The sequence below is a fragment of the Thiocapsa sp. UBA6158 genome, from assembly GCF_002423035.1.
Lineage (GTDB): Bacteria > Pseudomonadota > Gammaproteobacteria > Chromatiales > Chromatiaceae > Thiocapsa.
Genome location: NZ_DIUM01000033.1, coordinates 1 through 56,941 on the forward strand (window position 1 = coordinate 1; position 56,941 = coordinate 56,941).

The 56,941-nt window shown below is 65.0% G+C and carries 52 protein-coding genes, 1 tRNA gene and 1 pseudogene (1 of these 54 cut by a window edge); 21 read left to right on the forward strand and 33 right to left on the reverse strand.

All coding sequences use genetic code 11. The features are described 5' to 3' along the window. Positions 1-225 precede the first annotated feature (225 nt). Positions 226-299: transfer RNA gene (locus tag B4N44_RS05180), tRNA-Val, on the reverse strand. 331 nt (positions 300-630) lie between these two features. Between B4N44_RS05180 and B4N44_RS05185 the strand changes: the two genes are divergently transcribed. Both B4N44_RS05185 and B4N44_RS05190 read left to right on the forward strand, forming a co-directional pair. Further along, positions 631-2,154, forward strand: a complete 1,524-nt coding sequence (locus tag B4N44_RS05185; RefSeq protein WP_296697559.1) for a fumarate hydratase — start codon at positions 631-633, stop codon at positions 2,152-2,154. Continuing rightward, on the forward strand, positions 2,154-3,167 hold the full coding sequence (locus tag B4N44_RS05190) for a YhdH/YhfP family quinone oxidoreductase (RefSeq protein WP_296697560.1): 1,014 nt from the start codon (positions 2,154-2,156) through the stop codon (positions 3,165-3,167). Before B4N44_RS05185 ends, B4N44_RS05190 begins: the two co-directional genes overlap by 1 nt. 206 nt (positions 3,168-3,373) lie before the next feature. Here the strand turns inward: B4N44_RS05190 and B4N44_RS05195 are convergent, their stop codons facing one another. The 4 genes from B4N44_RS05195 to B4N44_RS05210 form a co-directional block, all read right to left on the reverse strand. Next, entirely contained in the window at positions 3,374-3,613 is a 240-nt protein-coding gene (locus tag B4N44_RS05195; RefSeq protein WP_296697562.1) for an acetyltransferase, read from the reverse strand. A 95-nt stretch (positions 3,614-3,708) separates the two neighbouring features. Beyond that, the gene (locus tag B4N44_RS05200) at positions 3,709-3,951 is read right to left on the reverse strand and encodes a BolA family protein (protein ID WP_296697563.1); all 243 of its coding nucleotides are present in this window, start codon (positions 3,949-3,951) and stop codon (positions 3,709-3,711) included. Positions 3,952-4,305: 354 nt separating this feature from the next. Next, positions 4,306-7,851, reverse strand: a complete 3,546-nt coding sequence (locus B4N44_RS05205; protein WP_296697565.1) for an ATP-binding protein — start codon at positions 7,849-7,851, stop codon at positions 4,306-4,308. Further along, the gene (locus tag B4N44_RS05210) at positions 7,848-9,119 is read right to left on the reverse strand and encodes a metallophosphoesterase family protein (protein WP_296697567.1); all 1,272 of its coding nucleotides are present in this window, start codon (positions 9,117-9,119) and stop codon (positions 7,848-7,850) included. Before B4N44_RS05210 ends, B4N44_RS05205 begins: the two co-directional genes overlap by 4 nt. A gap of 150 nt (positions 9,120-9,269) precedes the next feature. Between B4N44_RS05210 and B4N44_RS05215 the strand changes: the two genes are divergently transcribed. Further along, on the forward strand, positions 9,270-10,352 hold the full coding sequence (locus B4N44_RS05215; protein WP_296697569.1) for a RibD family protein: 1,083 nt from the start codon (positions 9,270-9,272) through the stop codon (positions 10,350-10,352). A gap of 64 nt (positions 10,353-10,416) precedes the next feature. Here the strand turns inward: B4N44_RS05215 and B4N44_RS05220 are convergent, their stop codons facing one another. From B4N44_RS05220 to mdoH, 6 genes are all read right to left on the reverse strand, one after another. Beyond that, positions 10,417-11,310 carry a class I SAM-dependent methyltransferase gene (locus B4N44_RS05220; protein ID WP_296697572.1) on the reverse strand — a complete coding sequence of 298 codons (894 nt, stop codon included), beginning with the start codon at positions 11,308-11,310 and terminating at the stop codon, positions 10,417-10,419. Beyond that, a complete protein-coding gene (locus B4N44_RS05225) occupies positions 11,303-12,367 on the reverse strand; it encodes a glycosyltransferase family 4 protein (RefSeq protein ID WP_296697574.1) in 1,065 nt (354 codons plus the stop codon). The genes B4N44_RS05220 and B4N44_RS05225 overlap by 8 nt, the downstream gene beginning before the upstream one ends. 5 nt (positions 12,368-12,372) lie before the next feature. Continuing rightward, entirely contained in the window at positions 12,373-12,780 is a 408-nt protein-coding gene (locus B4N44_RS05230; protein WP_296697575.1) for a 6-pyruvoyl trahydropterin synthase family protein, read from the reverse strand. 136 nt (positions 12,781-12,916) lie between these two features. Beyond that, a complete protein-coding gene (locus tag B4N44_RS05235) occupies positions 12,917-13,909 on the reverse strand; it encodes a zinc-dependent alcohol dehydrogenase (RefSeq protein WP_296697577.1) in 993 nt (330 codons plus the stop codon). 22 nt (positions 13,910-13,931) lie between these two features. Then, positions 13,932-14,702 carry an FkbM family methyltransferase gene (locus B4N44_RS05240; RefSeq protein WP_296697578.1) on the reverse strand — a complete coding sequence of 257 codons (771 nt, stop codon included), beginning with the start codon at positions 14,700-14,702 and terminating at the stop codon, positions 13,932-13,934. Next, positions 14,692-16,551 carry a glucans biosynthesis glucosyltransferase MdoH gene (gene mdoH, locus B4N44_RS05245; RefSeq protein WP_296697581.1) on the reverse strand — a complete coding sequence of 620 codons (1,860 nt, stop codon included), beginning with the start codon at positions 16,549-16,551 and terminating at the stop codon, positions 14,692-14,694. The genes B4N44_RS05240 and mdoH overlap by 11 nt, the downstream gene beginning before the upstream one ends. 230 nt (positions 16,552-16,781) lie before the next feature. On the opposite strand from mdoH, the gene B4N44_RS05250 reads away from it, so the two are divergent. Then, complete coding sequence (locus tag B4N44_RS05250) at positions 16,782-18,302, forward strand: L,D-transpeptidase (protein ID WP_296697583.1); 1,521 nt, start codon at positions 16,782-16,784, stop codon at positions 18,300-18,302. Then, complete coding sequence (locus tag B4N44_RS05255) at positions 18,299-19,432, forward strand: aminotransferase class V-fold PLP-dependent enzyme (protein ID WP_296697586.1); 1,134 nt, start codon at positions 18,299-18,301, stop codon at positions 19,430-19,432. The genes B4N44_RS05250 and B4N44_RS05255 overlap by 4 nt, the downstream gene beginning before the upstream one ends. Here the strand turns inward: B4N44_RS05255 and B4N44_RS05260 are convergent. From B4N44_RS05260 to B4N44_RS05290, 7 genes are all read right to left on the reverse strand, one after another. Beyond that, on the reverse strand, positions 19,429-19,614 hold the full coding sequence (locus B4N44_RS05260) for a hypothetical protein (protein WP_093037113.1): 186 nt from the start codon (positions 19,612-19,614) through the stop codon (positions 19,429-19,431). The two genes, B4N44_RS05255 and B4N44_RS05260, sit on opposite strands and share 4 nt — an antisense overlap. A 96-nt stretch (positions 19,615-19,710) precedes the next feature. After that, positions 19,711-20,457 (reverse strand): bifunctional 2-polyprenyl-6-hydroxyphenol methylase/3-demethylubiquinol 3-O-methyltransferase UbiG, encoded by a 747-nt coding sequence (ubiG, locus tag B4N44_RS05265; protein WP_296697592.1) that lies wholly within the window; start codon positions 20,455-20,457, stop codon positions 19,711-19,713. A gap of 112 nt (positions 20,458-20,569) precedes the next feature. Further along, complete coding sequence (zapE, locus tag B4N44_RS05270; RefSeq protein ID WP_296697595.1) at positions 20,570-21,658, reverse strand: cell division protein ZapE; 1,089 nt, start codon at positions 21,656-21,658, stop codon at positions 20,570-20,572. A gap of 3 nt (positions 21,659-21,661) precedes the next feature. Continuing rightward, positions 21,662-22,783 carry an aminotransferase class I/II-fold pyridoxal phosphate-dependent enzyme gene (locus tag B4N44_RS05275; RefSeq protein ID WP_296697693.1) on the reverse strand — a complete coding sequence of 374 codons (1,122 nt, stop codon included), beginning with the start codon at positions 22,781-22,783 and terminating at the stop codon, positions 21,662-21,664. Between the two features lie 76 nt (positions 22,784-22,859). Continuing rightward, positions 22,860-23,639: an HAD family hydrolase gene (locus B4N44_RS05280; protein WP_296697598.1), complete on the reverse strand. Its 780-nt coding sequence runs from the start codon at positions 23,637-23,639 to the stop codon at positions 22,860-22,862. A gap of 75 nt (positions 23,640-23,714) precedes the next feature. After that, positions 23,715-24,179, reverse strand: coding sequence for a c-type cytochrome (locus B4N44_RS05285; protein ID WP_296697600.1), 465 nt, complete (start codon positions 24,177-24,179; stop codon positions 23,715-23,717). Positions 24,180-24,334: 155 nt separating this feature from the next. Further along, positions 24,335-24,643: an erythromycin esterase family protein gene (locus B4N44_RS05290; protein WP_296697604.1), complete on the reverse strand. Its 309-nt coding sequence runs from the start codon at positions 24,641-24,643 to the stop codon at positions 24,335-24,337. 3 nt (positions 24,644-24,646) lie between these two features. Between B4N44_RS05290 and B4N44_RS05295 the strand changes: the two genes are divergently transcribed. Further along, the gene (locus tag B4N44_RS05295; protein WP_296697607.1) at positions 24,647-24,874 is read left to right on the forward strand and encodes a hypothetical protein; all 228 of its coding nucleotides are present in this window, start codon (positions 24,647-24,649) and stop codon (positions 24,872-24,874) included. A 17-nt stretch (positions 24,875-24,891) separates the two neighbouring features. On the opposite strand, the gene B4N44_RS05300 is transcribed toward B4N44_RS05295, so the two are convergent. The 4 genes from B4N44_RS05300 to B4N44_RS05315 all read right to left on the reverse strand — a co-directional run bounded on the left by B4N44_RS05300 (position 24,892) and on the right by B4N44_RS05315 (position 29,038). Next, positions 24,892-26,115 carry an alpha/beta hydrolase family protein gene (locus B4N44_RS05300; protein WP_296697609.1) on the reverse strand — a complete coding sequence of 408 codons (1,224 nt, stop codon included), beginning with the start codon at positions 26,113-26,115 and terminating at the stop codon, positions 24,892-24,894. A gap of 96 nt (positions 26,116-26,211) precedes the next feature. Next, the gene (locus B4N44_RS05305; protein ID WP_296697613.1) at positions 26,212-26,682 is read right to left on the reverse strand and encodes a hypothetical protein; all 471 of its coding nucleotides are present in this window, start codon (positions 26,680-26,682) and stop codon (positions 26,212-26,214) included. Positions 26,683-26,923: 241 nt separating this feature from the next. Then, on the reverse strand, positions 26,924-28,168 hold the full coding sequence (locus B4N44_RS05310; protein WP_296697616.1) for a methyltransferase domain-containing protein: 1,245 nt from the start codon (positions 28,166-28,168) through the stop codon (positions 26,924-26,926). 135 nt (positions 28,169-28,303) lie between these two features. Next, entirely contained in the window at positions 28,304-29,038 is a 735-nt protein-coding gene (locus B4N44_RS05315; RefSeq protein ID WP_296697619.1) for a ComF family protein, read from the reverse strand. Positions 29,039-29,109: 71 nt separating this feature from the next. On the opposite strand from B4N44_RS05315, the pseudogene bioB reads away from it, so the two are divergent. Both bioB and B4N44_RS05325 read left to right on the forward strand, forming a co-directional pair. Then, positions 29,110-30,053 (forward strand): annotated as a pseudogene (gene bioB / locus B4N44_RS05320) (biotin synthase BioB). Positions 30,054-30,105: 52 nt separating this feature from the next. Beyond that, on the forward strand, positions 30,106-30,717 hold the full coding sequence (locus B4N44_RS05325; protein ID WP_296697622.1) for a hypothetical protein: 612 nt from the start codon (positions 30,106-30,108) through the stop codon (positions 30,715-30,717). Between the two features lie 281 nt (positions 30,718-30,998). On the opposite strand, the gene epmA is transcribed toward B4N44_RS05325, so the two are convergent. Further along, entirely contained in the window at positions 30,999-32,003 is a 1,005-nt protein-coding gene (gene epmA / locus B4N44_RS05330; RefSeq protein ID WP_296697626.1) for an EF-P lysine aminoacylase EpmA, read from the reverse strand. A 75-nt stretch (positions 32,004-32,078) separates the two neighbouring features. Beyond that, positions 32,079-32,651 (reverse strand): elongation factor P, encoded by a 573-nt coding sequence (efp, locus tag B4N44_RS05335; RefSeq protein WP_296697628.1) that lies wholly within the window; start codon positions 32,649-32,651, stop codon positions 32,079-32,081. Positions 32,652-32,685: 34 nt separating this feature from the next. Here efp and epmB point away from each other — a divergent pair, with 34 nt between their 5' ends. Continuing rightward, entirely contained in the window at positions 32,686-33,759 is a 1,074-nt protein-coding gene (epmB, locus tag B4N44_RS05340; RefSeq protein ID WP_296697631.1) for an EF-P beta-lysylation protein EpmB, read from the forward strand. 46 nt (positions 33,760-33,805) lie between these two features. Beyond that, positions 33,806-35,923 (forward strand): EAL domain-containing protein, encoded by a 2,118-nt coding sequence (locus B4N44_RS05345; RefSeq protein ID WP_296697633.1) that lies wholly within the window; start codon positions 33,806-33,808, stop codon positions 35,921-35,923. 188 nt (positions 35,924-36,111) lie between these two features. On the opposite strand, the gene B4N44_RS05350 is transcribed toward B4N44_RS05345, so the two are convergent. The 7 genes from B4N44_RS05350 to B4N44_RS05380 all read right to left on the reverse strand — a co-directional run bounded on the left by B4N44_RS05350 (position 36,112) and on the right by B4N44_RS05380 (position 45,446). After that, the gene (locus B4N44_RS05350) at positions 36,112-37,077 is read right to left on the reverse strand and encodes a 5'-nucleotidase (protein ID WP_414718114.1); all 966 of its coding nucleotides are present in this window, start codon (positions 37,075-37,077) and stop codon (positions 36,112-36,114) included. Positions 37,078-37,123: 46 nt separating this feature from the next. Beyond that, the gene (locus B4N44_RS05355) at positions 37,124-37,669 is read right to left on the reverse strand and encodes a hypothetical protein (protein ID WP_296697635.1); all 546 of its coding nucleotides are present in this window, start codon (positions 37,667-37,669) and stop codon (positions 37,124-37,126) included. A 304-nt stretch (positions 37,670-37,973) separates the two neighbouring features. After that, positions 37,974-38,606, reverse strand: a complete 633-nt coding sequence (locus B4N44_RS05360) for an AAA family ATPase (RefSeq protein ID WP_296697638.1) — start codon at positions 38,604-38,606, stop codon at positions 37,974-37,976. Positions 38,607-38,651: 45 nt separating this feature from the next. Further along, the gene (locus B4N44_RS05365; protein WP_296697641.1) at positions 38,652-39,422 is read right to left on the reverse strand and encodes a hypothetical protein; all 771 of its coding nucleotides are present in this window, start codon (positions 39,420-39,422) and stop codon (positions 38,652-38,654) included. A gap of 170 nt (positions 39,423-39,592) precedes the next feature. Then, on the reverse strand, positions 39,593-40,276 hold the full coding sequence (locus B4N44_RS05370) for a hypothetical protein (protein ID WP_296697644.1): 684 nt from the start codon (positions 40,274-40,276) through the stop codon (positions 39,593-39,595). A gap of 159 nt (positions 40,277-40,435) precedes the next feature. Then, positions 40,436-44,263, reverse strand: coding sequence for an efflux RND transporter permease subunit (locus tag B4N44_RS05375; protein ID WP_296697645.1), 3,828 nt, complete (start codon positions 44,261-44,263; stop codon positions 40,436-40,438). Between the two features lie 97 nt (positions 44,264-44,360). Then, the gene (locus B4N44_RS05380; protein ID WP_296697698.1) at positions 44,361-45,446 is read right to left on the reverse strand and encodes an efflux RND transporter periplasmic adaptor subunit; all 1,086 of its coding nucleotides are present in this window, start codon (positions 45,444-45,446) and stop codon (positions 44,361-44,363) included. A gap of 623 nt (positions 45,447-46,069) precedes the next feature. On the opposite strand from B4N44_RS05380, the gene B4N44_RS05385 reads away from it, so the two are divergent. From B4N44_RS05385 to B4N44_RS05410, 6 genes are all read left to right on the forward strand, one after another. Then, positions 46,070-47,596: a dynamin family protein gene (locus tag B4N44_RS05385; RefSeq protein ID WP_296697648.1), complete on the forward strand. Its 1,527-nt coding sequence runs from the start codon at positions 46,070-46,072 to the stop codon at positions 47,594-47,596. Positions 47,597-47,621: 25 nt separating this feature from the next. Beyond that, complete coding sequence (gene nadA, locus B4N44_RS05390; protein WP_296697650.1) at positions 47,622-48,692, forward strand: quinolinate synthase NadA; 1,071 nt, start codon at positions 47,622-47,624, stop codon at positions 48,690-48,692. A gap of 299 nt (positions 48,693-48,991) precedes the next feature. Continuing rightward, on the forward strand, positions 48,992-49,645 hold the full coding sequence (locus B4N44_RS05395) for a NapC/NirT family cytochrome c (RefSeq protein WP_296697653.1): 654 nt from the start codon (positions 48,992-48,994) through the stop codon (positions 49,643-49,645). Positions 49,646-49,678: 33 nt separating this feature from the next. Further along, entirely contained in the window at positions 49,679-50,668 is a 990-nt protein-coding gene (locus tag B4N44_RS05400) for an ankyrin repeat domain-containing protein (protein WP_296697655.1), read from the forward strand. Positions 50,669-50,801: 133 nt separating this feature from the next. Beyond that, positions 50,802-51,419 (forward strand): c-type cytochrome, encoded by a 618-nt coding sequence (locus B4N44_RS05405; RefSeq protein ID WP_296697657.1) that lies wholly within the window; start codon positions 50,802-50,804, stop codon positions 51,417-51,419. Positions 51,420-51,441: 22 nt separating this feature from the next. Beyond that, positions 51,442-52,734 (forward strand): FCSD flavin-binding domain-containing protein, encoded by a 1,293-nt coding sequence (locus tag B4N44_RS05410; protein WP_296697660.1) that lies wholly within the window; start codon positions 51,442-51,444, stop codon positions 52,732-52,734. Between the two features lie 186 nt (positions 52,735-52,920). Here the strand turns inward: B4N44_RS05410 and B4N44_RS05415 are convergent, their stop codons facing one another. Further along, on the reverse strand, positions 52,921-53,931 hold the full coding sequence (locus B4N44_RS05415) for a DUF2333 family protein (RefSeq protein ID WP_296697662.1): 1,011 nt from the start codon (positions 53,929-53,931) through the stop codon (positions 52,921-52,923). A 135-nt stretch (positions 53,932-54,066) separates the two neighbouring features. Next, a complete protein-coding gene (locus B4N44_RS05420) occupies positions 54,067-54,792 on the reverse strand; it encodes a DUF502 domain-containing protein (protein ID WP_296697665.1) in 726 nt (241 codons plus the stop codon). A 466-nt stretch (positions 54,793-55,258) separates the two neighbouring features. Between B4N44_RS05420 and B4N44_RS05425 the strand changes: the two genes are divergently transcribed. The 5 genes in view from B4N44_RS05425 to B4N44_RS05445 are tightly spaced (at most 4 nt apart) and all read left to right on the forward strand, a layout consistent with a single transcriptional unit that may run on beyond the window. After that, positions 55,259-55,843, forward strand: coding sequence for a Na+/H+ antiporter subunit E (locus B4N44_RS05425; protein WP_296697667.1), 585 nt, complete (start codon positions 55,259-55,261; stop codon positions 55,841-55,843). Continuing rightward, entirely contained in the window at positions 55,840-56,103 is a 264-nt protein-coding gene (locus B4N44_RS05430) for a monovalent cation/H+ antiporter complex subunit F (protein WP_296697669.1), read from the forward strand. The genes B4N44_RS05425 and B4N44_RS05430 overlap by 4 nt, the downstream gene beginning before the upstream one ends. Positions 56,104-56,107: 4 nt before the next feature. Continuing rightward, positions 56,108-56,404 carry a cation:proton antiporter gene (locus tag B4N44_RS05435; protein WP_296697672.1) on the forward strand — a complete coding sequence of 99 codons (297 nt, stop codon included), beginning with the start codon at positions 56,108-56,110 and terminating at the stop codon, positions 56,402-56,404. Beyond that, positions 56,401-56,688, forward strand: coding sequence for a Na(+)/H(+) antiporter subunit B (locus tag B4N44_RS05440; protein WP_296697675.1), 288 nt, complete (start codon positions 56,401-56,403; stop codon positions 56,686-56,688). Before B4N44_RS05435 ends, B4N44_RS05440 begins: the two co-directional genes overlap by 4 nt. Then, positions 56,685-56,941: the 5' end (the start) of an MnhB domain-containing protein gene (locus B4N44_RS05445; RefSeq protein ID WP_296697676.1), read on the forward strand. It continues 427 nt past the right edge of the window; 257 of the gene's 684 nt are visible here — the first part of the coding sequence; its start codon is at positions 56,685-56,687; the stop codon falls past the right edge of the window. The genes B4N44_RS05440 and B4N44_RS05445 overlap by 4 nt, the downstream gene beginning before the upstream one ends.

The window sequence follows — 56,941 nt, forward strand, 5'->3', positions numbered from 1 at the left end:
CCTTGGCCAGGCCGGCACCGATGGATGCGGCGACGTCCCGAACGGATACGGGGGCATTGAACTGACGCTTGGAACCATCCGGCAGGGTTACGACGGGCATAACGAAACCTTCAAAGTGTTCAGTGGTGATCGATACGAGGGATCACATGAAAAAACCGCCAGCCCCAGCGCGGTGCCGCTCGACGGATGTCGAGCAACCAACGGCCGGAGCTGGCGGCTGATGTTTGGTAGGCGCGATTGGACTNNCAACGACCCCCACCATGTCAAGGTGGTGCTCTAACCAACTGAGCTACGCGCCTGTCGTTGCGAGCCCGGAATAATACAGGCCCCTACGATCTTTGCAAAGTCTTTTTTGTGCGTCGTTGGACTGTCAGTATGGAAAATCGGTCGATGCTTCACTCGACCAAACCACAAGGCGATGCCCGAGAGCACACCGACATTCCCCGCCGCCTGCCCCTGGAGGCCCGACGAGATCCTCTCGGAAACCTTCCTGCCGGATCACGGCTGAGGCATCGACCGAGCTCCTTCTCGCACCCAACGGGCTTTGCAGTCTCGTTCGGCAACGCCACGAACCCACCGCGAGTGGCTTGTTATACTGCGCGGATGTCCGGAACGAGGCACCGCAGACCCATGACCATCATCCGCGAGACCGACTTTGTCCAAAGCATCGCAGACGCGCTGCAATTTATCTCCTACTATCACCCGCGCGACTATGTCCAAGCCCTGACAGCGGCTTACGAGATCGAGGAATCGCCTGCCGCGAAGGATGCAATGGCTCAGATCCTGGTCAACTCCCGGATGTGTGCGGAGGGGCACCGGCCGATCTGTCAGGACACCGGCATGGTCGTGGTCTTTCTGAAGATCGGCATGGCGGTGCGCTGGGACGCGACCACGGGGATTCAGGAGATGGTCGACGCGGGCGTGCGCAGGGCTTACGGCCATCCCGACAATGTGCTGCGCGCATCCATGGTCTCGCCCCCTATCGGTGAGCGCAAGAATACCGGGGACAACACGCCGGCCGTCGTGCATGTCGAGCTGGTGCCCGGCGATCACGTCGAGGTGCGTCTGGCGGCGAAGGGCGGCGGCTCCGAGAACAAGGCGAAATTCGCGGTCTTGAACCCGAGCGAAAGCCTGGTCGACTGGGTGCTCAAGACGGTTCCGACCATGGGTGCGGGTTGGTGCCCGCCCGGGATGCTCGGGATCGGGATCGGCGGGTCCGCCGAGAAGGCGATGCTGCTCGCGAAGGAGTCGCTGATGGAGCACATCGACATCCACGAGATCAAGGCGCGCGGTCCGGCGAATCCCGTCGAAGCGCTGCGCCTGGAGCTGCACGAGAAGGTCAACGGGCTCGGCATCGGCGCGCAGGGTCTCGGCGGGCTCACCACGGTGCTGGATGTGAAGATCCTGACCTATCCGACCCATGCCGCCTCGCTCCCGGTCGCCATGATTCCGAACTGCGCGGCGACGCGGCATCTGGAATTCACGCTCGACGGCTCCGGGCCGGTTGCGCTCACCCCGCCGAGCCTGGACGATTGGCCTCCGATCACCTGGGACGCGGCTGCCGGGGCGCGTCGCGTCCATCTCGACGGACTGACCCGCGAGGAGATCGCAACCTGGCAGCCGGGCGAGCGACTCCTGCTCTCGGGCAAGCTGCTGACCGGCCGGGACGCAGCCCACAAGCGCATCGCCGATCTCCTGGATCGGGGCGAGCGCCTGCCGGAAGGTGTGGATCTCACCAATCGGTTCATCTACTACGTCGGCCCCGTCGACCCGGTGCGCGACGAGGTCGTGGGTCCGGCCGGACCGACCACGGCCACACGGATGGACAAATTCACCGACCGGCTGCTCGAGCGTACCGGCCTGATCGGGATGATCGGCAAGGCCGAGCGCGGTCCCGCGGCGATCGATGCCATCAAAAAACATGGAGCGGTCTACTTGATGGCCGTCGGCGGCGCGGCCTTCTTGGTCGCCAAGGCGGTCAAATCGTCGCGACTCATCGCCTTCGAGGATCTCGGGATGGAGGCGATTCGCGAATTCGAGGTCGAAGACATGCCGGTGACCGTCGCCGTCGACAGCCGCGGCGAATCCGTGCATCGAACGGGGCCTGCCAAATGGCGCAACAAGATCGGGCTGATCCCGGTGGAAGTCATCTAATGGAAACCTATCGTGCATTTCGGATCCATCAAGACGCCCGGGGTCACCGCGCCGGTCTCGAGGCGCTTCCGAAGCAGGCTCCCGAGACGGGCGAGGTCCTGGTGCGGGTCACCTATTCGAGCGTCAATTACAAGGATGCACTGGCCGGCACGGGACGCGGCAAGATCCTGCGGACCTTCCCGCTGGTCGGCGGTGTCGATGCAGCCGGTATCGTGGAGCAGTCCAACGATCCCGCCTACCGAACCGGCGATGCGGTCGTTGCGACGGGCTGGGGCCTGAGCTTCGACCACGACGGCGGCTATGCCGAGTATCTGCGCGTGCCTGCGACCTGGTTGGCGCCGATTCCGGTCGGGTTGGATCCACGCTCGTCCATGATCCTCGGCACCGCCGGATTCACCGCGGCACTGGCGGTGCACCGGATGCAGGTCAACGGCCAGCGACCCGAGATGGGTCCGATCCTGGTGACGGGCGCAAGCGGCGGGGTCGGCTCCATGGCCATCGCAATCCTCGCCCGGCTCGGCTACGAGGCGGTCGCGCTTTCGGGCAAACCGGAGCTCGCGGACTGGCTGAAGGCGATCGGTGCGGCTCGCATCATCGGGCGCGATGCACTGGCCGAGGCAAAACGGCCATTGGAGAAGGCCCTCTGGGGCGGTGCCATCGACAATGTCGGCGGCGAGATCCTCGCGCAGATCACGCGCACCACGTTCCCGAACGGGAACATCGCGAGCATCGGGCTCGCCGGCGGCCACCCGCTCGAGACCACCGTCATGCCCTTTATCCTGCGCGGGGTGAGTCTGCTCGGCTGCAACTCGGTGGATGTCCAGCAGACGCTGCGCACCGAGCTGTGGGGGCATCTGGCGAGCGACTGGCACCCGGCCGACTTGGACCTGCTTCTCGGAGAGACCGTCGATCTGGATGGCCTGCCCCGGGTCTTCGAGGAGATGCTGGCGGGGAAGACGCACGGGCGGATATTGGTGGAGATCGCGCCTGCATCCGACAAGAACGGCGGCTAAGGGCCGGATGGGTAGAGCGCAGCGAGGCCCATCCTCCCCGCGCCAACGCCCGTGCGAGCCACAACCAACCGACGGCGCAAGTAACCGACGGCGCAAGTCGTGCGTCCTATCCTCAGCACAACCTACGGGCCGAATTCGGGAACCGGCGGCGCGAAGGGCGCAAAGAAAACGGCCCGAGCATGCAACTCGGGCCGGCCTACGCCCGTTCAGGACGCCTGCTTGTAGTAGTGGTGAATCTCGTCGTCGCGATAATGGCTGTCGGTCCAGCAGCGCGGCAGAATCTCGTCCGAGATGAACATCAGCTCGGACTTGTCGAACGTCTCCGGCTCCTGGGCCTCTTCGCCATAGTGATAGCGCCCGACGATCTTCGGGTGCATCGGGTTGAACAGATCCCGCTGACTCAGGACCTCGATCAACTTGCCGGTAGTGCGATGTTTGAGAAACATGGCTTGACCTCCTGCGCAAGGGATTGATCCGTCGTCTTCAAGTATGGCACCGGGTCAGCCCTTGGCAAGGTCCGACCCTGCCGAACCGGCTTGCCTCAGCCGCTTTGCTCGGCCGATTGCGCCGGCGTCAAGGTCTTGATCGACAGGGCGTGCAGCTCTCCGCTTGCGATCTGGGATTTGACGGTATCCATCACCAGACGCTGTTTCTTGATCGGCGTGAGGCCTTCGAATGCCTCGCTGACGACAACGGCGTCGAAATGACTGCCGTCTCCTGAGACCTGGACCTCGGCGCCGGGGATGCCCTGACGGATGAGATGTGCGACTGCTTCGATTTCCAACGGATGCTCCTGAACCGCGCCCGGCGCGGTATGCGATGGTTTTGGATGGGATCGGCCCCGGCAGACTTGACGTTCGCTGGAGGCGGCGCGGTTTAAGGTATTCAAAAAGATCATTGCAAACCGCGTCCCCGCGAAGGTCCGTGGATACACCAAAGGTCGGAGTCACTCGAAAGTGAGCATCTCGCTTTGGACGCGGTTTAATTGCCTCGATTCCGCCCCCTCGGCGAGCGGGAACTGCGGCGCCCGCTCGCCGCCGACTTCAGTAAGATAAGGCTTTGTACTCGCGGAGCAAGCACGGGGAGCCGGCGGCACCGCACGGGCGACGCCCTGTTCGGCCCGCCGTCGGGCGCGCACTCACGACCCCAAACGGTGGACCCAAACCCGTTCTTGGCTCGGATCGAGCTGCCGCGCCTGCTCGATGTCGCGGCCGTGGTGCGTGAAGAGGATCACCTGGGTCTTAGCCGAGAAGTCGGCCAGGGTCGCGAGTGTGGCGAGCGCGCGCTCGTCGTCGAACTGGACGAGGATGTCGTCGACAACGAACGGCATCGGCTCGGCGGCTTGGAGAGACTGTTCCAGGTTGGCGAGACGCAGCGCCAGATAGAGCTGATCGCGGGTACCCGTGCTCATCGCCTCCACGCGCAGTCGCTCGCCGCTGTTGCGCAGACCGACCAAGACGGGCTGGTCGGCCTCGTCGAAATCGGTCTCGACCGCACTGAAGGCGCCGCACGTCAGGCGCGCGAAATAGCTGCTGGTTCGCCCGAGGATCGGGTCGCTGTTTTGGCGGCGGAAGCGCTCGATCTCGTCGCGCAGGATGCGTGCCGCGAGCTTGAGGCGAACATACTGCTCGGCCTGGGTGCGGATGCCGGCGAGGATCTGTTGGGACTCTTCGGCGAGTGCGGCGGCGGAGCCCTCCCCGCCCATCGCCTTGAGGGCGCGATCCGCGTCGGCCTTCTCCTCGATCAGCGCGCGGTGCGCAGGACGCAGTTCCTGCTCGAGGCGCGCCTCGATCTCTGCCAGCCGCACGACCAACCGATCCTGGTCGACGGCGGCCGCCTCTTGTGCGAGCGCCGCGATCCCCAGGCCGTCACCGGCACGCATGAGTGCGCGCTCGACATCCTCCAACTCTGCGGCGAGTCGCCGCCGGTCGCGGACGCGCTCCTCGATCAACGGCAATTCTTCCGGCGCTTGACACGCGGCCTGACGACAGAGTTCGATGAAGACGCGATCGGCCGCCGCGACCGCCGTCTCCGACTCGCGAATCTCCTCCTCGGTGCGAATCGCCTGGGCGCTCAGCCCCTCGAGTCGCGTCCTGATGGCGCGTTGCTCGTCGAGCCGCGCATGCAGCGTCAAGATCGCCTCCTCTACCGGACGCTCCAGCAGATCGACGGCGAGTCGACCGAGACAGTCGCGGGTCTGCGCGACGAAGGCGGCAGCATCCCGATCGATGCCTGCAATGCGCGTCCTCAAGAGTGCCGCGGCCTCGATCTTCGCCACCGCATCCGCGATCATCTGAAGATCGTCCGAGACCTCGCCCGGGCCGGCATCCGGCGCGAGTCCGAGCTCGGCCATGAGGGCGGTCCAGTCCGTCCGCCATGCGGCGTGCGCGGCCTGTGCGTCGGTCAGCTCGCGGCTCAGGTGTGAAGCCCGCTCCCGGAGTTCCGCGATCTCGCGCTCCAGCGCAAGACGCGTGCGCACGCCCTCCTCGGCGGCACGCTGCCGCGCCTCCGCCGACCCGATGAGACCGCCGAGCTCGGGTGTGGCGAGTGCAGTGGATCCAGGGTCAAGGGTTGCGCCCGGGGTGCCGAGTGCACTCAAGAGCGCAGCGCGGTGCGATGCCCGCACCGCCTCGCGGGTCTCGATGCGTTCGCGCAGCTCCTCGGCTTGGCGGATCCGCTCCCGAAGCCGCGCGGCGCGCGCGCGCCAGGGCAGCATCTCGGACGGCTGCAGCGGAGCCATGGCGCAAGGCGACCAGAGCCTATGCCATGCCCCCTCGGAACGGGTGATGCAAGACGCCAGCTCGGCCAATGCGCGCTCGACCTCGTCCAGCTCATGCTGCGCGACCTCCAGCCGCGCCCGGGTCGTCGCCCGGTCATGGACACGCCCTGCCTCGCGGCGCAGCCGATCGGCAACCTCGTCGGCCCCGGTCAGCGCGCCCTCGAAGGCATCCGCAAGGGGAGTCTCGGTGTCGTACAGCCGCGCCTCGGCGCCGACATCCTCGCCCGCGATCCATGCCCGCTTCACGAGCAGCCAGCCTCGATCGCGATGCGCGCGGGACTGCGTCAGATCATCCTCGGAGGGCACGGAGCCGCTCAGCTCCAACACCCGCAGGGCCTCTTCGCACCGCAGACGCTCGGCGCTCAGCTCCGAGCGCTTCGACTCCAATGCCTGCCGCTGCTCGTTCAGCGCGCGGGTGTCGTCCGCGAAGCGTCGCACACTCTCCTCGTCCGGCAAGGGTGCGGCGATTAGATCGACCAGCCCGCCCGACCAAAGACCGAGTGCGGATAGCCCCTGCTCGCACGCCCTGCGTTGCGCCGTCAGCGCCATCCGTTCCTCGAGAATCGCTTGATCCAGGTCTCCGGCACGGCGCGCGGCATCGAGCGCGTTTCGCAGATCGGTCGAAACGACCGCTGCGGGCAGCTCGGCAAGCGCCGCCGTGCGCCGTTCGAGGCGCTCTTGGGTCTCGGCGAGATCGGCGCGGGCCTTCGCGACCGCGTCGATCACGGCGGCCTTGCGGGCGCCGAGCTCGGTCGCGCGTCGTCTGCGCGAGAGCAGCGGCGTCAGTCGGGCGACATCGACAGGCGCTGAATCGCCCGCGAGATCCGGCCGCACCTGCTGCAACAGCGCGCCGGCCTCGGATTCTCGGCGCGCCAGCTCGGCGACCAGCTCGGTGCGATCCTGCGCGGCCTTGCGATGGCTGCCGAGCCGCTCGCGCAGGTCATCGATCGACTCCGACCCCCGGAGCAGGTCCTCCGATACGGCATCGCCCTGCTCGCAAACGAGCGCGCGCAACCCATCAAGCCGGTGCTGCGCATTGGCGCGGGCCTCGGATGCTCGGGCCAGTTTGGCGAGCGCCTCCTCGCGACGCGTCGCAAAATCATCCGCGAGTACGGGCACGGCACCGATCCCGTCCAACTGCTCCCGCAGCCGGGTCATGCGCACTAGATCAGGAAGGGTGCGCCGAATGCGTTCGAGCCGGCTGCGCTCGAGCGTCATCTGCGCGATCTCCGCGTCCATCGCCGCCAGCTCGCGAATCGTCCGATCGAGCGACGCCTTGGCCTGCTCCCATTCACGGACCGACAGGCTCGCATCGCGGACGCGACGCTCGGTCTCGCCGAGCTCGCCGATCAGCGCGTTGATCCGCGGCTTGGAGGCGCGCGGCAGAAAGAGCCCGTTGGCCTCTTGGTCGAGTCGATCCAGAACCCGGTGGATTGCGGTGGCGCCGAGCGCGGTGCCGAACAGCGCCTCGGCCTCCCTGCCCCGCTCTTCGAGCAGGGTTTGACCGCCGCCGACCAGGCTCTCGTAATCGATCCCGAAGAGGCGCTCGAACAGGCCGTCGTCCACCTCGCCCAGGAAGGGCAACAGCGCATCCTCGCCGATCGCCTTTCCGTGCGGATCGAGCAGGGTGCTCTTGCGGCCCTTGCGTCGGACGAATTCAAGCTCATCGCCATTGCGGTTGCGCAGTCGCCCGCCGAGACGCAGCTCCTGCTTGCCGTGTCGGAAAGCATCGCGGGTGCGCTCGTGGATCCCGAAGAGCAAGCCGCGCAGTGCACGCAGTGCCGAGCTTTTCCCGGCCTCGTTGGGGCCGAAGACCAGGTGCAGTCCCTCGCAGCCGCCGCTCAGATCGAGGCGGCGGTCGGTGAAAGGACCGAATGCGCGCAGATCCAGCTGCAGGATCTTCATCCTGTCACCTCCTGCGGATCACCCTGCCCGCGCAGCCGCTCCACCAAGAGTGCCTTCACGTCCTCCAGGCAGCCGGACAGATACTCGGGGTCGGATGGATCGAACGGATCATCGCCGCCGCGCAAGGCAGGCGGCAGCTTGAGGGCCAGCGCCTGGACCTCCTCGCACAGGGCTGAGAGACGCTCGCCGTCGAGCTCCAAGGCGTGAATAGTGCGCAACAGACCGCCGAAGGCATCTTCGCGCGACAGCTCCGAGACCGGCGCGGACGGATGCGTCTCAACGACCAGCTTCTCGATCCAGACATCGGCCAGGCCGGTGGATGAGACCAGGGCGCGACACTCGTTGAGCAAGCGATCGTGCTCGGCGTGCAGGCGCGAATGGATCGGACTGCGTCCGGTTAAACGCAGGCGCGTGGCGAGGAGACGGCCCTCGGCCGCGTCCGACGCCCCGGCGAGCGACTGCTCGACCAGCGGAAGGATCGGGTCCAGGCTGCGCACGTCGGTCACGTCCACCGGACAGATGGCCCAACGCACGACATCGAGCGCCCGCGCCTCGATCTCAACGACCTCGCCCTCTTCGACCCGCACCAGGGTGCAACCTTTCGGGCCGGTCTCGCGGATATGGCGACCCTGGATGTTGCCCGGGTAAAGGATATAGGGATCCTCCGCGATCAACTCGCGCTGGTGGACATGCCCGAGGGCCCAATACTGGTACCCTTTTGCTTTCAGACCGTCCAAGGTGCAGGGCGCGTAGGGCTCATGGCCGGGCCGCCCGTCGAGCGAGGTGTGGAGCAACCCGATGTTGAAGAGTGCGGGATCGCCTTGCGGATAGGCCCGGCTCAGGTCGTCCGTCACCGCGCGGCTCGGAAACCCTTGACCGTGAATGGCCACGCCGAGGTGCTCGAGGACCCAGGTCTCGGGCGCGCGCGTGGCGAAGACCGAGAGATTCGGCGGCGGGCGAAGCGCCTTGGTGATCTGGCTCGCGGCATCGTGGTTGCCGGCGATCAGGAAAACCGGGATCCCGTGATCGTTGAGACGACCCATCTGGCCGGTCAAGAAGAGTCCGGTGTTGTAGTCGCGCCAGTCCCCGTCGTAGATGTCGCCGGCCAGCAGGACGAAGTCGACCGACTCCTCGATCGCGAGTGCGACCAGATTCTCGAAGGCCCGACGGGTTGCCCCGCGGATCTCCTCGACCGGTGCGCCCTCGTAGCGTTCCAGTCCGCGCAGCGGACTGTCGAGATGCACATCGGCGGCATGCAGGAATCTCAAGGCGATCTCCTCGTTCCGTGGTTTTTGGCCGCTTCACCCTCAAAAGAGCAATTGAACGGTGGCGAAGACCGATTCGATCGGCTCGATTTCCCGGCGCGCAGCGCCATATCGGCATTGTGCGGAGATCAAGTCAACCAGGAGAAGCCGCCGATGATCCGATCCAAGATCACACAGCGCGAGCGATCCGACCCGCCGCCGCGTCGGCATGACACCGACGCCTCTTGCGCCTGGTCGCTGATTCTGAGTGCCGCGCGACTCGCGCGCAACGCGGCCTGGTTGCTCGACCATCCGCTGGCCCTGCGTGCCGACCCCGACGGACGGGTTTCGCCGGTTGATCCGGCGCATCGCTCGCAGGCGGATCTGATCTGGCTCCCTCGGGTGGGCTGGCGCGCGGGAGACCGGGCTGCGGATCGCGCCGAGGATTGCCGTGACGAGGATCAGGCGCGCGCACTCTTTGATCTTTACCTGCCCTTGTGCCGCCCGCATCCGGGTCCGGTGGAGGTCATCGCCCATCTCGGTCAGAGCATCGACGGCTACATCGCCACCGCCGACGGGGATGCCCGCTTCGTGACCGGCGAGGCCAACATCCGCCACCTGCACCGCATGCGTGCGCTCAGCGATGCCGTGCTGGTCGGGGCCGAGACCGTCGCCGCGGATGATCCACGCCTGACCACGCGGCTGGTCCCCGGGCCGAATGCAGTGAGGGTGGTCTTAGACCCGCGTCGACGTCTCTCCACCGAGCGTCACCTGTTCAACGACGGCGAGTCCGCGACACTGCTCTGTTGCGATCGCGCCCGTATCCGGCCCGGCGAGCAGCATCACGGTCAGGCCGAGCTGATCGGGGTACCGGTCGTGTCCGAACGGCTCGATCTGGCTGCGCTCTTGAGCGCCCTCGCCGAGCGGGGTTTGCGCAGGATCTTCATCGAAGGCGGCGGGACCACGGTCTCGCGGTTCCTTCAGGCCGGACGACTGTCGAGCCTGCAGATCGCGGTCGCCCCGCTCGTGATCGGCAGCGGTCGTCTGGGTGTGCGACTGCCGCCGACCGCTCGTTTGGCGGATGCCTTGCGCCCGACGACGCGCATCTTCCGTATGGGCGAGGATGTGCTTTATGACTTCGAGCTGAACGCGGGAGCGCCCGAGCCTTCCGCCGATGCGATCCCCCAAAATACGATCAACGAAGACACCATCGCCCAAGATGTGCTCAGCCGAGCGGAACTCTCCCGCATCCGCTAAACCGCGTTCGGAGCGACATGCTCATTTTCAAGTGAACTCGACGTTTGGCACGGCTGGGCGCGGTCTAAGCCCGCCGCGGGATGGCGAGAAGATCGCGATGACCGACGATGATTCGGGAGCAACCCCGCTCCACGGCAGCAAGCCGAACCGCCTCCCAATGCGCGATCCCCGCCTGATCCGATGCGGATGCCTCTTCGCAGGCTGCCCGGGACCAGCCGCGGATCAGGGCCGCCTGCAGCTCCCGTTCCGAGCGTCGAATTCGCCAGTCGCTCATGCGCACCTCGACCCAGTAACCCTGTGCGGCCGCCAGGATCGCCAAGCGGCCGTTCGCGCCGGGGCCAAGCGCAGGGCCGAATCCCTTGTCGCGCCCTTGGTGGCGATTCACCGCGTCGATCACCTCGCGATCGAGGCTCGAGGCGGGCTCGAAGGCGACACGCCCGTCGTAGGTCAAGGCGATCAGGATCGGCACGCGGACCTTCGCGCACTGCGAGACCAACCCGGCGAGCCAGGTCTCCGACACCAGGTCGAGCAGCGCCGAGGCCGTCACCAACCCGATGCCTTCGATCGGAAGCTCGGCCAGGTCGCACGCGAGGTCGAAACGACGGGGCGCCAGCGTGCAGGTCAGATGAGGCCTACAAGTCGGATGAGGCTGGGCTCCCGTGACCCGTTGATCCGACGCGTCCCAATCAAAACCCGATTCCTGCGCCCAGGCTTGGGTCTCGTCCGCCAAGCGATCCAAGAGCTCGACGTCGGCATCCAGACAGAGCCATGCCTGCTCGCCGCCCAGGACCGGGGCCAGCGCACGCAGGTTGGAGCCGGTCCCGCACCCCAGGTCCAGGACACGAAGCATCTGCCCTTTCGGAAGGTATGGACACAACAAGAGCGGCAGATCGGCGGCTCGTGCACGGATGTCCGCCGGCGCGCGAAGTCGCAACCAGTCGGCGTGGAAATCACCCATCGTGCACCCCTTCCAAGACGCGGCCGAACTCGGCGCTTGCAGCATCCCAACCGCGCAGGCGAGTGCGCGCAGACCGTGCGCCCGCAGCCAGATCGCGGCGCAGCCCCGGGTCGTCAAGCACCCGAGCCAAGGCGGTCTCAAGCGCTGCCGGGTCGCCGGGCTCCACCAGGAGCCCCGCATCCGCAGACACCAGGTTCGGGATTGGCCCGGTTCGGGTGCTGACGATCGGAAGACCGCGGGCCAATGCCTCCGCCAGGACCATGCCGTAGCCCTCGAAGCGGGTCGACAGGACAAACAGGTCCGCCCGATGGTAAAACGCCTCGAGCGCGCGCTCGTCGACCGTACCCGTAAAATTCACGCGCTCGGACAGTTCCAGGCGTTCCGAGAGACGCCGCAAGGCGATGCTCGTGCGCGTGCAACGCGTCAGGCTGCCGACACAGTCCAGCCGCCAGGGCCGGCCAACCAGCGGTGCCAGTGCCCGCAAGAGGATGTCGTGACCCTTGCGCGGTGTCGGGGCGGCCACACAGAGGAGGTTCAGGACGGATTCCTTCGAACCTGCCGCAATCGGTGCCGAATCGGTGCCGGGCTCGACGACGCGAATCCGCTCATTCGGCACCCCGTAGTCACGGCTCAGGACATCCCCGGTGGCGGCGCTGGTCACCACCACGCGACGGGCGGCCACCAGGGCCCGTGATTCGCTCATGCGCAGTGCTTCGGCCCGCGCGGCAGACAGACCCGTCTCCAAGGCGAGGGGGTGATGGACGAGCGCAATCAAGCACAAGCGGTGCTGGTGGAGTGCGGCAACATCCCCGAGCAGCCCGAAGGCCAGTCCGTCGATGACCACCGTGTCGCCGTCCGGAATCGTTGCGAGACGGCGGTCGGCATCCGCCAGGGCATCCGCTGTCGGCTCGGGAAAGCTGTCGCCCAGACGCTCGGTCTGTACTCGCCAACCCGAGCGGAACAAGCCGTCGATGATCCGCCGATCGTAGCGATAACCACCGGTCGGCGTGCTCGGATCACCCGGGATCAGAAACCAAATCGGGCCTCCTTGTTTCATGCGTGCTAGCGCTGCGGCAGATCCGCCGCGTAGGCCGCCCAGGCGACGTGTGACTCGCTCAACTGCACGCGCAGGGCCGTGATTGCACGCGCACCCTCGCCGAGCGCGCCTGCGCTCAACTGCGCGGCCACGCGATCGAAGACGACACGCGCGAGAAATTCGGTCGAGGTGTTGCAGCCCTGAAAGGCGGGCTCCTCGTCCAGATTCCGATAATCCAGATCGGCCAAAAGCGCGCGCAGTGTCTGGCTGGCAAGTCCGATGTCCACCACCAGCCCGTCCGCGTCAAGTTCCGGACGGCGGAACTCCACATCCACCACATAGGTGGCCCCGTGCAACCGCTGTGCCGGTCCGAAGACCTCCCCTCGAAAGCTATGCGCGATCATGATGTGGTCGCGAACACAGACGCTATACATGGTGTCTCCTATCCCGGTTTTTGTACACGCCGCAAGAATAAGCGAAACGCCGGCCCTCGGCGCAGTGAACCGCAGGCGGGACAGCCGCGAGAGCCGCACCCTGCTCGGATTCGAGGTCGAAACCCCGAGCGCTTGATCATGGATAGCGGATGCGATGCATCAGGGCATCGCCCGGGTTCTCGGCCAGATGCGCCTGTGCGGCGTGCAGATCATCGAAGTCGTCCTCGCCGCTGATCAAGACATCCAGCGTCGGATCGGCGAGCAGTGCCAACGCAAGACCGAGGCGCCGACGATAGTCCCACCGTGCGCGCTGTGGCGTGGCGACCTGGCCGACTTGGGAGGAGCGCAGGGTCAGGCGACGCCGGTGGAAGGCCGCGCCGAGCGGCAAGGTGACGGGCTTGGTGCCGTACCAGCTCAGCTCCAGGACGATCGCCTCGAAGCCGGCGAGCGCAAGCGCCAGCTCCAAGCCCGCCGAGGAACCGCTGGCATGGATGACGAGGTCGGCATCGCCGCGCGCATTCGCGGGCAAGGCAAAGCCCACCCCGAGCCGCTCGGCAATCTCGGCGCGGCGCGGATTGATGTCGATCAGCTCGACCCGGCAGCCCGGGATACGCGCGGCCAACCATGCGCAGAGCACGCCGACCGAGCCGGCACCGATGACGGCGATGCGATCGCCGATCCGGGGTGTGGCATCCCAGAGACCGTTGACGGCGGTCTCGAGATTCGCCGCCAAGACCGCACGTCCCGGCGGGACAGCGTCGGGAATCCGATGCAATGCCTCGATCGGGACACAATAGGCGCTCTGGTGAGGATAGAGACAAAAGACCGTCCGACCGATCCAATCCGGCGGACCGGCCTCGACGCGGCCGACGTTGCAATAGCCGTATTTGACCGGCCAGGGAAAGTCGCCGACCTGAAAGGGTGCGCGCATCCCGGCGAATTCGCTCGGCGGGACCTCGCCGCGCAACACCAGCGCCTCGGTCCCGCGGCTGATGCCCGTGTAGAGGGTCCGCACCAGTGCTTCACCCGGGCCGGGCGGTGCAAGCGGCTCGTCGCGCAGCTCTCCCTGCAGAGGGCCGGTGACCCAGTAGGCACGGGCGGAGGTCAAATCCTCTCGCTGCGACAGCATCGGGGGCGATCGGCTCGCGGTCCTAATCGACTCGGCGGGCATAGATGTCTCCCGAGTTTGCAGCGTGCTGCAACGCATCGAGCCAGCGGCCGATCGCGGCGGCGTCGACCCAGAGGTCATGGACAAAGACAGAGGACTCGCCCAGAACGGCGTTGAATCGCACATAGCCCAGTCTCGAACACTCGGCCAAGGCGCTGCGTGCGACATCCTTCTGGATCGTCGTGAATTCGAACGACAAGGCATCGACCGGCCGAGTCAAACCGCCGAGGACCTCGGCCTCGTAACCCTCGACATCGATTTTGACGAAGCGCGGCATGCCGTGGCGCTCGATCAGATCGTCCAACCGGGTGCAGGCGACCTCGACCGCGCCGTCCCAATGCTGCCCTTCCCAGCCCGGAGCTGCCCGGGCCGCCGAGATGAACCCGGTCGAGAGCGTGCTCACCGTCGGGTTGGAGCGGTTGAGGCGCAGATCCGCCCGACCCGACGCGCGCCCCACCGCCGTCGCCTCGATCCGCACCGACGGATCTCGCCCGTAGAGCCAGCGCAGTGTGCGCACCAACGCCGGCTGCGGCTCGACCGCCAACACGCGGGCTCCGATCCGCCGAAAGCAGCCGATGCGATCGCCGACATGGCTGCCGATATCGAAGGCCAGATCGCCCGGGGCGAGAAAGGCGCGATAGAGGGCGTCCATACGCCGCCGACGCCGATGCAGATAGTAGATCCTCAAGGATCGCGCCACACCGAGGGCGGCCCGCAGGCCATCTCTGCGAGCGTTGGCGCGATCAGTCGACACCGATCGAATCCGCCGCCACCTGGTCCGAGGCCGAAACAGACGCACGTCTTCGGCCGACCACGGGCAGCCCGAGGAATTGAATCAAGGCCGGCGGATCGACCTCCTCCGGGATCCGCCAGAGACCGATCCGGGCCAGCCAGGCGCCAAGAGCAGGCCAAGCGGTCAACACGGCGATCGGCACGGCAAGCAGGGCGCCGAAGATGAAGGGCGACAGAAAGACCGCTCCGGGGGCGTCGGTCGAGATCAGCCAGAGCAACGCCGCGAGCCCGAAGAGCGTCTGCGGCCAGAGTCGTCGCAGGGCCTGCGTGACTTTCAATCGATGGGTATCGCGACGCTGCGGTGACCAGACGATCGCCTTGCCGAACAGCAGACCACCCATGAAGAGCGAGTGCGCCAGGGCCATAACAGGCGCGAGCAGGGTCGAGAAGAGAATCTCGCCGAAGGCGCCGGCCAGCAGACGCGGTCCACCGCCGAAGGCGGCGCGCCCCTGTCGGGACAGGAGCAGGCTGCCCAGGGTCGCAAGCTTGGGCGCGAAGACCATCGTCATGATCAGCGCGAAGAGTAACCAGCCGAGAACCGGATCGAACATGGGTCCGGACTCGGGCACGCGGCCGATCTGCAAGGCGGCGAGCGTCATGAAGAGGACCCAAGCCGGCGAGCCGATGAACATGAGGATCGCCAAGAATAGTTGAACCCGCCCGATCGGGTGTAGACCCGGCGTTCCGAGAAGGCGCAGATATTGGAGGTTGCCCTGGCACCAGCGTAGGTCGCGTCGGACGAACTCGACCAGTGTCGGCGGGTTCTCCTCCCAGCTTCCATGCTCGAGGGGCAGCACCCGCACCGCATAGCCTGCGCGACGCATCAGCACGGCCTCGACCTGATCGTGGCTTAAGATCCAGCCGCCGAGCGGCGGACGACCCGGCAGAGGGTCGAGTCGACAGTACGCGCGAAAGGGCTCGACACGCAGGAGCGCATTGTGTCCCCAGTAGGGTCCGCTGTCGCCCTGCCACCAAGCACTGCCGAGCGAATACGAACGCATTCCCAGGCGCATTCCGAACTGAAAGATCCGTGCAAATGCGCTCCTCGACGGCAACCCGACAACCAGACTCTGAAGAATACCCAGACGTGGGTTGTGCTGCATGACGCCGACCATGCGCAGAATCGTCTCCGGAGCCATCAGGCTATCGGCATCCAAGACCAGAGCGAAATCGAAGTCGTCACCCCAGCGCGTCATGAAATCCTGGATGTTTCCCGCTTTGAATCCGGGGTTGTCCGGGCGGCGTCGATAGCGGATGTTCATGTGTGGCGACCAGCGCTCGCGCAAGCGCCGAATGCCGGCTTCTTCGGCCTCGATACATTCCGACCAGGTCGAGTCGCTGAGAACGAAGATCTCGAATGCCTGTCCATATCCCGACTGCTGAAGACCCTGGATCATCCGATCGAGATGACGCACGACCCGATCCGCATCCTCGTTGCGGATACAGCTGAGAATGGCGGTCTTGGCGTTGACGGCGTTCGGTGGATCACCTTCGAGCGGACAGACAGCGGCGGCCGGGTCGCGATGGCGACGCATCAGAGCAAAGCCGATGACGGCGTTCCAAAAGCCGATCACGGTCCAGGGCAAGGTCAACGCGAAGCACAGGGTCAGCACCGCGTCGAGAAGGTCGAAGCCACCGCTCGACAGGGTGGCGACCATGAGCGCGATTGCGCATGCAGCCGTGGCGACGACCAAAAGGAAGAACAGGGCGCGGCGACGCGACATCACCGACGCATCGGGTTCAGTGTCGTACGTGGGGTTCGAGGAGCGACCCGTCAGCATCCGATACTCCATAACAAGTGACCGTCGCATCGGCGGGCCAGGGCTTAGAGAAGGCCGGTCTTACGGAATTCGGCCCGCGACCGCATGTCGGCTCGGGGAGGAAACCACCTCGCCTGCGGGCTAAGTCGGTACGAAGACGAGGAAGTCAAGAAACGACCGATCGGCGTGCCCTTCGTGCTTCATCGCGCTATCCTTGATCTGAATTGACCAATCGCAACGTCCCGGGCTTGGCCGGGACCCCGGCAAAGAACACGACAGCTATGAGCCAAATGCAACGACGGGGCTTGCCCCACGCCTTCTCCCCTTCCATCAAGGCCCTGGGTGCCTGCGCGATGCTTTTGGCCCTCACGGGGTGCACCGAGCTGGCGCGCTTCATCGGCAAGGCCGATCCGAAGCCCGAAGAGCCGGTCGTCGCCGAGCAGCCGACACCTACGCAAACGCAGGAGCGCGTCGAAGGTCCCGTCGAGAAGCCGAAACCCTCCAAGCTCTACGAGTGGAACGGCGACGGGCGCAAGGTCTCGCACATCGTTATCGATACCGATAGACAGCGGGCAAGCTTCTTCGTCGGCGAAGACGAGATCGGCTGGAGCACCGTCGCCAGCGGTCTGCCCAAGCACCCGACGCCGACCGGCAAATTCGCCGTCATGGAGAAGGTCGAGAACAAGCGCTCGAACCTCTACGGAAAGGTCGTCAAAAACGGCAAGGTCGTCCGCGCGAACGCCAAATCGGGCCGCGACCCGATCCCGGCCGGCGCGCGCTTCGAAGGCGCACACATGCCTTATTTCATGCGACTGACCTACGACGGAATCGGCCTGCATGCCGGACCCATACCGCGTCCCGGTCAACCGGCCTCGCACGGCTGCATCCGCCTGCCGAGCACGCTCGCCCCGGTTCTGTTCAAGCACGTCTCGCATGGTACGGAGGTCACCATCGTCGGATCCGGACCAAGCTACGGGAACTACGTCGAGAAGCAGCGCGTTGCAGCAGCCCGCGCCAAACGCGAGGCCGAGCAGCGGCGTATCGCACAGGCCAATGCGGCACAGGCGGCAGCGACCAGCGCCGAGGCGACGCCTGTCGCTGCGAGCACCGCCCCCACGCCGGCGACTGCGCGCCCGCGCGCCGACTCGCCCTCGGCCCAACAGACGGCGGCGACCCCGGCCGCCGCTCGGTCGCCGGCCTCCGATGCGGGTGGACCGACTGCCGGTTCAATCGGGGCGGCACCCACATCCGCGCCGGAAACGTCGACCGCGACCGCCGAAGTGCGGGACCCGAGTCCGACAACCGGGCCCACAGCGACCGAGACCCAAGCGGCGACATCGGTCACGACGGCGCCGGCCGCCACTGCGCCGGCCGCAGCAACGGAGTCGCCCGAGCGTGCACCGCAAAGCGTCGCAGAGCCGGTTGCCGCGCCTGCTCAAACAGGGGCCGAAACCGGCCCGGCTGCGCCGCCCGAAACGAAGCCAACACCCGCAGCGGAGACGGCACCGGCGACCACTGTCGCAAGCCCGTCGGCGACGCCGGCAGTCACACCGACACCGACACAGCAGGCACAAACACCGGCGACGCCGGCTCCTGCGGCCGCGGCAGCTCAGACGCCGCCTCCTACGGCAGCACCGCCGCCTGCTCCTGCACCGGCGGCCGAGGCACCGCAGAGTCCGCCCTCCAGCGGCAGCGCAGCGTCGCCGGCTCCCACGCCTGCAGCGCCCCCTGCCGCACCCGCTGCGCCGCCGGCCCAAGCGCAGCAAGCACCCGATGCCGCGGCACCCGGGAGCGACAGTTGAGTCTCGCCGCGGACGAGTTCGACCTCGATCCGACCCTGTGCCACCTGAATCACGCCGCCGTCGGACCTTGGCCGAGGCGCGCGACCGAGGCCGTCGCGCGATTCGCAGAGGAAAACAGGCGGCTTGGGTCCCTGCATTATCCGCAGTGGCTGGCGACGGAGCACCGGCTGCGCGAACGTCTGGCGCATCTCGTCGGGGCCGAGTCGGCGGCGGATATCGCACTGGCGAAGAACACCTCCGAGGCACTCTCGATCATCGCCTACGGTCTGACCTGGCAGCCCGGCGACGAGATCGTCGGGGTGGCGCAGGAGTTTCCGTCCAACCGGGTCGTGTGGGAGTCGCTGGCGCCTGGAGGGGTGATCTGGAAGGCGCTCGATCTGGACGGGTCGACCGATCCCGAGGCCGACCTCTTCGCGCTCTGCACCCCGCGCACCCGCATGATCGCGGTCAGCTGGGTGCAATATGCGCGCGGCCTGCGGCTGGACCTGGAGCGTATCGGTGCCTTTTGCCGCTCCAAGGGCATCCTCTTCTGTATCGACGCCATCCAGGGCCTCGGCGCCCTACCCTTCGACCTCTCGCGTACCGAGGCAGACTTCGTCGTGGCCGACGGACACAAATGGATGCTCGGTCCGGAGGGCGTCGCCCTGCTCTATGTGCGCCCCTTGCTGCGGCACACACTGACCCTGCACCAGTTCGGATGGCACATGCTCGAGCACTCTGGAGACTTCGACCGCCAGGATTGGCAGCCAGCCGAGGATGCGAGGCGTTTCGAATGCGGCAGCCCGAACCTGCTCGGCATCCATGCGCTCGAGGCCAGTCTATCGCTTATCGAAGAGGTCGGCATCGAGCAGGTCCGGAGCCAGCTCCAAGAGCGGACGGCGCATCTGATCGAGGCGATCGATCGGCATGGCTTGGAGCTCTTGTCGCCGCGCGCAACCGAGCGACGCGCGGGTATCGTCACCTTTCGGGTCCCCGGCACACCGTCGGCCGAGCTCTACGCCGGTCTGATGCAGCGCCGCGTTCTCTGTGCCCAACGCGGCGGTGGAATTCGTTTCTCACCACACTTCTACACACCTTTCGAGGTCATCGACCGCGGCCTCGGCGAGGTGCTCGCGATCGCGGCGGGTTAGGCCGCGGCAGCCTTTGGTTTGGTTTCCGCAGGCGGCAGAAACACCGTCCCCTTGCCGAAGCGGTTCACCGCCGTATCGCGGACCCACTCCGGGGCGTCGGCGTAGAATCTGATGTAGGTGAAACCGCAATCCCCGCGGGACACGGAGGCGACCCAGCCCTCGAATTCGTCTTCTCTGCTCATCTCCTGCCCTCCAAATCCAATCATCCCCGCAAGGGACTTGCCTCGACAACCTCACATTGGACAAGATCGCTGCTCCTTGCGTTTCACGCGTCGCCGTCAGCGACGTTTCATGAACAACATATAATTCACGCCCGTCCAGCGCGTATAGCTGAAGACGCGATTGAATGGATTGACCCGGACTCCCGTCCGGTCCTCGACATCGAAGTCCTTGCCCAGCAGTGCCTCCACCTCCCGAGGCGGGACCAGCTTGCGGTAGTGATGCGTGCCTTTGGGGAGCCAGCGCAGCACATACTCGGCACCGAGAATGGCCACGATGAAGGCTGCGATCGTTCGATTGATCGAGGCAATGAACATCACCCCGCCCGGTCGCACCAAAAGGCCGCAGTCTGCGAGAAACTCGGGCAGATGCTCGACATGCTCGATCACCTCCATGTTCAATACGGCGTCGAACTGCTCGCCGCCGCGCACCAGATCCTCGGCCGTGCCCAGGCGATAATCGATCTTCAGGCCGCTCCACTCGGCGTGCAGCTGCGCCACCCGCACGTTCTTCTCGGTGATCTCCATACCTGTCACCGAGGCACCGAGCCTCGCCATGGACTCGCTGAGGATCCCGCCGCCGCACCCGATGTCGAGCACCTTCAACCCTTCGAACGGGCGCTCGGCATCCGGATCCCGTCCGAACGACGCGGCGAGATGTCGACGGATGTAGTCGACGCGAAAGGCGTTGAGACGGTGCAAGGGCCAGAACGGGCCATCCGCATCCCACCAACGGTGTGCGAGTCGTTCGAAATAGGCGACCTCGTCCGGATCGATCGTGGGTGCGCTCAACTGCACGACGCTCATGTTCCCGCTCCTTGTGATCATTGGTATAGGGGCGAGATCGTGGTGACCGTGCGGGATTCCAACGGCAAGGATCAGCTGCCGGCGCGGACGACCCGTTGTCGTTGCGAGAGAATCAGGCGGAGGGCGCGGCGAGATAGGTCTCGGACTGCATCTCGGCGAGCCGGCTGAGCAGCCGTTCGTGGGCGAAATCGATCAGTCCGCCTGCGTAGAGACGATCGATGGGGGCGGCCGTGGAGAGTATAAGCTTGACGCGTTGGTCGTAAAACTCGTCGACCAGATGCAGGAACCGCCGCGCCGCAGCCTCGTGCTTTGGCCCCAGGACGGGCACACCGGACAGCAGCACGGTGTGAAACTCGCGGGCGATCTCGATGTAATCCGCTGCGGATCGGGCACCGCCGCAGAGTGCGTCGAAATCGAACCAGATCACGTCCGCACCCTGGCGACGTACCGGAATGGTCCGACCGTTGACCAAGAAGGCATCGGATCCGCCCTGATGTCCGCCGGTGAGACGGTCGAAATAGTCCGTCAGACCGCGCTCGGTCTCTTCCCAAGCATTCTCTTCGACGACGAAGAAGACGCCGCTCCGGGTCAGTGCGCGCAATCGATAGTCGTTGCCCCCGTCGAGCTCGAACACGCGCGTGTGACGCTTGAGCAGCTCGATGGCGGGAAGAAAGTTCCCGCGCTGCAGGCCATTGCGATAGAGATCGTCGGGGCGGGTGTTGGCAGTGGTAACCAGCGTGAGACCGCGTGCGAAGAGCGCATTCAGGAGACCGTGGAGCAGCATGGCGTCGGTGATGTCGGTCACCAGGAACTCGTCGAGACAGAGGACGCGGACCTCCTCGCTCAGTCCCTGGGCAATGACCTCCAACGGATCGGGCTGCTTGGGCAGGCGCGACATCCGGTCATGCACATCGCGCATGAAGTGATGAAAATGGATGCGGCGCTTGCCCGGCAGGGCGAGATCCTGAACGAACCAATCCATCAGGTAGGTCTTGCCGCGACCGACCCCGCCCCAGAGGTAGAGGCCGGGGACGGGGGTCACCGGGCCGCCGCGTCGGCCCGCCAGACGACCGATCAGGCCGCGTCCGAGAAAGCCTTGATCGGCTTGACGGGGCGGTGTGTGCAGAAGGGTTTCATGCAGCGCGAGGAGCAGCTCGCTTGCCTCGCGCTGGGCGCCATCGAGCGGTTTGAAATCGGCCATGGGTCAGACCCTCGCCAGCCAGTCGCCGATACGCCGGACCCCTTCATCGAGATCCTCGATCTCGCGGGTGTAGGCGAGACGGACATGACGTCCCGCGGCGTGTCGGCCGAAGTCGTGACCGGGCGTCAGGGCAACACCGGCCTCTTCCAGCATCCGACCGGTGAAGGTCATGGAGTCGACCGCCAGACACTCGGGCAAGCGGGCGTAGAGGTAGAAGGCACCGCTCGGTTGCGCCGGGATCCCGAACCCGAGACCGTGCAGCGCGGGCAGCAGACGGTCGCGTCGCCCCTGAAAGGCCAGACGGCGCATCTCCAGGATCTCGATCGTCGCCGGCTCGAAGGCCGCCAGAGCGGCATACTGAGCCGGCGTGTTCGCAGCGATGAAGAGGTTCTGCGCCATCCGCTCCATGACCTCGACCGCATCCTGCGGACCGGCGAGCCAACCGAGCCGCCAGCCCGTCATTCCAAAGTATTTCGAGAAGCTGTTGATCACGTACAGATCACCCGAGCCGAGCGAAAGCGCGGTACGATCCGGGACATCGTAGGTCAATCCTTGGTAGATCTCGTCGACGACGAGTGCCGCGCCGCGGTCTCGGCAGAGCGCATGAAGATCAGTCAGCACCTCGGGCGCGATCGATGAGCCGGTCGGATTGGACGGCGAGGCGACCACGATCGCACGCACTCCCGGCACCCAAGCAGCCTCGGCCAGCGCGGCCGTCAACTGATAATCAGTGTCCGGGCCTACCGGGACGGCGATCGGCTCGACCCCCAGGAGCTGCAAGACCTGTCGGTAGCAGGGGTAGGACGGATCGCAGATGAGTACGCGGTCGCCTGGGTCCAACAGGGACAGAAAGACGAGCTGAAGGGCAGCCGAGGCACCCGGCGTGACCAGAATCCGCTCGGGTGCGACCGGGGTGTCGTACCGATCGGCATAATAGTCGGCGATCGCCCGGCGCAGCACGGGAAGCCCGCCGGCCGAGGTGTAGCGGGTATGGCCGTCGGCCAAGGCGTGTCGGCCGGCCTCCAGAATCGGACCGGGTGTCGGGAAGTCCGGCTCGCCGACCTCCATGTGCACGATGGAGCGTCCGAGCGACTCCAGCTCGCCGGCGCGCGCGAGCAGGCGCATGACGTGAAAGGGCTCGACCCGACGGGCCTTGCCGGACAAGCGGCTGACGGCGGTGGTCGGTGTCACGCGCCTGGACTCAGACCCTACCGAAGGCGGCGCGATGCAGCCGATCGAGCGTCTCGAGGTCCACCATCCGGCTGCCGCCCAAGTCACCGATCAGGGCGCGTGCGGGACGGTCCGGCTCCCCGAGGTGATCCACCACCAGCGGGGCGTCGCTCAGATCCTGTGCAGCCGTGTAGTCGTTCACCGTCACCAACAGGGCACGTAAACCGGCACCCAGCGCGGAGCGAACCCCGTTGTCCGAGTCCTCCACCGCGACGCAATCGGCCGCGTCGAGCCCGAGCTCCGAGAGCGCCAGCAGAAAGATATCGGGCGCAGGCTTCTTCGCAGGTACGACATCGCCGGCAGCGATCACCTCGAACCAATTGCGCAGGCCCGGCTCCCCGGCGTTGTCGAGCAGCACGCTCACGTTCTCGGGTGTGGTCGTGGTCGCGATCGCCAGCCGCACGCCGGCCTCGCGCGCCTCGCGCAGCAGGCGCAGCACACCAGGCCGCAGCGGGATGGCGCCGCCTTCGAGCAGGGAAACATAGTGGCGGGTTTTGGCGCGATGCAGACCGGCAATCACCTCCGCCGCGTCGAGCGACGGATCCAGACTGATCCCCTCCTGCGCGATGTAGGTCGCAATCCGCTCCTTGCCGCCCGTCACCCGCAGCAGCTCGCTGTAGCGCTCTACGCCCCAGACCCAATCCAGACCGGCCTCGTCGAAGGCCGCATTGAAGGCCGGGCGATGTCCGTCTCGCTCGGTGTCGGCGAGCGTCCCGTCGACATCAAAGATGAGTGCCTTGAAGCCAAGCATCGTCAGCCCTCCGCGGGCATCATGAAAAAGGCCGCCAACGCGGCGGCCTAGTCGCAAATCCACGAGGGTCGCGGATCAATCCTTCATACGGTACTCGTCGTGGCACGCCTTGCAGGTTTCTCCGAGCTTACCGAAGGCGTTGGAGACCTCGACCTGGTCGCCGGTGGCCGCGACCTTGGAAAGATTGTCGGCGGCCGCGATGAAGTTCTTGGCGATGGTACCGACGTTTTCCATATTTTCGAAGAACTCCGGCTTGACCCGCGTCTTGACGTTGCCGACGTCCTTCTCGGTTCCCGGACCATAGAGGGCGCCCATCCCGGAATTAGCGATGCCCGCGATCGCGTTCGCAGCCGCAGCGACCTGCGCCGAGTCGTAGTCGCCTTCCAGATTCGACTTGATCTTGCCCATGTTCCAGCTCATGAAGCTGTAACCGGCTTGACGATACTGGATCTGCTCCTCGGGCTTGAGGTCTGCGAGTGCCGTGCTGGCGATGCCCAGGGCGGCGACCCCGAGGACGGTGCTGGCTAGGATTCGGTTCATTCGACAGTCTCCATGTTGGTTTGATTTCCCCGCTCGGAGCAATGTTGGGGGAGCTCGGGGGCAAATTCCAGTGCCCGCCTCCCGACCGACGCTGCTCTGCGAGCATGAACGGCGGCTGGATGATAACCCATGCTCGCCGACTTGCCACCCCGGGCTCAGGGACGGGACGGATCCGCACGACGGGTGCAATCGCGTTGGATCGACAGCATGCTTCCGATCGGCCGCACCGCATCCGTGGCTTCCAGATCGATCAAGGCGTCATACCGCTCCGCCATCCGGGTCGGCACAGCGTTGCGCGTCCGTTCGTGCTCGGGTCGGAACACCACGCCGATGGAACGGTGCGGGATCGGCGCCGCGAGCAGCTCCGAGTCCGCAAGCGCGTCGAAGAACACGCGCGTGGAGGTCCGAGCAGTCGCCTGCATCAGGGCCTCGCAGGTCCCCGCGGCCGACGCGCCTTCGAGCATTTCTTGAAACATCCCGACCGCTACGACATCGACCGGATTTGCGACCTGGATCTGGTCACCGAGCGACGCGGCAATCCGCACACCCTGCACTGCACGAAGAACCAAGCCAGCGCGCAACCGGGAATGCATCGGGCGTCGGGTCTTGGGCAGGCGACGGCAACGGCAGGGCAAGGAGCAGTACGCTGGCCGCAGCCGCAAGGCTTCGAAGTGTCGTTCTGTCTCGATGCATGATACCTCGCTGGTTGAGCCTAGGTGGCAATGCGCGGCGCCGCTTGGTCATCGGCGAGCACGCCGTCGAGCCAGTCGAACATGCGTTGATGGAAGAGCGATCGTCCCAGCATCGCGCAATGATCGCCGGCACCTTCGGCCGCGAGAAAACGCGCGAGCGTCTTCGGGCCTTCAAGGGCGGCATAGACCTCCTCTGCCGACGCCGCCAAGGCGTCGTTCTCCTCCCAAGCAACGAACACCGGGCAACGGATCGAGCGAACCGCCTGCCGATTGCTGTAGAGGCGCGCGATCTCCAGATACTCGGCAAGCGAGTCGATGCCGTGAACCCAGAAGGCACGCTGGAGAATCTTCCACCGCAGGGCGGGCGTCGCCTCGATCCGCGCCATAGAGGGTGCGAAGAGCGCCGGATTCGCGTGGCGTGGGTCCTCCAGCGCCTCGGCGGGCAGATCGGCGAGCATCTGCTTCATCGTCCCCAGCAGCTCCATGAAGCCCGGATCCGCGATACAGGCCGCCAGCCGCGGCTCGCCCCCTGCAGCACGCAGGGCGAGATAACCCCCGAAGCTCCCGCCGGCCAGGGCCAGGCGATCAGGATCGATCTCCGAGCGCGTCGTCGCATAGTCGACCACCGCACGCACGACCCGCTCCCAGTCAGGCCGCATCGGCAACCCCTGCTTGATGAGGGTACGCCCCTGTCCGGGCCCGTCGAACAGCAGGCAGTGGTAACCCCGCCGGTTCGCGGCCACGGCAAACGCGAAGTAGAGCTCATGGACCGTCGAATCGTATCCGGCGGTCACGATCAGCGTACGCCCGCGCCCCCGGACATGTGCCGCCCGGCAGAAATAGCCCGGCAGCGTCGTTCCCTCGTAGGGGATCTCCACCGCCTCGAGCGGCGGAGTCGCGCGCTCGGCGAACGCCGCAAAGGTCGCCGACTCGCGCTCGAATGCGTGCACAAGCGCGGGCGCCGTCGGCGCACCGAAGAGCGGGACATACGAGGTCCGGTAATAATTCGAAGCCCGCAGATAGGCCTCGCGCGCGCTCACCGCGTGACCGGCCGCTGCGCAGGCGTCGCCGATCGCAGCAACACGATCCGCCGTCGCCAACCATTCACGATGCCACGCGAGCGTATCGCCCGGCGGCACACGCTCCATGGTCGCCATGCACTCGCCGAAGTCAGCCCCGCCGAATTGCGTGTGCATGAGGGTGCGCATCGCCTGCTCGTCGAAAAAGGGGTCTGTCGAAAACATTTGATCTCCCGTCGATGCGCTTTAGGTGCGCTGGAACATCCCATGAGCTTTCCTGCGAGGGCCTCGTTCAGCCTCAGGGCAGGAAGAGCTGTTCCGTCACGGCGCCATCCCGAGCGCCTCCCGCAAGCTCGCCGCATCGCCGATGAATTGCACGCCCGTGATGCTGCCCCCTTCGGACGCGATCAGGGTCGCCTTTCCGGGCTCGCGCGGCAGCATGGCGGTCTCCTCTGCTTCGCGCCCCAGCAACATGGGATAGGGCCGTTTGCGCATCTTGGGCAGTGCGATCATCGAGGTGATCATGCCGGGCATGGCGCTGATGTCGGAGACGTATTGGATACCGGCCGCGGAGAGCGAATCGGCGGTTTGGTCGGCCAGCGCGGTCTCCACGAGGGCCGAGACCTCACGCTCTGCGCTGAAGATCAGCACAGAGGTGTTCGCGTCGACGGTTCGAGTGATGTCGTGTTGGTCCTGCAACGTCAGGACGGGCATGGGTGCACCGGTCTCGAACGAGGCAGCGGACACGAAGGCGGGAAACAGGATCGGGATCAGGAGCAAGCGTATCGGCATCTAGCAAGACCTCGGTAAGTCAAGGATAGGAGTGCGGGTGTTGATCGGGGCGACGCGTATCCGCGACGCCGGCAGCTCTCGGGTGCGACCGAAGGGCCGGGATCGGCGGCTTGCAGTCTGCATCCTACGCAGTCATCAACTTCGGGTGAAGAGGCTGATGAGCATGGCGAGCCACTTCGCAAACAAGATCGAGCGCGATACCCAACTCATCCAACAGCTCGCATGATGGCGCACGCGCAGGTCAGATCCGAGTACCCCAGGCGGCGTAGACCGGGTCGGAGTCGGCGAGCCGTCCGGCATAGGTATCGTCCGCCGGCCGCGGAAGGCCCCGCAGACTGAAGGTCTCGAGCTGTCCGAATCGGCCGGAGTCCCGCAGATACTCGAGCACCAGCCCGAGCCGCTCGAACGCATGCAGATCCTGCCAGATCCGGATCACCTTGGGTGGGAACCAGCGGTTGGGAAAGGTCAGGATGACGCGCCCGCCCGGTTGCAGCACCCGCGCGATCTCGCGAAACACCTCGAAGGGCCGGGTCAGGTACTCGACCGAGACCGTGCAGATCACGGCCGCGAAGTCGGCGTCGGCGAACGCCAGGGTCGGATCGCGATTCAGGTCATGGACCACACGCTCCGTCAGGACCGGATTGGCCTCCAGCTCAGCCATGTTCATGCCGAGCCCGGCCACCGCCGCGGGCTCCAAGTCGCGGGGCAGATGCGAGTGCCAACTCGTCATCAGGTCCAGGATGCGCGCTCCGGCGGGAATCAAGCGGCCGTAGAGGGCGCTGATCTCGGCAATCGCCGTGTGATCGAGATGATCGACGAGTCGGGGGACCGCATAGAAATCCGCGTCCGGACGCGGATCGGGACGCGCGAAGGGATCGTCGGACCAGAAATCGGTCGTCCGGCCTTGCCAACGCGCCTGCATGCCGGGGCCATTCTCGGTGATCAAGGCAGCCATCTCGGGGCGTTGCCCGGCGCGCTGCTCGCCACGGGCGCAAACGGCCTCGATACTTACGGCCAGGTCGAGCGTCCGCTCGGCAAGCGGGTGATTGAGATCCGCGGTGAGCCGATCCGCCTGCACATCGACCAGGCGCAGCGGCCGTCGGTCGCTGCCCGAGATGCCTTCGACGCCCTCGAGGATGCCGCGCGGGTAGAAGCGCCCGGCACGCGGTTCGATCGAGACCCCGGCGGCGAGGCGCCGGTTGAACTGCTCGGGACGCAGACTGCGCAGCAGCTCGTCGCGTCTCGGCTGCAGCAGTGCGCCCGGCTCGAAACGGCAGGTCCTGCGTTGGCCGACCGGCAGATCCATGATCTCCGCCTCCAGCTCGGGCGGGAGGAGATCGCGCCGCTGGTGGAGGCGGACTGCAACGCGGCTGTCCGTGTGTGTCGCGTCCTCGCTTTGCCAGTGCAGGTCGAGGCGAAGACGAGCCGGCATCGGCGTGCGCGTGCGCGTGCGTTCAAGCGTGTCGTGCGTCGGTGTCTCGGGCATCGCAGCGGGCTTCTTGCGGACTCGGTCGCGTCTGACGTGGTACCGGGCCGTTCGAGGCACAAGGTACCCTCGGCGGAGGGTGTGCGTCCGATGGTCGGCGCAAGGGCGGTGTTTCGTATGCCGAGCGGGCGGCATTCACGGCGTTCGCGCCACGGCCCACACCTGAATCCGCCTAACCCCGGCCTTGCGCAACACCCGGCTGAACTCGGCGACGGTACTGCCGGTGGTCACGACATCATCCAGAATGGCCACGTGGCTCCAAGGCAGCACGCCCGGAACCAGGAACGCGCCTCGAATGTTGCGATGGCGTGCGCGCTCGTCGAGGCCGGCCTGCGGCGGGGTCGGTGCGATGCGAATGCAGGAGACGTGATCGATCGGCAAGGCCAGATCCCGGCCGACGACGCGGGCGATCTCGAGCGCCTGGTTGTAGCCGCGGGTGCGCAGCCGAGACGCATGCAGCGGGACAGGCAACAGCACCTGCGGTCGGGGCGGATCGACCTCTCGGACCCGATCGGCGAGACATTGCCCGAGCACGCGCACCAGATTGAGCCGTCCGCGAAATTTCGCGCCTACGACCAGCGCCGGGATCGCCGCCTCGTAGCGAAAGGCCGCAAGACTGGTCTCGAACGGCGGCGGGTGCCGCTGACAGGCGGCACACCGCGTCCCCGCGGGCATCGAGCTGACGAAGGGCACGGCGCATTGGGGACAGCAATCGCGGTTGTGCGGCAGCTCGGCCGCGCAGCTTGGACAGAGGTCGCGCCCTCCTCCGCTCGCGATGCCTGGCGCACCGCAGAGGACGCAGGTCGGCGGAAACAACACCGACATCAGCCGGGACATCACATCGCTCTTCTCGACCGGATTACCGAACATTGGTTGACAACCGACCGAAGCCCACTAGCATAAGTGGTTTTTCCGCACCCGGAAATCGGCCCATCACGCCCATGTCACCCAAGCCTTCCCCGCTGCATGGCTCCATCCTCCGCCACGATTGGTCGGTCGAGGAGATCCAAGACATCCTCGACCTCCCCTTCACCGATTTGATGTTTCGCGCCCAGACGGCGCATCGACTCTACTTCGATCCGAACCGCGTCCAGGTGAGCACACTCCTGAGCATCAAGACCGGCGCCTGCCCGGAGGACTGCNNGCCAGCCGCTTCTGCATGGGCGCGGCCTGGCGCAATCCGACGGACAAGAACCTCGAGCAGGTCATCGCCATGGTCGAGGGCGTTCACGCGCTCGGCTTGGAGACCTGCGTGACCCTGGGGATGCTCACAGGGGCACAAGCGCGCCGTCTCAAGGATGCCGGGCTCGACTATTACAACCACAACCTCGACACCTCGCCCGAATTCTACGGTCAGGTCATCACGACACGCACCTTCCAGGACCGACTCGACACACTCGAGCATATCCGCGACGTGGGCCTGAAGACCTGCAGCGGCGGGATCCTCGGCATGGGCGAGTCGCGGCGCGACCGTGCCTCCATGTTGCGTCAGCTCGCCAACCTGGCGGCCCATCCGGAATCCGTCCCGATCAACCTGCTGGTTCGGGTCGAGGGTACACCGCTGCAGGCAAGCGAGACACTGGATCCGTTCGAGTTCGTCCGCGTGGTTGCGGTCGCGCGCATCCTGATGCCGGCCTCCTATGTGCGCCTGTCCGCCGGACGCAGCGAGATGAGCGACGAGCTGCAGGCGCTCTGCTATCTCGCCGGGGCCAACTCCATCTTCTACGGCGAGCGCTTGCTCACCACGCCGAATGCCGAGTCCGACCGGGATCGCGCCTTGTTTGCGCGCTTGGGTCTGGCCTTCGAAGAGATGGAACCCGAGCGCACCGAACCCGGCGCCTGTCACAAGGCCAAACAGGCATTGGATGCGGTTGTCGAGCACTGACCGACGTGCACGCCGGTCCTATCGTCTCGGTCACGCGCACACGGAGAAACAGATGCACGCAATGATCACGGGTACCCTGGCCCTGGCGGCCGGCCTTGCCCTGACGCTCAACAGTGCCTCCGCCGACGAGGTCACGGATCAACTCGACGCGGCCAAGCAGGCGTATGAGGCCGGCGAACTCAGAACAGCCGCGGAGACCCTGAACGGTGCCGTCGAGGCGCTTCGCGCACAGATCACGGCCGGGCTTCTAACGCTGTTTCCGCCACCTCTGGACGGATGGGTCGCGGACGAGGCGCAGTCCCAATCGGGCGGCCTCGCGTCCATGTTGACCGGGACTCACCTGAGTCGGCGCTACGTCCGGGAAGACAACGCCGAGGTGACCCTCACACTGATGGCCGACTCCCCGATGATGCCGATGCTGACCATGGCCATTTCCATGCCATTCATAATGCAGGCCAACGAGGATCTGAAGAGCTTCTCGCTCAAGGGAGAACGCGGCATGATGGAGCACACCCCCGGCAGCCAGACCTACAAGGTCACCCTCATGGTCGGGAACCGTCTGCTGGTACAGGGCGAAGGCTCCGGTCTGACGGATGCGGCTCCGTTGGAGCTGTATCTGAATGCGCTGGACTTGGAGGCCATCCAAAACGCCTTGACCGACTGAACCGCTTCCGGAGCGACATGCAGCCTTGCCTTGTGACGATGATCTCGCCGCGACACGTGATCTCGGCGCGACGCGGTTCGGGAGGCATGTCTCCGATGCTCACCGGGCGACTAAAGTCGCCCCTAGGTGTTGGGCGATGCTTTCCCGAAAATCACCTCATTTCTTCGAAATGTCTTAGGCATTCAATCTCTGAAACCGCGTCCGCGCCAAAGCCCGCAGACACCATCCAAGTTCGACCGCGAAAGATGATCGCGCAAAAAGCAGAGTGACGCGGTTTCATTTCAGGCCCGCTCGATCGGGAAGGCCAAGACCTGATCGATGTGCGTAGCGCCGACGGCGATCATCAACAAACGATCGAGCCCGAGCGCGACCCCGCTCGACGCCGGCATCCCGGCTTCAAGCGCCGCAAGCAGACGGGTGTCCGGCGGGATTTCGGTCAAGCCCAGACGGCGACGCTCGGCACAATCACGGGCAAAACGCGCACCCTGCTCCGCGGCATCTGTCAGCTCGTGAAAGCCGTTCGCCAGCTCGACGCCGTCAATGTACAGCTCGAAACGCTCGGCCACCGCCTGATCATCGGGCGGCTCGCCGCCGGGCCGAATCCGCGCCAAGGCGGCCTGGCTCGGCGAGTAGTCGCAGAGAAAACCCATGCCGGAACGCCCGAGACGCGGCTCGAGACACTGGGTCAGCAGGAGATCGAGCCAGGCATCCCGCTCGAGATCCAGCCGATCGGCATCGGGGATCTCGGCCGTGACCGCGGCCGCGCGCAAGGTCTGCAGTGGCGCGGTGAAGGGATCCAGGTCCAAGACTTCGCGAAACAGGTCGCGGTAGCGGATGCGCTCCATCGGCAGCGTCGGGCGTTGCAGTGCGGCGCGGACCAGATCGGCGACCTCGTCGATCAGCTGTCCATAGTCCATTCCCGGTCGGTACCACTCCAGCAGGCTGAACTCGGGGTGGTGCCGTCGCCCGCGCTCCTCGCCGCGAAAGACCTTGCAGATCTGATAGATGGGTCCGCTCCCGGAGGCGAGCAGACGCTTCATCGGAAACTCGGGCGAGGTCTGCAGGAAGAGCCTCCGATCGGCGTCGGACCCACCACCCGATCGGTCATCCGAGAGCGCGAGACTCGCGAGCGCCGGATCCGTCGCACCGGCGTGCGAGAGGATCGGGGTCTCGACCTCCATCACGCCGGCGGCGGCAAAAAAGGCGCGAATCCGGGCCAGCATCTCGGCGCGGGCGCGTAGGACGGGGGTCGCGGCGCAGGCCGACCAGTCATCGCAAGCGGGCATCGGAATGAACACCTCGACGTCAGGGGCGAGCGGACGGCGCCGGTCGGGCCGGCCTCGCTCGACCGCAGGTCGTCGTCAGGCCTCTTTGGCGCGCGAGACATACTCGCCGGTGCGGGTGTCGACCTTCACGAACTCGCCGGACTGAACGAACAAGGGCACACGAACCACCGCACCCGTCTCCAGGGTCGCCGGCTTGCCGCCGCCGCCCGAGGTGTCGCCCTTCAGCCCGGGGTCGGTCTCGGTGATCGCCAACACCACGAAGTTGGGCGCCTCCACGCTCAGCGGCACCCCGTTCCAGAGCGTCACCCTGCAGATGTCTTCCTCCTTGATCCACTTGGCGGCGTCGCCTACGGCGGTTGCGTCGGCAGTCATCTGCTCGAAGCTGGCCGGATCCATGAAATGCCACTCTTCGCCGTCGTTGTAGAGATACTGCATGTCGGTATCATGCACGTCGGCCGCCTCTACCGTGTCGCCCGACTTGAATGTCTTCTCGACGGTTCTTCCGGTCTTGAGATTGCGCACCCGCACCCGGTTGAAGGCCTGGCCCTTGCCCGGCTTGACGAATTCGTTCTCGACGATGTTGTAAGGATCGCCGTCCAACATGATCTTGAGTCCACCCTTGAACTCGCTGGTACTGTAAAAGGCCATATCGTCCTCGTTGACTGTGGAGCTAAACCGCACAATGGTACCGCGAAGCATCGCCGCTTGTCAGAACTCGACCCCGGAGCCGTACCGGACGCCCGAGCGTGAGACGGCCTGGAAACACGACCTCGCCGAGGCCTACCGACAGGCCGACGACCTCCTCGCCGCACTCGGCCTGAGTCCGGAGGCGATCCCGGATCTCGACGTCGCGGCACCGGGATTCCGGATGCTGGTCCCGCGCGCCTTTGCCGCCTTGATGACGCCGGGCGACCCGCGCGACCCCTTGCTCAGACAGGTCCTGCCGCTCGGGGTGGAGCGCTTGTCCGTCGCCGGATTCAGCCGCGATCCGGTCGGAGACATGTCAGCGGACAGCGGTTCGGGGCTGCTTCGAAAGTATGCAGGCCGTGCCCTCCTGATCGTCACGGGTGGGTGTGCGGTGCACTGTCGCTATTGTTTTCGAAGACATTTTCCATACGCGGCGCTCGGTGAGACCTCGGATCGCACGGGCGTTGCGATGGCCTCCATCACCGCGGACCCGGAGATCTCCGAGGTCATCCTCAGCGGCGGGGATCCCTTGATGCTGGACGACGATCGCCTCGGCGCACTGCTCGAGCGCCTGTACGAGATCCCGCACCTGAGACGCCTGCGGATCCATACACGCCTCCCCGTGGTCCTGCCGTCCCGGGTCACCGACGCACTCTGTCGACTCTTGGCCGGCTCGCGTCTCGCCACCATCCTGGTCGTGCATGCGAACCATCCGAGCGAGCTGGGTGCGCAGGCCGAGGATGCACTGCAGCGATTGGGGCGTGCGCATCTGACCCTGCTCAACCAAAGCGTCTTGCTGCGCGGGGTCAACGACGCGGTCCCGACACTCGCTGCTCTGAGCGAGCGCCTCTTCAAGTGCGGGGTTCTCCCCTACTACCTCCACCAGCTCGACCCGGTGGAGGGTGCGGCACACTTCGCGATCTCAGACACGCAGGCACTGCGGCTCGGCGAGGCATTGCGGGAACGCCTTCCCGGTTATCTGGTCCCGCGACTGGTCCGCGAGGTTCCGGGGGTCGGATCCAAGATCCCCTTGATCGATTCGGCCCGCATCGGATCGCCGCTCTTGTGAGCGCGTTGGTTTCCCTCACGGGCTGCGAAGTCCGATAATCATTCGGATGACACTGTTCCGAAACCGCGTGGATCCCGAACCAACCCGTATCATGTCCGCGCAACCCCAACTGCTGGCCTTGCTTCTGCTCACCACCGACACCCTTGTGGCGGAGCGGCTGGTGGAGCGCCTGCGAGCAGACGGCCTCGCCGCCCGTGCGCTCGTTACCGCGCGATCGGATCGTTTGAACGATCTGCTCGCTCGGCGCGCCTTCGACATGATCCTCTGGTGGCGCCACGACGATGACCGGGACTTGGCCGAGGCGATTCGACGTCGCGGCGAGCGCGCTGCCGAGATCCCGCTCATCATGATTGCCGCCGAGGCGCCCGTTCCCGAGGCCGTGCGCGAGGCACGGCAGCTCGGGGCACGCGCCCTGCTCGCCCGCACCGACGACGAGCAGCTTGTCTGGACCATCCAGCGCGAGGTGACCGATCTGCGTCAACGTCGCCGCGCCCGTGAGCTGGCAGCTCGGCTCAAGCAGTGCGAACGGCGCTCCCGCGAGCTGCTCGAGCAGGCCGGTACGGCGATCGCCTTCGTACGGCAGGGTCTGCACCTCGACGCCAACAGCGCCTACCTCGCGCTGCTCGGCTACCCGAACCTGGACGAGCTCCAAGCGATTCCATTCCTTGATGCGATCGATCCGGACCAAAGAGACGAAGTCCGCGATCTACTGCAGAGTGCCGAGCGGACGGCGCAAACCGAGCCGGTCGCGATCACGACACACCTGCGCTCGAGCCGAGGCAAACGGTTCGAGGTCCGCTTATCGGCTGCGCCGACCGTTCTCGACGACGAGCCCTGCCTGCGTTTGATCCTTGATCCATCGCGGGCGCCGGGGGCAGCGAGCGACGGCATGCCGTCCGATATCGCCGCCGCCCGCACGATCTTTTTCGAGGAGATCGAAACGCGGCTCGGTCCCGATCGATCGGTTCCGCTGCCCTTTGTGGTCTTTTTCGTTCGCTTGAGACGACACTCGGAGCTTCTGCGCGATTTGGGTCTGACCCATGGGCTGGACATCGTCGACGGCTTCGGTCCGGTCTTGGCCTCGTTCGCCAACCGGGCACATGCGCTCACGCGAATCAGCGACGATGGTTTCGCCATGATTGTCGACGACTTGGATGAAAAGGAGGCCGAGGCACTCACCGAGCACATCCGCGAGCACGCCCGCCTGCCGCAGCGCCTTGCAACCACGGGACGCATCGCACCGGACTGCGATATCGGCCACTACCTCGTGAAGGGACATGCAGCGGCCGCGCAAGACATCCTCAACGCAGCCTACAGGCTGTGCGTCTACAGCGCGGCATCGCCCAAGGACTGCGCGGCCGGGATGCAGACCCCCACATCGCTGGAGACCCGCACCAAACAAGCCGCCGTGGGCGGGGACTCGGAGGTCGCCGAGAAGATCGCCACGGCGCTCGGCAACGAGCAATTCAAGCTCGTCTACCAACCCATCATCAGCCTGATGGGCGACAACCAGGAGAACTACAGCGTCCTGGTACGCCTGCTCGACGAGGCGGGCGAGTTGTTGGAGGCCAAGGATTTCATCGGGGCCGCGATCCGACGCGGGTTGATCGAGGAGATCGACAAATGGGCGATCCGCGACGCCGTGCGCGTGCTCGCCGAGCAACGCCGTGCCGGTCACAAGCTGCGATTCTTCATCAATCTTGCCGAAGACACCTTCCGCGACCCAGGCATCATACTGCACATCTGCGACTGTCTGCGCGAGTTCGACATGCGCGGCAACGGGCTCGCCTTCCAATTTCAGGAAGAGCTGGTTGCCGAGAATCTGGCAAGTCTCGGCAAGCTGATCGATTCGCTGAGGCAGATCAAGTGCCGAGTCGCGATCAACCGTTTCGGCGCCACCAATCGGTCCGAGATGATCCTGCAGGCGCTCCCGGTCGATTTCGTCGTTCTGATGCCGGACTTCGCGCGCGCACTGGCCGAGGACCCGGTCAAACAACAGCGGCTGATGAACATCGCAAACCTTGCGCGCGAGTTCAACGTGAAAAGCGTGGTGACGGCGGTGGAGGACGCGCAAGCCCTGACCATTCTCTGGACGGCGGGGGTCGATTATGTCCAGGGCAACTTCCTGCAGCGTCCGTCGCCGACGCTCGATATTCAGCCCTAAACAGCGCTCGATACGACATGCGATGCTCGCAGGATGAGGTCGGCCTCGGCGCGATCGACAACTGCTGGAGTCTGCGCAGTTTAAAAAATTGAAAAATAAGAAGTTCTAAACCGGGTCACCGCCGAGATAGCGGGGGTACGCGAACCGTTGGACTCACTCGAAACGGAACATGGCGCTCCAGACGCGGTTTAGCCGGGGTTATCTGCGGGTTCTGCCATTCGGTTCGGCGGGTCGGTCTCTCTATTGGCGACACCGTGCGGAACATGGCCGGTTGCCACATGACGGCTCGCCGCGTCGCAATGGACGCGCTGGTCGTCGAAAAAGATGTCCGCATCGAAGGCTGCGAGAAAACGCCCCTTGTCGAGCCCGCCGAGAAAGAGTGCCTCGTCGATGCGGATATCCCAAGCACGCAAGGTACGGATCACCCGCTCGTGCGAGGGCGCACCGCGCGAGGTCACGAGCGCGGTGCGCAGCGGCGATGCCTCGGGCGGAAAGAGTGCCTGAAGTTGATGGATCGCCACCAGCAAACCCTTAAAGGGTCCACCGGGTAACGGCTCGTGCGCGGAGGCCAGCTCGGTGGCGTTGAAGACCTCGAGCCCTTCGCGACGGAAAAGCCTTTCTGCGTCGTCGGAGAAGAGTACCGCATCGCCGTCGAACGCGATTCGAACCTGCTCATCCTCCTCCGGGTCCGCCGGAAAGCCCGCCGGCAGGACCGTTGCCGCGGCACACCCTGCATCCAAGGCCGAGCGCACGTCCCTCGGATCCGCGGACAAGAACAGATGCGCACCGAAGGCTGACACGTAACGGTACGGACTTGCCCCGCCCGTGAAGGCGGCGCGAGCGATATCCAGGCCGTGATGATGTGCGGAGGTCAGGACGCGCAGCCCGGTGTCCGAGCTGTTGCGCGAAATCAGGATGACCTCGACACGACCCCGATCACCCAGGGCTGCATTGAGGCTCATGAGCTTTTTGGCGAGCGCGAAGGCCACACCGGGCTCGAGGATGTCGTTCTCGTGCGCGACCTGATAGTCGCGATAGGCATCGACACCCTGCGTCTCGAACACCTGGTGAGACTCGCTGAGGTCGAAGAGCGCGCGCGAGGAGATGGCGACGATCAGTCGCACGGATTCGGGGAGACCCGGGTGCACGGTCAACTCCGACTCGTATGGTTCTAATCACCCTTGCAGGGATCGCGCTCCATCACCACGGCATGAACCAATTCATGAACTGCAACGGACGGCCGATGCTTTGATTCAGACCCGTCATGTCGTTGCGCATGGACGAGGTCGACATGGTCATCGCCTGCATCGAACGATCCATGGTCTGAATGCTTGTCAGCATGGGCTCGAGGGTGTTTACATCCCGAGCCATCGAATCCACGCTGACGGCCATGGTGCGGACATTCGCACTCATCTGCCCCATGTTGTCCGAGATCGACTGCATGTTGCTGGCCAGCACCGTCATGTTGGTGTCGACACTGATAGCCAAATAGTGGACGTCCTTGGCGAGACTGAAAACCAGGTAGAACCCGTAGGCCGCAAGGATGATGAAGGCGAACAGAGTGGGATAGACGATCAGCTCCCAGCGCTTTGCGCTGTTTTCGAAGGCCTGGGACAGGCGATCGATCGCAAATGCATGAAGCTGAGTCTCGGTGACGCCCGCGGCGCGCGCATCGGCCTCCGCTTGCTCGTTCGATACCTCGCCGTCCGGGGAGGCGTCGGTCCTCGGGATTTCGTTCTGAGCCATGATTCGGGCCGGTTCTTGTTCAGTTGATGAGAAAAGTCAGCGTGCTCGGCGAGTCACGGCCCGGCATCACGTGCACTCTTTTCGCGAAAATGGCCGTCCGTAAAGCGAAACGCACTCCAACAAGCGGAGTTCTGCCGGAAGCCGATTTTGGAACCTAAACGAAGCGATTTAAACCCCGTTTATCGTAAGGCGATTAACTCGCGCATGACTGCGGGAGGGTCATTTAAGATTCGTCGCCGCTGCCGTTGTCTCAAGAGCTTAACAGAATTACGGCATGCGACAAGGCGACCTTGTCGTCGGCGGCTCAACTGACGAGATGCGGATAGAGCGTTGCGGCTAGACCGAGAAACTCCCGTGCCGCCTTGCCGCGGGACTCCAGCTCGAACACCGCCAGGCCCTCGCTGAACGAGCGCCGAAAGACGGTGCGTTGCGACAGCCTCGGCTTGATGAAGCGAATACCCGGGAGCGAGACCAACGCGGCTGCGGCCTCGTTGGTCTCGCGAACCGCGTGGTGGGTGTCGCCGCGATTGATGAACCCGATGATGTCGGGAGGCGTCTCCCGCTCGACCGAGGCAATCAACTGGATGAAACGCTGGGTCGACCAGATGTCGGCCTGCGACGGCGGGACCGGCACGACGACGCGGTCGCACCGCGCAAGCGCCGTTCGCAGGCTCTCCATGTCCGAGGTTCCGACGTCGATGAGGGTCTCGTCGGCGGCCTTCAATTGCTCGGGCGTCAGGGCGCGCTTGTCGGACGCCTTCAGGACAGGATCGAATCCCTCCTCCTTGCGCACATCGATGACGTCGGTCAGGGTCGCTTGAGGATCCGCATCGATCAGCTGGACCTTCGCGCCCGCCATCGAGAGCCAGACCCCCAGATTGAAGGTCAAGGTGCTCTTGCCCGAACCGCCCTTAAGACTTCCGACGATCGTGATCATGCCGTGCTTCCGCGTCCGCGTTCATCCCCGATGCCGCCCGAGCGACTATTGGCCGGGCTGGGGCATCTCCATGCGCGTGTACCCGGCGGGCACCGCAAACAGATGATCCGGCTGATCGCCGATCCGGATCGACTTGAGCTCGCGCACACCGCCGCCCGGAAACTCCTCGCGGACCGACAACTTCAGCTCCGGGTCGTACCACTGAATCACCCGGGTCGGCGGCTGATCGGGCGCGGTCGTGGTCATCTCCCATTTCTCGACCTGGCGGCCTTCCATGGTTTCGGTGCCGACCATCATGAGCTCCATCTTCTCGCCGTTGGACATCTCGTGTTTCAACGGAATCGCGCGCTCGGCGTCGATCCAGAGGGTCCCGTTCATGGACTGACCTTCGTGGGTCATGACCATTTCCCATTTCACCGCAGACCGCCCTCCGACCGCCTCCTCGCCGGCACGTCGACAGGTCAGGCCCGGCATTCCGGCGCAGGGATCGGTCTCCGCGCTCGGAGTCGGTGCCGGCGCGGGTACGCCTTCGCCCGGAGGCCCGCCCTGCTCCATGTAGGTCTGCCGCTCGGGGAAGAGGACCCACATCATGCCTCGATTCTGATCGATGATCTGAACCACCTCTTGACCCTGCTGCGTCATCTCCTTGCGCAACCGGCCGTCGCCGACGAACATCTTGACGGTCTCGGTCTGCCCGTCCGGGCCTTGATTGATCATGTCCGCGGAAAACTGAACACCCGAGATCTCCGCGTGCGCCGTCGCCGCCAAGGCGGATGCGAGCGCGATACCCAACACAGCCTGCGTTTGCGTTCTCATCTTGTCTTATCCTCCCATCGATCGATGATCAGTCATGACGACACCCCCCTACATCGAGGTCACTTGCGGCTCCTCGTTGCATCAGGCCCAAGGCGCTGCCGATCGGGAGGGCCGCAATCGGGTCGCGAGCAACGGGCTCGGCAGCAGGATCCGGGCGAGCCGACGCCGGATCAAGGCCAAGGCGCCGGCTCGAAACCGAACGTCCGAGGCGGCGTCAGCGCATCCATCAGTCCCGCGGGGGACCGAGCTCGCCCGCCGCGGTCGTTATGGTTCTGCTCCAGCGGACGCCAGCCCGGTGTTTGCGCGCGCTGCTCCGCCTCCTGATCCGTCAGCGGTCGGAACCTGTATCCGGCCGTCTCATCATAGCCGCTGCCGCGGCCCGACCACGGCTGCGGGTCACCGCGAAACCGATATTCAGGCTGCGGGGAGGACGTCCCGGTCGGGATCGCCGGCGAGGTCACGTCGGAATATCGGCCTCTCGCAGGGGGGACATAGCGGTCGTCGGGATAGCCTTGTGCGGACTCTCGGCTGCGCTCCACCCAACGCCCGTCGCGGTCGATGAATCCGTCGAGATTCCGGCCCGCCTGCGGCGCGGCGTCGTAGCCACCGTAACCCGTTCCGACCCGGGGCCGATCATCGTCGCGGCGCGCGTCGTCGTTTCGGTACTCGTAACGATCGTGCAAGCCGAGATCAAACGGCGACCGCGGCGTCTCGTATCCGTGGAAATCGACCGGTTGGTCGCCCCACCCCGGTTGCCGAGCCTGCCCCCAAGACTGCGCACCGAATGCCGACTGATTCGCCGTTGCGGTGGCTACGCCGAGCAGCAGCCCGGCGACGAGCAAGAAAGGCATCATTGCGCGACCTTTAATCCGTTCTCAGGTGATGTCCTCTGTACCGCGCCGGGCCTTGCGCTCGACCCGCAGCATCGACCCTGCCGCACGCATCGCGCGCCGTCTGGATCCGAACCCGTCCTGCGTCCATCCGGACGCAGGACACGCCTCGCCGTCGATACACTAACGATCGCCCGTATCGTTCTCGTCGTCGATCTTCAAACGAATGCCGCGTCGAGGCGCCTTCTTCTGAACCGGCTGACTCGAGGTATCAGCTGCCGCGGTCTTCTTGGCGGCCGTCTTGCGCGTTGTTGGTTTAGCATCCGACCCCGTCGTCGCGGGTTTTTTGGTGACGGTCCGAGCAGGCTCCGACGCCGCACTCTCGCCTTTGGCGGAGGATACTTCCTTCTCCACGGGCGCATCGGCGGGGGCTGTCGTCGCCGTCGCGGAGCGCGCGACCGGCCGGCGAGCGGGCTTGGTCTTGAGCGCGCCCTTCGCCGCGTCGAAGAGGAGCAGGAAGATCCCGCGTACCGCATAGAGCGCAAGAATGAAGAACTCCACGACCTTCCCGAAGAACCGGCTGACACCGCCGCCCGAGCCCTTGAGCGGTGCCTTGCTCGGCACCGCATCCGTCACGCACGGAAGGCTGGTGCCGGGCGGGGCCGTGGCGAGAGCCACCCGACACATATCGTCGCCGGCGGCGACGCAGCCGAGCGGGATGACGATCAGGGTCAGGACGGTCGAGACCAGCACCCCGGACAGCAACGAGATCGCCATGCCCTGGAAGATGGGGTCGGTGATGATGACGCTCGAGCCCGCGACCAGGGCCAAGGCCGTGATCACGATCGGGCGCGTGCGGATCTTGCAGGAGCGGATCATCGCCTCGGCAACCGGCACGCCCTTCTGGATCTCGTGAATCGCGAAATCCACGAGGAGGATGGAGTTTCGCACGATGATGCCCGCCAACGCGATCCAGCCGATCATCGAGGTCGCCGTGAACTCCCCGCCGAGACCGAGGCTGAACATGATCGCGTGCGCCGGGATAATACCGAGCAAGGTCAAGGGAATCGGCGCCATGATCACGAGCGGAATGCGGAAGTTTCCGAACTCCCACACCACCAGGATATAGATCAGGATCAGCGCAACGCCGAAGGCGGCACCCATGTCGCGGAAGGTCTCGTAGGTGACGGTCCACTCGCCCGCCCAGGTCCAGGCCAAGCGACTGCTGTCGGGCGGCGCACCCAGCCAGAAGATGGCGCCGTCCATCTCCTCGCTGCCTTGCGGCTTGGTTCCGTCGGGTGCCGTGTAGTCCTGCTGATTGACGATGCGCTCGACTTGGGACATCGCGTACACGGGTGCTGCGAGCCGCCCGCCGACATCCGCCACCACATACTCCACAGGACGCAGATCCTTGTGGTAGATGATGTCCTCTTCAGGCGTCAGCAGGAACTCGCCGAGCTCGCGCAGCGGGACCGTGTATCCTTGATTGGACTGGATCGGAAGATCACCGAGGCGATCCACCTGCGAGCGCTCGGACAAGGGCACCTGAAGCACGATCTGGACCGGCTCGTGGCCCATCTGGCGACCTGCCTGGGGCTTGATGTCGCCGATCGGCGAGCCGCCGAGGGCCATCGCGAGATTGCGGTTGATGGTATCCACCGAGATGCCGCGACGCACCGCCTTCTCGGTATCCACGTTGAAGCGCCAGTAGTCGAAGGCACCCCTGAGATAGTTGTCGACATCGCGGGTACTCTCGGCCTTGCCGAAGATCTCGGTAAGGTCGCGGGCGAACTGGCGCCGCAGCTCGGGCGTGGGTCCGTAGACCTCCGCGACGACCGATTGAAGCACCGGCGGACCCGGCGGCATCTCCACCACCGCAAGCGAGGCGCCCGTGCCCTCGACCAGCTTGCTGAGCAGTTCGCGCGCCTCGACCGCGATCTCGTGACTGGTGCGGTCCCGGTCGTGCTTGTCCGTCAACTGCACCTGAAGCTCGCTGTTCCAGGGGTCGGAGCGCAGATAGTAATGACGTACCATGCCGTTGAAGTCGAAGGGTCGCGCAGTCCCGGCATAGAGCTGGATGGCGGTCACCTCGGGCATGCCGCGCACCTTATCGGCCATGCGATGCGCGAGGTTCGCCGTCACCGGCAGAGCCGTTCCCTCGGGCATGTCGAGCACGACCGAGAATTCGGGCTTGTTGTCCAGCGGCAGCATCTTGACCGCCACCAGGTTGAAATAGAAGAACGACAGCGTAACGAGGAAGGTACCCCAAAGGGCCAGCTTGAAGACCAAGCGCTTGCCGCGGTGCTCGATCAGCGGCGTCAGGATGCGTCGATAGAGCTTCTCGAGACCCTCGGCCTCCTTGTGCTCGCGCTTCTCCGCGGCCTCGAGATATTTCATCGAGGGACGCAGCCATTTGGAGATCGCCAGATAGGGCGTGAAGACGAAGGCCGCGAACAGCGAGATGAACATCGCCACCGAGCCCAACACCGGGATCGGCGCCATGTAGGGCCCCATCATGCCGCTGACGAACCCCATCGGCAGCAAGGCCGCGATGACGGTGAAGGTGGCGAGGATGGTCGGGTTGCCGACCTCGCGCACGGCGTCGATGGCCGTGTCCTCGTCGGTGCGTCCCTCCTCGAGCCAGCGCCGATAGATGTTCTCGACCACCACGATGGCGTCGTCGACCAGGATGCCGATCGAGAAGATCAACGCAAACAGACTCACCCGGTCGATCGTGTAGTTGGTCACCCAGGCCACGAAGACCGTCATGAAGAGCACGACCGGGATGACCAGCATGACGACGATGGCCGGACGCACAGCACGGAAGGCCAGCAGCACCAGGATAACCACGAACAGGGTCGCCTTGATCAGCTTGCCGATCAGCTCCGAGACCTTTTGGTCGGCGGACTGGCCGTAGTTGCGCGTGATGCTGACCTCGACGTTCGCCGGGATGCGCGAGCCCTTGAGCTCTTCGACGCGCTCGATGATGGCGTTCGCCACCGTCACGCCGTTGGTCAACTCCTTTTTGGCGATCGCAATGGTCACGGCCGGGCGGCCATCCGCGGCGTCCTCGATCTCGGACGCCGGCCCGGTGTAGAAGGCGACCAGCTCGGAGGCGTCCTCGGGACCCTGGGTCACGCGCGCCACGTCGTGGATATAGATCGGCAGGTTGTTGAAGGTCCCGACCACCAGACGATTGATGTCCTCCACACCCGTCAAGAAGGCGCCGGTGGTGACCGAGAAGCGTGCCCCGCTCGCCTCGAGTCCGCCTGCGACCTGCTCTGCGTTGGCACTGACGAGGGTTTGGGCGACCTGATCCAGACTGATCTGATACCCGGAAAGGCGCTCGGGGAGGACATCGACGGTCACCACCTCGCGGCGTCCGCCGACGATGAAGGCGTTGCCCGTATCCTTGACCTGCTTCACCGCCTGCAGCACGTCCTGCGCAAGCAGGCGCAACTGACCGTCGTCCACATCGGGAATCCCGTCGCTGTCGAGATCCCTGGACCAGAGTGTCAGCGTGACGATCGGAACGTCGTCGATCCCCTTGGTCTTGATCAGCGGCGGCATGACCCCGGGCGGGATCTTGTCCATATTCGAGGCGACCTTGTCGTTCACCTTGAGTAAGGAGGGACCCATCTTCTCCCCGACCACGAATTCGACCGTCACCAAGCCCTGGCCGCGTTGAGACGCGGAGTAGACGTGTTTGACGCCGGGGATCTCGCTCATCATCCGCTCGAGCGGCTGCATCGCCATATTGGCGACCTGCTGGGCCGAGGCACCCGGATACTGCACCATGATGTCGATCATGGGCACCGAGATCTGCGGATCCTCCTGGCGCGGCGTCATGATGAGACCGAGCAGGCCCATCATCAGCATGGCGACGTAGAAGAGGGGCGAGAGCGGCGAGCGGATGAAGAATCGGGCTGCGCGCCCGGCGATTCCGAGGCTGTCCTCGTCGTACGCGGGATCCTTGCGATCCTGCGAAGGAGATGTGACGTCTTGGCTCATGTCGAATCCAGATTAACCGGGCCTGCGCCGCATCGCTGCGACATGGATTGCGCAGGCGATCGCGGTACGCGATCGCCGGGGCTTAAGAAAGCGGTCGTCAGCGATCCGCGGGTGATGATCCGCTCGCCCAACCGGCCGTGACACGCGGACCGGGATTCGTGAGGACCCTCTCGCCGGCGCGAAGCCCGCTCAGAACGGTCACCATCGCGCCGGGGAGCTCCTCGCCGACGCGGATCAAGCGCAACTGCGGCTCGCCCCGTTCGCTCAGGATGTAGACCCCGGGCAAGCTGCCGTTGTAACGCACCGCGCTGCTCGGGATGACCGGATTGGCACGCGCCGGCGCATTCAGATCCGGCACCAGCACTTTGGCGTACATCCCGGGCTCGGACACGCCCTGCGGAAGATCGAACTTGATCTTGACGGTGTGACGTTGCGGATCCGCCATCGGGAAGATCTGCGCCACCCGAACAGGCACGCGCCGGTTGTCCGGATCAAGCTCGGCTTGGACCATCATCCCGTCGCGCAGGCCCGGACGCAGCCGCGCCGGGACATCGACTTCGACCTGCAGGTATTCCACGTCGGCGTAGTTGAGCATGGGTTGTCCGGGCTGGATGGTGTCGCCGACCTCGACGAGCTTGCGCACGATCACCCCGTCAAAGGGCGCGATGCTGCGGGCATCGCGAATCTTCGAGTCGAGTGCCTGAAGCTCCGCCTGGAGGCGCAGCATGGCGTTCTGCGCCTCTTGGATCTGAATCCCTGAGGCGAAGAGATCGGCCGAACGCTCGGCGGTGCGGTCGCGCTCGCCGATGAAGCTCTCGGCCGGGCGCGCAAACATCTGATCGAACAGATTCGGCAGACCCATCCCGCCCATCGCGGAGGTCGACTGCGGCGAGTAGATCTCTCTGGAGTATTGAACGCCCGCATTACGCAGTTGGGCATCGGCACTCGCCATTTGCGCGAGCAGTGCGCGTCGATTCGCGAGCAGCTCCTCGTCGCCGATCGCCACGAGAAGATCCTTTTCCTTAAAGGTGTCGCCCTCGCGGCCGGCGATGAAGGTGATGCGCCCCGGCAGCTGCGCGGCAAGCGTCACTTCCTTGTAGGGCACCACGCTGCCGCCCAGGGAGACGGTGGGTGCACCCTGCGCCTGCTGAACGACGAAAGTCTCGCCGATATCGGCCTGCATCTGGGCCTGGACAAGGCCCGAGGAGACAGCCGCGGCAAGGGCGAGCGTGCACGCAAAACGGGCGGTTCGAAACTGTATTGACATCGGATCGCACACCAAACGCTAGGTTTTTTGTCGCACGTCCGATTGGCGCTATGGCTTTCGGACCTGCCGTGGACATCGGACAGCCTCGTGGGCCCGGCGCTCATCCGTCGCGGATCTGCAGCATCCGAGCTCGGGCGCCTTTGGCCTGCTCAGTGCCGCGTTGTCTTTTCATTCTCCGGACGGCGCGGTAACGCAGTATGCCTTCGACGCCGCTCGACATTCAAGCCGACGAATACCGGCTCGGCGCGACACTTGCCGCAGCGAGGGGTTCGACACCCTCGATCACTGCCGACGGCGCCGTGCATGCCAGGCGCGTCCGAACCGATTAACCTTAGCCGGCGACCGGCTATCCATCTCGGCGAACTTCAGTGTAACATCATGCGCCATTGCGGTCGGGGCCGGATCGGCTCAGCCGCCGCGACGACTTTAGCCTGCCGGCAATCACGCCGAGCACCTCGGACGCCGCCGATCCCGATACCTTGTCGCCATGCCTTGCCCGCTAAGCGAAGCGTTTTGATCCAGATCGAGGAGCTGATCCCATGCCGTCTACCGCCGAGGCCGTTCAACAGCGCATGCAGGAGCTGGAGTCTCATCTGGAGCAAGAGAACCCGGTCCTGCTCAGTGCCGTGCAGAGCTTCCGGGCGATCGACCGCGTAGCCTACGGGACGGGCCTGCTCGACACCAATCAGTCGTTCGCGACCCAGATCCCCTGGTGGCCGCTGATCTCGATCCTGGGCACCTTCTCCGCGGGCAAATCGACCTTCATCAACTACTTTCTCGGCCAGAAGCTGCAACGCACCGGCAATCAGGCCGTGGACGATCGCTTCACCGTCATCGTCTACAGTCCCGAGACGGTCAGTCATTCGCTTCCGGGTGTCTCGCTCGACTCGGACCCGCGTTTCCCCTTCTATCAGATGTCGCACGACATCGAGCAGGTCGCCGGCGGGGAAGGCAAACGCATCGATGCCTATCTGCAGCTCAAGACCTGCTGCAGCGAACGTCTGCGCGGCAAGATCCTGATCGACTCGCCCGGCTTCGACGCCGACGCACAGCGCACGGCGATCCTGCGCATCAGCGATCACATGATCGGTCTGTCCGACCTCGTCCTGGTGTTTTTCGACGCGCGTCATCCCGAGCCGGGTGCCATGCGCGACACACTCAAGCACCTGGTGAAGGACACCATCCACCGCGCCGATTCGGGCAAGTTCCTCTACATCCTCAATCAGCTCGACACCGCAGCCAACGAGGACAACCCGGAGGACGTGGTCGCGGCCTGGCTGCGCGCCATCGGCGAGGCGGGCCTGACCGCGGGCCGCTTCTACACCATCTACAATCCGGACGCCGCGAACACCATCCCGGACGAGCACAAGCGCCGGCGCTTCGAGAAAAAGCGCGACGAAGACCTCGGCGAGATCTTCCTGCGCATGGAGCGCGTGGAGATCGAGCGTGCCTATCGCATCATCGCGGCCTTGCGCGAGACCGCAAACGCCTTCGGACACGAGGCGGTGCCCCTGTTGCAAAGCGCCGTGCGGCGCTGGCGCGCCCGCACCCTGACCGTCAACGCGGCACTCATCGCGCTTGTGGGTGCATTGTTTTTGTATTGGAGTATCGGCGCAGGTCATTGGGTCAGGCTTTCCTACGAACCCGCCTGGCTGGAGGTACTGACGAGCCAGGTCCCGTGGGGCCGCGATGCCTTGATCGGGATGTTGATTGCGCTTGCCGTCGGCACCCATTTCGGCGTCCGCAAACTGGCTGCCATGAGTGTCGAGCCCTGGCTGAGAAAGCAGGTTGCACGCAAGAACCCGCCGGGAAATCTGATGTCTGCCTTCAGGAAGAACACCCGTTTCTATCGCCCGGTCATCATCGGCCGGCCGATCGGCTGGAGCGGCAAGGCCCGCGCGCAGATCAACGAGGTTCTTCAGAACTGCGAGAACTTCGTGCAGACGCTCAACGAGCGTTACACCAACCCCAAGGGCCTGAAGGAGTCGCCGCATAAGGCGCACGCCGTCCGCCTCCCGGACGATCCGGCAGCCGTCCTCGGCAAGAAGGAGCGCTCTGCGGCTTGATCGAACCGCACACATTGGTGACACGATGAGCATCCGAACATCCGACCCAGCGTCCCGACCCGCCATCGAGGTCCCGCCGCATCCCCAATGGCCGGCTCTGAGCACGCTCGAGAAGAACGCGCTCACGGACCGCATCAAGACCCTGCTCAAGGAGCAGGATGCCGTCCTGGTCGCCCATTACTACACGGATGCCGATCTTCAGGCGCTCGCCGAGGAGACCGGCGGCTGCGTCTCGGACTCGTTGGAAATGGCCCGCTTCGGCGCCGCCAGCAGTGCACGGACGCTGGTGGTCTGCGGCGTTCGCTTTATGGGCGAGACGGCGAAGATCCTCAACCCCGAGAAGCGGATCCTGATGCCGGATCTCCGCGCCACCTGCTCGCTCGACGAAGGATGTCCGGCCGACGCCTTCGGCGCCTTCTGCGATGCCCACCCGGACCACACCGTCGTGGTCTATGCCAATACGAGCGCGCAGGTGAAGGCCCGGTCCGACTGGGTCGTCACATCCAGCATCGCACTGCCCGTCGTCGCCTATCTCGCCGAGCAGGGGCGCAAGATCCTCTGGGCGCCCGATAAGCATCTCGGCCACTATGTCCAGCGCATGACCGGGGCAGACATGCTGCTCTGGGACGGCGCCTGCGTGGTTCACGAAGAGTTCAAGTCGTTCGCGCTGGAGCGCTTGCGCAAGCTCCATCCCGAGGCAGCCGTGCTGGTGCACCCCGAATCCCCGGACGAAGTGGTCGATCAGGCCGACGTGGTCGGCTCGACCACCCAACTGATTAAGGCCGTGGTCGAGATGCCGAACCGGGAGTTCATCGTCGCGACGGACGCCGGGATCTTCTGGAAGATGCACCAGCTCGCACCGGGTAAGACCCTGATCCCGGCCCCGACAGCCGGCGAAGGCGCAACCTGCGAAAGCTGCGCACATTGCCCATGGATGGCCATGAATGCATTGCAGAATCTGGAGCAGGTCCTGCTCAAGGGTGATCAGGAGATCCTGATCGATCCGGCACTCGGCAGACGAGCGCTGGTGCCGATTCGCCGTATGCTCGATTTCGCGCGCGAGCGCGGGATCGGGGCACGACGCGACGCGGACTAAACCGCGTCCGGAGCGAGAGGCTCGTTTTCGAATAAGCTCGACGTTTGGCGCATCCACGACCCTACGCAGGACGCGGCTTAAAATGATCCGAGCGATCCGCTCGTCCCGGCCCCCGCACCGGCCGGTCTCCTCCAACCCATGACCGATAACCTTACGCTTGCCCACCTTGGCAAGCACGGTGCGGATGCCGTACCATCGATTGCGAATCATCAAATAATAAACGCCCGTCCGGCATTCACAAGAATAAGAGCCGTGACGGCCAACGACGTCCCCCAGTCGTCGCCGTGAAGAGGATGTCTATGTCTGAAGCCCGCAAATCCACGCGCAGGACGTCGTTTGTCGTCTTGGCACTGGTGTTTCTGGCGGGGATCGGATTTGCCGGTGCAATGTCCGGCGGTCTGGCCTATTCGAATCGCATGGAGCTCTGCGTCTCCTGCCACAGCCTGCAGGTCCCCTACGCCGAGTATCAGGAGACGGTTCATTTCAAAAACGCCTCCGGTGTCCAGGCAACCTGCTCGGACTGTCATGTGCCGCGGGAATTTTTCCCGAAGCTCCACGCCAAGCTCATGGCCGCCAAGGACGTTTACCACGAATTGATCGGCACGATCGATACACCGGAGAAGTTCGAGGCACAACGCTGGGCGATGGCGAATCGCGTCTGGGACAGGATGAAGGCCGACGACTCGCGCACCTGCAGGAGCTGTCACGAGTTCTCCGACATGGACCTGTCTGCCCAGAGCCGCTCAGCCCGCAGCCGACACGGCGCGGCCGAGGATCGCGGCCAGACCTGCATCGATTGTCACAAAGGGATCGCCCATCATCTCCCCGACGAGCCGGAAGAGCCGACGCCCGCCGAGCCCGCGAAAGCGCATGTCGAAGACACCCAAGCGGCATCCGAAGCAGCTCGCCGTGCAGGCGGCACGACCAAGCCTGCGAATCCGGACGCCGCCTGAGCGAGCCATGCAGCGAACATTCCGAGGTCGGTCATGAGTGTCATCCAGCTTCCGAAGCAACATCCGCGGGCGATCGCCTTACTCCTGGCGCTCCTCGGCGCGTTGCTGCTTGCCGACGTGCAGGCGGCCGATCCCGCGAGCCCCGATCCAGGCAAGGAGCTGCGCCTCGCCGCCATGATCGGCGACACCGAGACCCTCGCCGCCTTGCTCGATCAAGGGGTCCCGGTCGACTCGGCCAACGAGTTCGGCAAAACGGCCCTGATGATCGCCGTGGAATCCGACGACCTCGAGACGGTTGCCCTGCTCCTGACGCGAGGAGCCAACGTGAATGCCCGCACCGTTGCGAGCTGCACGCCGCTCACCTTTGCCGCGGAACACGGCAACATCGCCATCACCGCCGTCTTGATCGAGCGCGGCGCCAACGTACACGACCGAACCCGCAGCGGCTGGGATCCCTTGATGATCGCCTCGCGCTACGGGATCTCGGACATGGCCGAGCAGCTGCTCTTTCGCGGCGCCGACCCCAAGGCATCCGACGTGGACGGGCGAACGGCCCTCATGTTGGCCGCTGCGCATGGGCAGGTCGAGGTCATCGACCTCTTGATCGAAGCCGGTGCGGAGCTCGAATCCAGAGACAGGGAGGGCGAAACAGCGCTTCTGATCGCTGCGGACGCGGGACACTGGCACGTGGTGAAGGCCCTGCTCGACGCGGGTGCCGATGTCAATGCCCGCGACGGACTCGGAGCAACGCCGCTGATCCTCGCCATCAGCCAAGGCCATCCGGATGCCGCCCGGCTCTTGCTCGAACGCGGTGCCAATCCGAACCTTCAGGACGAGGACGGCACCTCTGCATTGATGGAAGCGGTCGTCACGGACCACGCAGAGCTGATTCGACTTCTGTTGACCTATCGCGCCGACCCCGCTCTGACCAACCGCGACGGGCTCGCCGCCGTGGACCTGGCGGAACAACGAGGCAATCAAGAAGCCGCCGCGCTCTTGGCGCAGCGGCCGAGCAGCCCCTGAGGCCGTCACTCGACCGACGCGGCCCGGGGCGACACCGAATGCACTAAGGGACGCAACAAGGACGCCCCTTCTGCATCGCGGCATCGAGTGCCGCGCGTTACCGACACCACCCAACGACCATTTTGGAGGAAGCATGGCCACGATATCACCAAGATTGGCCCTACTTGCCGGCGCACTCGCGTTCGGCATGTCCTCGGGAGCCAATGCCGACGCCACCGCATCGATGCTCGCCAACACCTGCGCCGGTTGTCACGGCACCCTCGGCCAAAGTGCCGGGCCGGCATCGCCCATCATCGCCGGCATCAACCGGGTTGTTTTTGTCGACATGATGCAGGGCTACAAGAGCGGCGACATCTATTCGACGATCATGGGCCGGATCGCCAAGGGGTATACGGACGAGGAATTCGAGAAGATGGCCGAATTCTTCAACACCCAGGAGTTCAAGCCCGCCCAGCAGGACTACGACAAAGCGCTCGTGGATCAGGGCACGAAGTTGCACGACAAATACTGCGAGAACTGCCACGCCGAGGGCGGCATCCCGTTGCGCGATCCGGATACCGGTGAAGATGCCGAGGACTTCTACCTCCTCGCAGGCCAATGGACACCCTATCTCGCCTATGCAATGGAGGACTTCCGGGAGGATCGCCGCGAGATCCCCAAGAAGATGAAAAGCAAGCTGGATGAGCTTCTCGAGAAGGACGGAGACACAGGTCTCGCCGCCGTGTTTGCTTTCTACGCGAGCCAGCAGTAACGCCACCGGAGGAGAAAACGGAATGAAGATCAACAGACGTGATTTCGTAAAGGTAGCCGGTGCCGCAACGGCGGTCGGCCTGGTCGGTGCTCCCCACCTCGCGCTCGGCGCGACTCAGAAGGTCGTGATCGTCGGCGGAGGCACCGGCGGTGCAACGGCTGCCAAGTACATCAAGATGGCCGATTCGAGCATCGACGTGACGGTCATCGAGCCCAACAAGGAATACATCACCTGCTATCTGAGCAACGAGGTGCTCGGCGGCGACCGCGCCTTCGATACGCTCAAGGTCGGCTACGACGGTCTCAAGGCGCTCGGGATCAATGTCGTGCATGACACGGCGGCGGACATCGATGCCGAGAAGAAGGTCGTCAAGACCGCCGGCGGGACCGAATTCGGTTTCGACCGCTGTATCGTCGCGCCGGGGATCCAACTCCTGTACGACAAGGTCGAAGGCTACAGCGAAGAAGCCGCGCAGAAGCTGCCGCACGCCTGGAAGGCCGGCGAGCAGACCATGATCCTGCGCAAGCAGCTCGAGGACATGGCCGACGGCGGCGTGGTCCTCATCTCAGCGCCGGCCAACCCCTTCCGCTGTCCGCCCGGGCCTTACGAGCGCGCCAGCCAGATCGCTCATTACTTCAAGGCCAACAAGCCCAAGTCGAAGGTCATCATCCTCGACTCCAAGCAGGCGTTTTCAAAACAGGGACTCTTCACCCAAGCGTGGGAGCGACTCTATGGCTACGGGACCGACGATGCACTGATCGAGTGGCGCCCCGGTCCCGATGCAGCCGTCAGCCTGGTGAAGGCCGACGAAATGACGGTCGAGACCGGCTTCGGAGACGAGATCAAGGCCGACATCATCAACATCATCCCGCCGCAGCGAGCCGGCGAGATCGCCCAGACCGCAGGCCTCGCGGACGACGGCGGTTGGTGTCCGGTTGACTTCCGGTCCTTCGAGTCCAAGCTCCGACCCGGCATCCATGTCATCGGCGACGCCTGTATCGCCGGCGCCATGCCCAAGTCCGCCTATGCGGCCAACAGCCAGGCCAAGGTCGCCGCAGCCGCGGTCGTCGCCATGCTCAAGGGCGAGGAGCCGGGGACACCGTCGTATGTCAACACCTGCTACTCGATCGTCGGCACGGACTACGGCATCTCGGTCGCCGGCGTCTATCGGATGGCCGAGGACGGCAGCGCAATCGCCGACGTCGAGGGCGCGGGTGGTGTCACGCCGATGGATGCACCCGAGTGGGCATTGGCTCGCGAGGTGCAGTACGCCTATAGCTGGTACAGGAACATCGTGAAGGACTCCTTTGGCTGAGGATGCACGCGAGGAGCGACGGATCGACTCTTGGATTGAGTCGATCACGCCGTGATGATGTTGAAAGGGGCCGAAACGCCCCTTTTTTTCGCTTGTCCTTTTCTGAACCGCGTCCACGCCAACGCCGCTTGCTTCACGCGACGCCGAGCCGATGCGACAACAGCGTCTGTTTGTACGGGACGCGGTTCAGCCCTGCTGCATCAAGATCCGCAGATCCAGCACCGCCGCATTGGCACGCGAGATATAAGACGCCATCACCAGCGAGTGATTGGCCAAGAAGCCGTAGCCATGCCCGTTGAGCACGATCGGGCTGACCATCGGTTTGCTCGCACCCTCCAGGTCGCGAATGATCTGCTGAATCGAAACGTCCGCGTTCTTGGACGCCAGAATCTCCGCGAAATCGATTGAGATGGCCCGCATCATATGCAATAGGGCCCAGGTATAGCCGCGCGCCTCGTAATAGGTATCGTCGACCAGATACCAGGGCGTCGCCGATCCGCCGGATTTGATCTGCACCTCGTCCAACTCCACATCGTTTTCACCGACGTTCTGCACCAAGGCAGCGGTCAACTCGTGATCGCCCACGCTTGCACTCAAGCGCACGGCAAGGCTGCCGAGTCGTTTCTCGACGATCGAAAGATAGGCCGCGAGATTGTCCGCGCGAGTGTGGAAGCTCGCACTCCGGTCCTCACCGGTGGCCAGATCACGCATGAACAGACGTAGCGCATCGGTGGCTTGGCGATACTCGTCTTCGGCCGACGGGAGGAGCCAGGACGAGGCATCGATCGCGAGCTTCACGTCGGCCCGCTTGGCATGGTCGTTTTCGATCGACTGAGTCTGGGAGCGGCTGAAATCGTTGCGAAGCGCACGCACCGAATCGCGAAGCTCCTTGAGCGCGCCATACTCCCAATTCGGCATATTGTCCAGGTACAGTCCCGGCGGGGTCAGATCGTTGTAGAGGAAGCCGCCGTTCTTCTCCAAAAGGGTCTCCGCGACGCCGATCGCCGCGGCCACGACCGCCGTCCCCGGCACAGGCTTCCCGCCGGAGCCCGCCAGCACTTCCGCCTGGAGGGCTGCAACGTCGAAGACAGGTGGCTGGCGCGACCAGACGATGCCGAGTGCAAGCACCACGACGGCGTAGAGTGCAAGCCCGATCCCCACGATGCGCAGCGCGGAGGGGCGCGAACCCGTCCGCACGCTCGAACCCATATCCGACGGGTTCGGCCGATCGGGCCTTTTCGAGCTTTGCCCGTGATCACTTCGCGTGTCCGGACCCAGCGGCACCGTTGCCGGTTTTTCGTTCATGAAAGACTCCTTGAGGTTGTGGTGAATTCAGTAGACCGGCGGAGACAAGAGGCCCTCGGCCGCAAAGGAAACCGATGTCGTCGCCCCCGAAGCAACGCCCCGGCTCGCGCCCGGGCGCGTGAAGCGGATGGTATCGGGTCCTGTCGTGCCGCCCGAAACGACAAAGGTCATGGCCTCGTCGACCGACCAGTCCTGAGGGATGATTCGATCCAAAGGCACGATCTCGAGATAGCCGCTGGTCGGGTTCGGTGCGGTCGGGACATAGACCGCCGCCAGCTCGATGCCGCTCTCCCGGTCGATCATGGTGTGCGTGTGAAAACCGACCGCCTTCATCTCGGTGTGGGGAAACTCGACCAACACGACCTTGCGGGATTTCTCCACCCCGTCGCTCCGAAATGCCTCGACGAGCCTCTTCGTCGCTCCGTAGACGGTGGTCACGAACGGGATACGCTTGAGCCAGTCCTCGACACTCGACAGGATCCTGCGCCCGACGAGATGCGTCACCGCCCATCCCAGCAGATACAACATCAGCAGGGTCAGTGTGATTGCGAGCGCCGAGGACAACCAGGGCACTTCCACGATCCAGCGCGCCATGTCCGGCGACAGTGGTCGCACGGCATTGGCAAGGATGATCACCTTCGGTCGCCCGATCCCCGAGAGCAGGTCCAGAAAAAACAAGAAGACAAAGGAGGTCACCATGAGGGGGATCACGGTCACCACCCCGGTGAGTAGGTTTCTCCGAAGATGGGTCATCTGTTTCCTGAGGCTTCGCTGCCGTGCGGTTGTGGCGTGTTTGACTTGCGGACCCCTTTGAAGATCCGATTGCAGCGGAAATCATGGGGGCTTTTCTGTTTAAACCATCTTGAGGTCACTGATGTCCCGTAGAGCGAGCCATCCTCCGCGCGCATCGCAGCCGCGGAATCCGAGAGCGATCAAGCGTTCGTACCGCACCGGAGCACCGCGCGGCGACACAGAGCCGATTACGGCTGCCGATCCCCTCATCTTTAAGGCGTTTCCCTCGACCTTCGACGGATTCTTCGTAAGTCCTAGCGGTTTTGTCATTAACAATTCGTCTTTTGAATCGCTTCCCTTCGTTTTTTTCATCTCTGCGCGGAATTTGATTCGATCCCCGTTGGAGTGATGCCGACGACGCCCCAACCTCCCTCTTCGCCGACGCGAAAGCGCCTTTCAACCGTCACTCCGGACGCGGTTTAGATCAATGTATCGTCATCCCGCCTTTGCACACCCTCGAGCCGCTACGGGACGGGCGATCGGCTTCGCGCTCGTATGGTTGATCCTGGTCGGGCCGGATGCAGCGTCGTGGATCGTCGGCGGACCTTTCGTCGTCGCGGCGACGCTGGCAAGCCTGAAACTGTCCAAGCCGCGAGACCGGAACCTTTCGGTGTCGAGCTTGGCCGTTTTCGTACCTTATTTCCTCATCGAGTCGCTGCGAGGCGGGATCGATGTCGCTGCGCGTGTGCTGTTTCCGAGGCTGCGAGTTCAACCGGGAAACCAAGAATACCGGGTCAGCCTGAGGAGTCCCGAGGCACGGTTGGTCTTCATCGACAGCATCAGCCTCTTGCCCGGAACGCTGAGCGCCGATCTGCGCGGGGATCTAGTGACGGTGCACGCACTCGACGTCCGCACGGACGTCGTGGAAGGCCTGGCGACGCTCGAGCGGCGCGTCGCCGCCCTGTTCGGCGAATCGCTTGAATCGGTTTCGGACCGGACAACTGCGGAGCATTCCCCGTCGGACGGGACCTCGGTGCACGAGACACCGGCCCGTCCGGAGGGTCGCCCATGAGCACGTCTCTCTTGAGCGTCGCACTGGTGCTGATGGCCGGAATCGCCGCCGGACTGATCCGCGTCGCCATCGGCCCGACCCCGTCGGACCGCATGATGGCCGCGCAGTTGATGGGGACCTCGGGGATCGGCGTCATCCTGCTCCTCGCCCCGGTGCTCGCCGTCCCGGCGCTGATCGATGTGGCGCTGATCTTCTCGCTGCTCGCCGCTGTCGCTGTCACGGCCTTCACCCGACGGCGCCTCACGAACCACGGAGACTGATTCGATGGATCCGCTACAGCTCCTCTCCGGTGCATTACTGCTGGTCGGCGCATTCTTTTTCATTGCAGGGACGGTCGGTCTGATTCGTCTACACGACCGCTTCAGTCGGCTCCACGCCTTGACCAAGGCAGACAATGTCGGTCTGGGATTCATCGTGCTCGGGCTGATGCCGCTGGCGCCCGACCTCTTCTACGGCCTGAAGCTCGTCTTGGTTTGGCTGCTCGTGGTGATCGCAGGCGCGACGGGCGCACACCTCATCGCCAAGCGCGCGCTGCGCGGCGACGGCGAGGACGTCCTATGAATGCCCTTCTCACCCTCTTCGATCTGCTGTTGACCTTGACCCTGCTCGGCCTTGCCGTCGTCACCGTCACGAGCCGCGAGCTGCGACGGGCGGTGATCCTCTTCATCGCGTTCGGACTGCTGCTCGCACTGGTCTGGGCGCGACTTCGGGCGCCCGATCTGGCCCTTGCCGAGGCGGCGATCGGGGCCGGCCTCAGCGGCGCCTTGATGCTCGCCGCGGCCCGACGGGCCTCGGGTCGCAAGACCTCCACGGGCGAGGACAGCGACGCGAAGGACGCGCCGTGATTCGGCCTCTGGAGCACATCATCATCCCGCTCGGGCTGATCGCCGTCGGCGGCCTGCTCGGCTGGTCCTTCTTTCTGGCGGTCACGGGCGAGGCGGGAGAACGGCTCGCAGCCGTGGCGCTGGCGCGCGTGCCCGACAGCGGCGTGTCCAACCCGGTGACCTCGGTCCTGCTGAACTTCCGCGCCTACGACACCCTACTCGAGCTGGCCGTGCTTTTGGCCGCACTGCTCGGGATCTGGTCCCTGGGAGCGGC

Bases quoted from the DNA above. Each gene is read 5' to 3' on its own strand.
- B4N44_RS05185 (WP_296697559.1), top strand. From the start codon at position 631: ATGACCATCATCCGCGAGACCGACTTTGTCCAAAGCATCGCAGACGCG.
- B4N44_RS05190 (WP_296697560.1), top strand. From the start codon at position 2,154: ATGGAAACCTATCGTGCATTTCGGATCCATCAAGACGCCCGGGGTCAC.
- B4N44_RS05195 (WP_296697562.1), bottom strand. From the start codon at position 3,613: ATGTTTCTCAAACATCGCACTACCGGCAAGTTGATCGAGGTCCTGAGT.
- B4N44_RS05205 (WP_296697565.1), bottom strand. From the start codon at position 7,851: ATGAAGATCCTGCAGCTGGATCTGCGCGCATTCGGTCCTTTCACCGAC.
- B4N44_RS05215 (WP_296697569.1), top strand. From the start codon at position 9,270: ATGATCCGATCCAAGATCACACAGCGCGAGCGATCCGACCCGCCGCCG.
- B4N44_RS05220 (WP_296697572.1), bottom strand. From the start codon at position 11,310: ATGGGTGATTTCCACGCCGACTGGTTGCGACTTCGCGCGCCGGCGGAC.
- B4N44_RS05225 (WP_296697574.1), bottom strand. From the start codon at position 12,367: ATGAAACAAGGAGGCCCGATTTGGTTTCTGATCCCGGGTGATCCGAGC.
- B4N44_RS05230 (WP_296697575.1), bottom strand. From the start codon at position 12,780: ATGTATAGCGTCTGTGTTCGCGACCACATCATGATCGCGCATAGCTTT.
- B4N44_RS05235 (WP_296697577.1), bottom strand. From the start codon at position 13,909: ATGCTGTCGCAGCGAGAGGATTTGACCTCCGCCCGTGCCTACTGGGTC.
- mdoH (WP_296697581.1), bottom strand. From the start codon at position 16,551: ATGCGACGGTCACTTGTTATGGAGTATCGGATGCTGACGGGTCGCTCC.
- B4N44_RS05250 (WP_296697583.1), top strand. From the start codon at position 16,782: ATGAGCCAAATGCAACGACGGGGCTTGCCCCACGCCTTCTCCCCTTCC.
- B4N44_RS05260 (WP_093037113.1), bottom strand. From the start codon at position 19,614: ATGAGCAGAGAAGACGAATTCGAGGGCTGGGTCGCCTCCGTGTCCCGC.
- ubiG (WP_296697592.1), bottom strand. From the start codon at position 20,457: ATGAGCGTCGTGCAGTTGAGCGCACCCACGATCGATCCGGACGAGGTC.
- zapE (WP_296697595.1), bottom strand. From the start codon at position 21,658: ATGGCCGATTTCAAACCGCTCGATGGCGCCCAGCGCGAGGCAAGCGAG.
- B4N44_RS05275 (WP_296697693.1), bottom strand. From the start codon at position 22,783: ATGCGCCTGCTCGCGCGCGCCGGCGAGCTGGAGTCGCTCGGACGCTCC.
- B4N44_RS05280 (WP_296697598.1), bottom strand. From the start codon at position 23,639: ATGCTTGGCTTCAAGGCACTCATCTTTGATGTCGACGGGACGCTCGCC.
- B4N44_RS05285 (WP_296697600.1), bottom strand. From the start codon at position 24,179: ATGAACCGAATCCTAGCCAGCACCGTCCTCGGGGTCGCCGCCCTGGGC.
- B4N44_RS05290 (WP_296697604.1), bottom strand. From the start codon at position 24,643: ATGCTCGAAGGCGCGTCGGCCGCGGGGACCTGCGAGGCCCTGATGCAG.
- B4N44_RS05300 (WP_296697609.1), bottom strand. From the start codon at position 26,115: ATGTTTTCGACAGACCCCTTTTTCGACGAGCAGGCGATGCGCACCCTC.
- B4N44_RS05305 (WP_296697613.1), bottom strand. From the start codon at position 26,682: ATGCCGATACGCTTGCTCCTGATCCCGATCCTGTTTCCCGCCTTCGTG.
- B4N44_RS05310 (WP_296697616.1), bottom strand. From the start codon at position 28,168: ATGCCCGAGACACCGACGCACGACACGCTTGAACGCACGCGCACGCGC.
- B4N44_RS05315 (WP_296697619.1), bottom strand. From the start codon at position 29,038: ATGTTCGGTAATCCGGTCGAGAAGAGCGATGTGATGTCCCGGCTGATG.
- B4N44_RS05325 (WP_296697622.1), top strand. From the start codon at position 30,106: ATGCACGCAATGATCACGGGTACCCTGGCCCTGGCGGCCGGCCTTGCC.
- epmA (WP_296697626.1), bottom strand. From the start codon at position 32,003: ATGCCCGCTTGCGATGACTGGTCGGCCTGCGCCGCGACCCCCGTCCTA.
- efp (WP_296697628.1), bottom strand. From the start codon at position 32,651: ATGGCCTTTTACAGTACCAGCGAGTTCAAGGGTGGACTCAAGATCATG.
- epmB (WP_296697631.1), top strand. From the start codon at position 32,686: ATGGTACCGCGAAGCATCGCCGCTTGTCAGAACTCGACCCCGGAGCCG.
- B4N44_RS05345 (WP_296697633.1), top strand. From the start codon at position 33,806: ATGACACTGTTCCGAAACCGCGTGGATCCCGAACCAACCCGTATCATG.
- B4N44_RS05355 (WP_296697635.1), bottom strand. From the start codon at position 37,669: ATGGCTCAGAACGAAATCCCGAGGACCGACGCCTCCCCGGACGGCGAG.
- B4N44_RS05360 (WP_296697638.1), bottom strand. From the start codon at position 38,606: ATGATCACGATCGTCGGAAGTCTTAAGGGCGGTTCGGGCAAGAGCACC.
- B4N44_RS05365 (WP_296697641.1), bottom strand. From the start codon at position 39,422: ATGAGAACGCAAACGCAGGCTGTGTTGGGTATCGCGCTCGCATCCGCC.
- B4N44_RS05370 (WP_296697644.1), bottom strand. From the start codon at position 40,276: ATGATGCCTTTCTTGCTCGTCGCCGGGCTGCTGCTCGGCGTAGCCACC.
- B4N44_RS05375 (WP_296697645.1), bottom strand. From the start codon at position 44,263: ATGAGCCAAGACGTCACATCTCCTTCGCAGGATCGCAAGGATCCCGCG.
- B4N44_RS05380 (WP_296697698.1), bottom strand. From the start codon at position 45,446: ATGCAGGCCGATATCGGCGAGACTTTCGTCGTTCAGCAGGCGCAGGGT.
- B4N44_RS05385 (WP_296697648.1), top strand. From the start codon at position 46,070: ATGCCGTCTACCGCCGAGGCCGTTCAACAGCGCATGCAGGAGCTGGAG.
- nadA (WP_296697650.1), top strand. From the start codon at position 47,622: ATGAGCATCCGAACATCCGACCCAGCGTCCCGACCCGCCATCGAGGTC.
- B4N44_RS05395 (WP_296697653.1), top strand. From the start codon at position 48,992: ATGTCTGAAGCCCGCAAATCCACGCGCAGGACGTCGTTTGTCGTCTTG.
- B4N44_RS05400 (WP_296697655.1), top strand. From the start codon at position 49,679: ATGAGTGTCATCCAGCTTCCGAAGCAACATCCGCGGGCGATCGCCTTA.
- B4N44_RS05405 (WP_296697657.1), top strand. From the start codon at position 50,802: ATGGCCACGATATCACCAAGATTGGCCCTACTTGCCGGCGCACTCGCG.
- B4N44_RS05410 (WP_296697660.1), top strand. From the start codon at position 51,442: ATGAAGATCAACAGACGTGATTTCGTAAAGGTAGCCGGTGCCGCAACG.
- B4N44_RS05420 (WP_296697665.1), bottom strand. From the start codon at position 54,792: ATGACCCATCTTCGGAGAAACCTACTCACCGGGGTGGTGACCGTGATC.
- B4N44_RS05425 (WP_296697667.1), top strand. From the start codon at position 55,259: ATGTATCGTCATCCCGCCTTTGCACACCCTCGAGCCGCTACGGGACGG.
- B4N44_RS05430 (WP_296697669.1), top strand. From the start codon at position 55,840: ATGAGCACGTCTCTCTTGAGCGTCGCACTGGTGCTGATGGCCGGAATC.
- B4N44_RS05435 (WP_296697672.1), top strand. From the start codon at position 56,108: ATGGATCCGCTACAGCTCCTCTCCGGTGCATTACTGCTGGTCGGCGCA.
- B4N44_RS05440 (WP_296697675.1), top strand. From the start codon at position 56,401: ATGAATGCCCTTCTCACCCTCTTCGATCTGCTGTTGACCTTGACCCTG.